Below are 57671 nucleotides of genomic sequence, written 5' to 3' on the forward strand. Positions count from 1 at the left end.
CAAGTGCATATGAAAAATAACGTAAAATTAAAAACATACAAAAAACAAAATCAGAATAGGAAAATTCCTACTCTGATTTAAGTATATTTGAAATATTAAACTAGTCAACCTTTTTCAGGACTAGTCATTGATTAGACTATAATTATATATTTACTTCAAAAGTATACTATAAATATTATATAGATTATAATATATCTGTAGAAATCAATTTTTATTTATTAATATGGATCATATTTGATTGCGACTATCCACAAAAGAAGAGATATAAAAACAAAAACCCATACTACCTTCCGAGAGTTTTTAACAGTTTTTTTCTTCTCATAAAACGCATTAATATTATCTGTTAAGTCATTATTACCAATTATATTAGACAAAAAATAAATTTCAGCATACGTAATAATTACTATAAGAACATAGAAAAATTTAGCAATACCAATTATTTTATGATAAAGCAGTGTTATAGGAAAATAAAACAAAAAGCCTATTAAAAAGCAAAAAGTTGTTATAGCATAAAAATTTTTATCCTTATGTCTTTTATAAAAACTATGTTCCTGTAAATAAATTTCATAATATGCATAAAAGAATGCATTCTTTATACAATTTTTCATTAAAGTATATTAGGGGTGTAAATAATCATACTCATGACTGCCATTTATAGCAGCGTTTAATGTCCAGATATTCCAGTAATCCACATTGCTTAAATCGATAGATAGCGCTATACTTGATCCGAAATAAGGTATTCGGCCTGCATAAAAACTTGCCACTGCCTTTGTGATATATCCTGGATGGTGTGATTCAATAAACTGTGCCCCGTATATTCCCACACCTAATATACCAACACCTTTAACAAGCCTTGAGTCATTTATTCTGTTTATTGTTCTCACATTGTTTAAAAACCTAACCCCCGAAATATATCTATTCCCATTTAAATATCCGTTAGTTCTGTATAAATTATAAGTTGTAAATATATTTGTTGAGCTGATCATTTTACCTCTTGATATTAGACTCTGTGAAACATTCCCTGCAACGCCATAAGTGCTACCAATGGCAAATGACATTTTTGCTTGTATATCTCCCCCACCATCTAAAGCATTAAAATAGGTATTATATCCGCTACTGTTGCCACCTAATCCACCGAATAAACCTATAATATTGTAAAGAGCCATTGTCTGATTGAAATGCTCTTGTAATCGTTCTCCCCAATTTGCTGAATACTTCAGTACGACTTCAGGTATTTTTATTTCGGGTATTGGTGCATAAAGCGGTATTCCACCAATTGTACCAACTACTTGAAAACCTGGTGATCCGCCCATACCACCAGATCCTCCTCCAGAACTTGCAAAACCGTATCCGGAATAATTGGTAGCAGTGCCATTGTAGCTCATTGTTCCCCCCCAATTATTTGTAAATCCAGTACCAGTATTAGTCCAAGTCGTACCATCAGGAGAAGCTAAAATTTCATTCATAAATGCCTGAGAAAGCATGCCGGTTGGATCAATAAACATCATCGGATTATTATTTGCGAAATTGTATGGTGATAAACCGGGTAGTAACTCCGTTAGCGGATCCATTACACCCCATCTTCCAATATCTGCCATATACATTCGGGCTCCGAAATCATTCCAGCCTGTTTCCACTTGTATCTCTTTTCCGCTATATTCATACTTATAAGAACTATCTTGATTGTATTCTGTTTTAAGACCATATGGATAAAAATTGTTTTCATTTAGAATTTCTGCATTGCCAATAGAATTCCTGAAATAACTTAACCGGATATTCCCCAATTGATCTTTGTAATTATAAATGTATATATTTTTTTCATAATCGAAATATCCTTCAGCTGTAGATACAAATTTTAATACAGCATCTGCAAGACCGCCGGTATATAAAGTTTCATACTGAAAGCCATCCAGGTAATCGGTTATCAGAGTACTCTCCATATTTGCTTTACCAGCACCATACGTATACGACTTTCTCAATTTAATTCCACTCGCATTGTATAAATAAGAAGTGTTTACATAGTAATTTCCGCTAAGTACAGGTGGACGTGGAACATATGTAGAATTAAATTTAACAGAATTTGGAAGATTAAGGAAATTATAGCCGATTTCCTTAATACCCTTATCCATATGACTGACAATATTACCATTATCATCATATGAAATAATTTGACCGGCTGGTACAGGATAGCCTGCATAATTGTTAGAGCTGTCTGCTATACTCACAAGCCTGTTTCCTGTATAGTTATAGATGAGATCATCTATTTGTTGAGCAGTGCCTGTAAAGCCCTGCCCGTTTCTCTGTAAAGAGATTATGTTACCACCCAAATCATAGGTTACAGATTCGTCATAAAAATGATCTTTTGGTATCGCCACTCCCAGTTCAGTATAGGTACTGAAATTTAATCTGTTCAGGTCATCATAAGAATAAACATACTTTTTCAGTATATTATCTTTACTACTCTTCCACAAGGTTTCCTCAACATTCCCACTTTTTTTGCCAGAAGCGTTGCTTACAGGTTTATAATAGCTAAGCGCTAAACTGAAGAGCTTACCTGTATTTTGTGATGGGTCATTTATCGCAAGCAGCGAACCCCTTATATCATACTTGTAATCAATGTTTTGTAAATTATTACCAACTTTTTTATTAGAAACCTGTGATAGTTCTGTAAATGTATTTTCTGACAACAGAACCTGTGGTTGGTTATCTACTTGATGATAATGTTTTCTTAATCGGTTCCTACTATCATATTCATAGGTCTGAATAATCCTTTTTTCAGTATCAGACACAAGTCGTTTGTGATAAACAATCGTTTGTAAAGGCAGGCCTGTAAAATCTAAATTCATTTCTGTTTTGGTGTATCCCCCCAGATAATTTTCTGAAAAAACACCTATATTTCGAGACTTCTTATCATACCAGAGATAATTCTTTGTCCAGCGATCATCTTCGATATTTTTTACAAAAGTAGCCGTTGGTAAATTTTTAGTATTCAGGCTTTGGCTCATATCATCGCTTATAGTATCGGCTCCTAATATTTGTATTGGCTTTGCCGGACTGCCCTGAGGATAAATGTTGTAATAATTGACTGATAAAATACTGCTAAATGTTGTAGGATAGGCAGTGTTTGTATAATAAGTCGTTAAACCTGATGCATTGAAACCTGTATTATTGTATGTTTCAGAAAACGAATTTGCATTACTTGCCTGGTTCTGTTCATATTGTCTGCCCACACTTCCATAGTCTTGTGAACTTGTGAACATTCCTGTATATAAAGTTCTCCCGAAGTTATCAAATTTTGTAAAAAGCCATTTTTTGGTTTTGCCCATATTGGCATCCTGAGACATAATAACCCGGTTCAATTTATCATATACTGCATATTCCCAACCTTTTCCGGGCAGTTTCTTCTCAACCTGCCTGTTTCTGGTATCGTATCGGTACTGATAACAAAAACTATCCAAAGTATTTTGATTTAATGGCTTAGACACAGCAATCGGAGGAATGATATAAGCCAACTGCCCGTACTTATTGTAAACATAATAGGTATCTGCATTTTGAACTGCTATTGTTCGAACGAGAAGAGTTTGCCCTTTTCCATTTTTAAACTCAATAGATATTTTTCCATCTTCGTCGGTTACTGAAGTTTTGGTAAGCATCCCGGCGCCGTAATTCCCATTTAATGTCAATTCCTCGCTGGTAGCACCGTTTTCCCAAGATGTCGTTACGGAAAATTTTTTAACATCCGAAGCCGTATTCACATCATAAGTGAAATTTGTACTGTAAGCCGAATAATCCGCTCCTGGTTTCTTTTGAGAAAGGATTCTATTTTTCGGAGAACTTTCAGGCTGGACTGATGAAAAATAATAGACATCTGTACCGTACGTCTGAGAAGCATTACCTTTTGGATCACTGTAAATAGTACCATCGGTAGTACCTACCTGCGGTATAGGCAAATATGATTTTACATTTCTTCCAAACCCATCATATTCTACGGGCACAACAATATCTCTTCCCAAGGGGGAAGCCTTAATATTTATGATCTGCTTTACCCTTCCTAATTGATCTGAATATTCTACAACTTCTGATTTTTTGCTGCAGTCTTCGTTGAGACAGTTCTTTGTATAAAAATAATTTTCTGTGGTGGTAAGCGTTTGTGCATAAGAAAATGTTGCTACAAAAAGGATGATTACTAAATTTATTATTTTTCTCATGATTAATAGTGTTTGTAGTTATACTGATTTTCTTTAACCGTTTTACCATTGCTATCTTTTACAGTGATAAGTCTGCCGGCTGCATCATATACATAACTTATTTTAAGTCCATTAGCAGAGATAGAATTCGTAATTCCTATTAACGGATCGTAAGTGCTTACGGATACATAATATTGCTTTAAAACTGGATCCAATCTTAAATTTTCCAGAGCAGACAAGAGCATTCCTTCCTTTCCTGGCAAATCAGCATCAGCATCAGCATCAGACGCTGTTATGGCAGTTGTAATAACAGGCAGACTTGAAATAGCGCTATATGTGGTACCAACAATCTGGGCAATCGGAAGCGTTTTGTGATATCCCCAGATGGTAACAGTGCTAACACCTGATTTGTCTGTAGACTGAATGACATTTCCTTTCTCATCATAAAGATCAAAGTTTATTTTAGTTTCTGGGATCTGCGCCAGATCAGTAGTAACGATAGAGGTTGGGTAGTAATGATTTGTGTTTCCAAAAATTGTCTTAACGGTCGAAACAATAGTACCATTATCTTTGATTATCGTTTCCAGCGGTACTGAAACCATATTGGCATCAATTAACCTTACATCAGTCACATCCTGCGCGTACCTTATCGTCGTTTCGTTTATATTTCCATCCTGTGTAGTGAGTCGTGAAAGAGTCTTCTGAAAATTAGATGGACTGAAGGTTGATTCATTTTCCGTAATATAATCGGAATTACCAAGCTTTGAAATATTCCTTTCTTTCATGTAGGAAATATAGGCAGGCGTGAATTGATGATAGCCGTTGATCTGAGGTTTTGCATTCGGAACATCCGCAAATGTGTAAATATATTCATTGGTGTCCAGCAACTGATTCTGTGAGTTATAGATTCTTTTTTCAGTTAAAATACCTTGAGATGTCAGATTAAAGTAAGGCATGATATAGTTTCCAACTGCTGGATCAGCATACTCATATGGAATTTTATAATAGTAATCCGTATGTCCATTGGTTTGGTTCCCAGCAGTCTCCGTTTCTCTTACATTCTTATATATTACGTATGGATAAGTGGGATCATCAATTAAATTTCCTGATGATGAATTGGGATTGCTAAATGAATTGTATTCGTATTTTATTTGTTTCACTATATCAACTTCCTCGTAATACGTAATGGATTTGACTCTTGCTCCGTACACTACAGGGTGGAAATTTTTGTAAGGCTTGGGTAGTGATTTCAATTCCACAATTACAAGATTTCCGGTTCCACCCCAAAAATTAATCTTGATTTTATAGGTTCCGGGCTTGAGTTTGTAGTATTTACCTTCAGCGGTGCTGGTACAGGCATTTTGAGAGCTGTCGGTTGCCATAACAGTATTGCTTGCATTAAGAACGGAAAAGTTAAAAGCGACTGGCTGTCCATGCTGTTTAACCCCATAGTCCATCCCCTCATCTAAACCTCGTCCAACATGTACGGTATATGAAACACCAGGCGTTCCATGCACAGTAAATGAGTATTCTCTCGTGTTATTGGTATCGAATGGTATGTTACCAGTAATATCATAATACTGATTAAATGGATCAGTATATTCATTGGCATTTTCAAAATCCATCGCTGAATAATCCATATATTCTTCATTAGCTTCGTAAGCATATTCTACCCTGCCTCTTGTAGGAAAATAAATTTCTTTAAGAACTCTGTATACATATTTTTGCGGATTAATAAAAGGTACAGGACGCGGGCAGAGCTCAATCCCAAACTGAGAATATCCGTTATCATCAATATAGCCGTATTGGGTATCTGAACCGTCTCCATAGCCAAAGGTTGTACTTTCAATCTGGCTGCTATTTGAATCCATTTTTTTTAATACAGTTAATCCATTAAAAACATCAATTGTCAAATCATATTTTGAGATAGGCCTATCGGCTGTGGTTAATAATTCAACCGTTTTAATGGTGTAGTACTCTTTATTTTGATTGCCATTATCGGCATTTTCATTATAATCATATGTAAACTTCAGCTTTCCTTCCGATGTAGAAATTGTATTAAGTTTATTGATTTTATATTTTATTGCTGTTGTGCCGCCTGGATTTAATGTTGTTTTTGTTTTAAGATCATATATGTAAGTAATTAATGTACGTCCGTTAATATCGGTAACGGTGGTAGGCACATATGATGTCCTCTGATTCTTTAAAGGCTGCAAAGGATGATTTTGAAAAGCCGTAATATTATAAGCATTAAAATTATAGATCAACCCTTTGTCATCCGTAATTTTAAAGGAGTTGATGATAAGCTTAGTAGAAGCCTGATCCCGTACGAATTCAATCTTCAATTTACTGGCGTTCAAGTCATAAAGCTTTAACTCACCGGTGGTGGTGTCCCTATAAATCTGAAACATCCCGTTAAAGCCGGGAATGCTATAATAAAAACGATCCGAATTCTGTTGTGTTAGATCGGTAATTTCGGTAAACTCATTATTTTTTGCACCGCTCTCTTTTGAGATAATTGCACCTTTGAACATCGTCCAGCCCATCCCTACTTCTGTTGGAGCCATTACACTTCGCGAATTATAAAGATGGTACGATAAAGAAAGTGCAACTGTTGCCTTTTTATCATCAGATTCTAATGTATATAATGGAATATCCACCGCAGGTACTCCCAAGGCAGGTGAGGCCTTATATTTAATATAGCTTTGAATAGAAGAAGATGTAGGTTCAGGATTAAGGTCCTGACCATTTATTTTAGTAGTAGCAACCAATGTAATGATAGCCACCAAGTGAACGAAAAAATTCTTCATCATTTATTTTTTAATTATTTTAGCATTAGCCGTATTTTGCGTATCTGTCTTAACTACAATAAGATAAACACCTTGAATCAAGTTCTGAGTCGTAATCTTAGTAACCTTATTTTTTGTTTCTAACCTTTGAAGTTGCCTACCTCCCATATCATAAATGATAATTTCTGCATTTTTAAAATCAAAACCGATCTCAACGTAACAATAATCTGATACCGGATTTGGATAAATTTTTATGTTCTGTTTTTCGATCAGCATATCAACTTGCCGGTCTCCAAGTTTTACTATTTTCCAGTTTTCTTCTCCCAGATTGTCTGCACTGGTGCCCGCTAAAACAATTGATCCGTCTCGATTTAACTTCAAATCTGATAAACGTTCCTCCTTCTTTTTCGATTCTCCCGTTACATGTTTTCGCCATTGCTCATTACCGTTTTGGTCAAGATACAGCATCCAGAATGTTTCATCATCATTATCTAATTTAGCTTCTGCTTGAGTATACCCCCCCAATAAAATTCCTTTGGTATTTTTTCCATCCTCCGTGCTGATCACATTCATGCCCATCAGCACATCTCTATTTTTAAAGTTGTACGATTTCTGCCATTGCTCCTCTCCTTTTGCGTTAATAGCAATTAACCAAATGTCTGTTCCTTCCTCAGTTTCTACCGTTTTATTTCCAGATCGTTCTGATCTCGAGCTTCCCCCTATCACATAGCCTGAAGAAGTAATGGCAGCTGTTTTTACATGGTCGTCTCCTTTACCACCATAATTCTTCTCCCACTCTACTTTACCTTCTTTATTCAGCTTTACAATCCAGTAATCGCCTTCTCCGTAGTTTTCCGTAGACTTTGAAGTGTAGGTAACAGTTACCGGATTTTTTTTATCGTCATTATTGATAACGGTCCTGTTTCCAGTGTGGGTCCCACTTTTTGAATAAATAACCAGTAATGCCCCTCCATCTATTGTGGGAATCATTTTTTCCATTTCGTCAAAATCTTTTCCTCCCAATAACAGCTCTGAAATTACTTTCCCACTTTCGTCTAGTTTTGTAACAGTAATATCCTTCGACCCAAATATTTCTGGTCCCCCCTCTATATTTCCAGCAACCATGAATCCTAAATCTGTAGTCTGAATTACAGCTTTAGCCTCTTCATTCTTAGTTGTTCCCAGAGTTTTCTGCCATAATTCATCCCCAAATTCGTTGATTCTGATCAGCCAGATATCTGATCCCCCTTTTGAATCCTCTTTTTTGTCAAGTGCTTTTCCACTGAATGAGGTGCCTGCTAAAAGAAAACCTCCCTCCTGTGTGGTAACTGTAGCAGACAAAAAATCATGGTTTCGTCCTGAAAAATACCTTTCCCAAACCTGATCACCTTGCTGATTGAGTTTTATCAAGTGAAAATCATAACCATTGTTGCTCTTACCTTCAGAAACAATTTTTGCCGATTGAATTGAGCTTCCTGTTATTAAATACTGCTGATCAATTGTTGTAGTGATCTGTGAAAGAAAATCCTGAGTTGAGGATTTAATATCTTTTTGCCAGACCACTTCTTGGTCTTGGGCCTTAATCCCAAGAATAGAGCATACGAGTAATGCTCCTGAGTAGATTTTATTCATGTCAAATGTCTCGATGAGTTTGTTGGTTATTAATTTCTTAAATTGTTACAAAAGTATTCTTTTTGTTTCTCTCAGAAGAAAAATATAATATGAATTTAATAAGATGAAATGATTTTTTTTACAAAAATTATAAGACAGTACAGACAAAACGTGTTGTTTATATATCAAGATTAACTAATATTTAATAAAAGAGCCGATCAATAGTATGTATAAACAACAATTAATAATTTAATGCAACTTAAATAATTATATTAATATAGTTCTTCAAATTCATTTTTACTTATGAATTAAAATTTATTATATCTCGCGGATTTTATTTTCTCCAAAGAATTACCATATTGATGAATAATGTTAATCAATTTTCTTAAGAAGAAACTTATTCAAGCATTATATATAATTTCAAGATCATTAAGAGAGAAAAGCTAATATCGCTGGTTACTTGTAGATTAGAAGTCATAAAATATTTATTCTGTGTATTTAATACATTTTTATACAAATAACTTTTTGTTATATTTTCAAATAGTATTTCTATAAATTATGATTTTTTAATTTTACTGAAGCATTAAAGCCCTCATTTACGACCAAGCTTAACAATTGCATGCTAACCGCCTATTATGAATATTCTATCTTATAGATATTAAATCTACAATCCTTTCATCTTTATGAATATCACTTACAGAAATACAAAATCCAGCATATCCAATTAGAGTGGAAACATCACTTAAATATTTTATCTTACTATTATTTTGCTTTCTACATCATAAACAAAAAGAAATTTTATAAATTTTGAAATCAAGACGGTTTATCTACCATATACTTTCTATTCGCAATAAATCTTCTAAAAAAAAATTCGAGAAATCGTCCGTTGGGGCTCCCAAAAAGGCAATTTGACTTTTTAATAATCCGACTGTGCAGCCTAATCATATATAAGTACTGCATAAAAAGACCTCAAACTTTACTATATTTACGAATCCACATGTTCAAAAAATGTGAAATTGGTTACAAAAAATGACCAGTAGATCATGCAAACTGCAATAAACGATTAAATAAGGTTTTATTGTGAATATTGATCTGATTAATCTGCTTTTTTATAACATCTTACAGAATACCCAAAGGAGCCATTCACACCCTACTACTGCAATTGAAAGACAGGTTGAATACTTATTTTCAACAGTCCCATAGCTTCATAATTAAAAATTGAATTATGGAATTTATACTCATAGAAAAGAATGCCTACGAAGCCTTGAATAATGAAATCCAGGGGCTTAACAAATTGCTTTCAGAAATAGCTGCACCATATCAATCCAACTATAGTAAAAACAGGTGGCTGGATAATCAGGAGGTATGTCAGCTTTTGAACATTAGTAAAAGAAGCCTACAAAGTTATAAGCAAAAAGGTCTATTGCCATGTACTTGCATCAGTAGGAAAAATTATTTCAAATATGATGACGTTATCGCATTAGTTCAATCAAAAAATTAAAGTATGCAATCTATAAAAAACGCTACCGAAGAAATTTTATCATGGCTTAAAGATTTGAACGCTATTAAAAAACATATTGAACAAATCAGCAGATATTTAAGGCCTTCCCATCAGGAAGAAAAATATTTAACCGGTGATGAAGTATGTCGCTTACTTCATATTAGCAGGCGCACACTTCAACAATACCGGGACGATCACATATTTTCTTTTGTACAAATTCAGGGAAAAATATTATATAAGGAATCAGATATTTTGAACCTGTTGGAAAATAATTACAAAAGAAAATGATATATCATAAAAATCTTATGAGTTAAAAGCAGCTTCCAACTCCTTAAATTTATGAGATACTTCTTCCATATCCCGACCCACTTTCTCATTCAGGATTTTTGCATAAATCTGGGTGGTGGTTATATTTTTATGCCCCATCATTTTACTAAGACTTTCCAATGGTACACCTTCGCTTAAAAACAAAGTAGCAAAGGTATGTCGTGCTATATGAAAAGATATTTTTTTCCCTTTAAGGCATTCCACTTCCTCGGCTAGCTTTTTAAGATTAAGATTACATTGATAGTTGCCTACCATACTAAAGAGGAGACTGTTCTTTGCAGTACCTTCATACTTTGCAATAATCTTTTTAGGAATATCGAGCAATAAAACATTGGACGATATTGTTGTTTTTTTACGCCGAAGAATGATCCATAAATTACCATCAAAAAATTCGCGTATATGTTTTTTATCCAATCGTTTAATATCGCTGTAAGATAGCCCGGTAAAGCAACTAAATAAGAACATATCTTTTATGTACTCGATATTTTTTTTCATAGGCTGATATTCTATAAGCTCTTCCAGTTCTTTTTTCATGAGGTAACTTCTATCCTCATCCTTACGAATATTGCTATACTCAACAAAAGGATTATCATACAGCAACTTTCGGCTGATGGCCAGCTTTACAATCGTTCTTAATGATACCATATATGCCCATATTGTATTGTGACAGTTCTTTTTTTCATTACGCATATAATAATCGAAATCCTGCACAAAAGCACAATTGATTTCCTTTAAGAACATATCTTTTTTGGTATAATTGAACATAATAAAACCAGCTAAATTGTTACGAAGTATAGAATACGTAGAACAAGTACCTTTGGATCGTGTACCACTAGCTACTTTCTTTTTAAAGTCTACGATAAAATTATCCAGGAATTGCAACAATGTAAGTTCATTACTATCTAAACCTAGAAAAGTATTTTTCAGTTTTTCAGAAGATACAGCACCATCCTTATCTAAAATCCTCGAATAACACTGCTCTATACGGACTCTTATTTTATCAAGTCTTTGGTTGGTTTCTACTGCCTCCCTACTTTTACCATTTACCCTTCCAAATCTTAAATCCCATTGTAGGGGATTAATTTCTAACTTAGTGCTAAATTGAGAGATATTACCATTAATGGTTAATCTCGCCATAATAGCTACTGTACCATTTTTCTTAGGTGCGTTTTTTTTAAGGTAAAATAATAACTTAAAAGTTGACCTTTTTGAACTTTCCATAACTCACTGTTTCTATAGTTAAAATTAAATTTAATTGAGTTACGAGACAGCATGAAACACAACGCAAAACACTGAATTATAATTACTTAAAAAAAACAAAACCTGAAAAACATGGTAATGATTTGGTAACCTGCTTTTTCATTTAGAACTTCTTTAAGTAGCTTTTTGGTGCACCATTCCAATTTTACTATTCTCTTAAAATCCTTTATTCATGTGAGATTTCACCCGTTTTTACATTTTTCTGAGAGTTCAGGACTTTTAATATACAAATACTATTATTATTTTAGCAGAATAGAAATTTGATTTTTAACAATTAAGGATATGAAAAAATTAATCTTATTGGGCGCTGTATCAGCTTTTTTAATCAATTGTAATAAGAAAACTGAAGTTCCGGCTCCCAAAGTAGAAGCAGATACCATTGCTGTGGAAGAACCTGTAATAGATACTCTTGGACCAAAATCGTTCTGTTATATCGGAACAACAGGGAAAGACAGTGTTTTTGCTTCTATTGATGACAATTTAGGAACAATCACCGGAAAATTATCTTATAAAAACAGTGAAAAAGATAGTTCAAAAGGAGATCTAACGGGTTTCAAATCCGGAGATACCCTGAAACTAACTTATGAATTCAGCTCTGAAGGTAAAAAGAGTAAAAGAGATATCTACTTCCTTCAAAAGGATAATGTTTTGACGGAAGGTATTGGTGATCATAAAGAAGAAGACGGACAATCTAAATATGCTGATGAGAAAAAGATAAGTTATAAAGACGGACAGAAGCTAACACCTGCAGACTGTAAAGTAGTCAACGAAGCTTTGAAAAAATAATCCATTATAAAAACAAAAACAGCCTTTTTTCCAAGGCTGTTTTTTTATGCTAATTCTGTTCAATAATTTCAATAAAACGGTTCACAGCTTCATCTTCTGTGCTCCATGAAGTAATAAGACGAATGGCTGAAAAATTTTCATCTATTTTTTTCCAGACATAGAATTCAAAATTTTCAGACAATACCTCAATAAGATCGTTATTTAAAATAGGAAAAATCTGGTTGGTATAGGTATCGGAAAGAAAAGCCGTTCCTTTTTCCTGCAAAGCTTTTTTAATTTTCATCGCCTGCTGATTGGCATGTTGTGCCAGCTCAAAATACAGATTGTCTTTCATGAGTTCCATAAACTGAATTCCCAACAGTCTTCCTTTTGCCAATAACGCTCCTTTTTGTTTGATATTAAAAGCAAAATCTTCCTGTAGCACAGGATTATTTACCACAATTGCCTCTCCTATCAAAGCTCCGTTTTTAGTTCCTCCAAGATAGAAAATATCGGTAAGAGCAGCTACTTTTTCCAGGGTAAGATCACTGATTTCTGCTGTCAGTCCATGACCAAGCCTTGCCCCATCCATAAACAGGTATAATTTATTTTCCTTACAAAATGCAGAAAGTTCTTCCAGTTCTTTTGCCTGATAGATTGTTCCCAGCTCTGTAGAATTGGAAATATAAACCAGTTTAGGCATCACCTGATGTGGCACATTACTGTGTCCTTCTAAAATTGGAACAATATCTGAAGGTTTTATTTTTCCATCTGCCGTTTCAATGCTAAGTACTTTATGACCTGTAGCTTCAATAGCTCCTGTTTCATTATTCAGAATATGCCCGGGAGCAGCAGATATTACACACTGATAAGGTTTTAGAATTGCAGAAATAACAATTAAGTTAGCCTGCGTTCCTCCAGAAACTAAAAAAACTTCCGAATCCGGATTGCTGATTTTTTTTTTAATTAATGCTTTCGCTTTTAATGAATACTCATCTTCTCCATAGCCAGCCTGCTGTACAAGATTATACTGCGAAAGGGCCTGTAAAATATTAGGATGGCAGCCTTCAGAATAATCGTTTTTGAATGAAAATTTCATAGAGTAAAAGTAAAAAAAGTTAAAATAACAAGAGTCAACTTTTCATTTTATTTTGTTAGATTTGTACTGAAAATCATCTAACATTTTGAAAACAACCCTAACAGAGGAGAATTACCTGAAAGCTTTGTTTCATTTAGTTGACAATGAAGGAAAGGTTACGATTAATGAGCTCAGCAAATTTTTAAATGTAAAAATGCCGAGTGTCAATAATATGATGAAGAAATTTGCGGAAAAAAAGTGGGTCATTTATGAAACCTACAAACCCTTAATCGTTACAGAAAGTGGAAGACGTGAAGCTGCCCTGGTGGTTCGTAAACACCGGCTTACCGAAATGTTCCTGGTTAAGAAAATGAATTTCGGCTGGGAAAACGTTCATGAGATAGCAGAACAGCTTGAGCATGTGCATTCTCAAATCTTCTTTGATAAAATGGACGAAATTCTGGATCATCCTAAATTCGATCCTCATGGAGAACCTATTCCTGATAAAGATGGCAATATTATCGCTCAGGATTTACAAAAATTAAGCAGTTGTGAACCAGGAGAAAATGTAACTTTTGCTTCTGTTACCCTTTCTGATGATGCTTTTCTGACATATCTGAACGACAGAAAATTGCTGCTCGATACAAAAGTGAAAATTGTAAAAATAGAAAGTTTTGATAAATCCATGACGATAGAAATTGAGGGCAAAACAGAAATTCTAAGCAAAAAAGCTACTGAGAAAATACTTGTTAAGAAATAAACCATTACCACTGAAAAAATAAACTGAACAGATCTTCATTAAAAAAATTAGGCTTTTAAAAATTTAAACGATTAAGAAATTTAAGGAGAAAAGTATAGTTAAGACGTATCATTCTGATTTTAAGCTTACAGCGAAACTTTACTTAATGTTATATCCCAAATAAACCTAACAGGTTTTAAAAACCTGTTAGGTTTGATATTCATATAAATCTACTTTTACTCTATTCCTCAAACTGTTAAAAAACGGTTAAACTCTCCTTTCCTAAATACCCGAAAATTTATTTTTACCTAGGTTTGCAAAACTTTCTATAGACTTTGTCTTTCCGACAAATACCCAACCTTTAATTATTACTTAAAAAAATTATGAAAAAAAGCATTCCGTTTTTTATTATTTCGATGTTATTCAGTCCATTGGCAACGGCTCAAACCACTCAGGTAAGAGATTTTGTCATTGAACCACAGATTCAGCCCAATTTTTATATTTATAAAACTTTCGGAGTATTCGGAGGAAAAGAATATTCTACCAATGCTGTTTATCTGGTGACCAAAAAAGGGGTTGTCTTATTCGATGTCCCTTGGCAGAAAACACAGTATCAAAGTCTTTTGGATACTATTCAGAAAAGACATAACCTTCCTGTTATTGCGGTATTTGCTACTCATTCACATGAAGACAGAGCCGGAGATTTAAGCTTTTATAATAAGAAAGGCATCAAAACCTACGCTACAGCTAAAACCAATGAGCTTTTGAAGAAGGATGGAAAAGCAACTTCTACTGAACTTATTAAAACAGGAAAACCTTATCGTATTGGTGGAGAAGAATTTATAGTAGACTTTCTTGGGGAAGGACATACTGCCGATAATGTAGTGGTATGGTTTCCCAAATATAAAATACTGGACGGAGGATGTCTTGTCAAGAGCAAAGCAGCTGTTGATCTTGGGTATACGGGAGAAGCCAATGTTGCCCAATGGCCTCAAACCATGACAAAACTGAAAAACAAATACTCACAGGCAACTTTGATTATCCCCGGACACGATGAATGGAAAGGAGGCGGACACGTAGAACATACACTTGATCTTCTGAATAAAAAATAAATTTGAAGCGCCCTGGCGAATGCCAGGGCGCTTCGATTTTTAAACCATCATATTAATGATTACTATTTTCTAAAAGTTGTGATACTTTTTCAATTTCTTCCATGGTATTGAAGTAATGAGGGGATAATCTGATCGCATGGTCTATATTTTTAAACGTAAAATCAATTAATGCATCCTGTCTGCGGTTTTCCTTAAAAAACACATTATGATCACTCAAAGCTTTATGAATCTTTTCAACCTTTCCATCTGCCTGGCAAAAAGTCACAATACTGCTTAATCTGTTCCCTTTATCCAGAACTCTGAAACCATTATTCTGCAGATTAATTCTTAAAGTATCGGTCAATTTCCGGTTGTAATTTTCAATTTGATCCATTCCTATTGCATTGGCATAACGTAAAGCCTCTGCAAATCCAGCTAAAGCAGCATAAGGTCTTTCAAAAAGTTCAAATCTTTTAGCAGTATCATGGAGCTGAAAATCATCAAATGATGTCCATTGAGCACCAAAACTATCTAAAAACAGAGGATACATTTTCTGGTTTAATACTTTATCTGAAACGTATAAAAATCCAGTTCCCCTGGGCCCTCGCATAAATTTCCTTCCGGTTGCCGTCAGAAAATCACAATGGATTTTTTCTACATCCACCACAATCTGTCCAACTGACTGACAGGCATCCACAAGATACAGAACATCATACTGTTTACATAACTTCCCCACTCCTTCCACATTCTGAATTAAACCGGAATTGGTAGGAATGTGAGTAACAGCAATTAATTTGGGATTATGCTTTTTGATCAGATTTTCAAAATCTTCAAGATCCAATTCATGGTCAGGAAGATTGGCAACCCTTACAATTTCAATATGATACCTTTTCTGTAAAGAAATAAAAGCAATCTGATTGGATATATAATCATCATTAGTAGTAATGATACAATCTCCTTCTTTAAAATCAATACTGGATAAAGCTTTTGCATATCCATCTGTAGAACTGCTTACAAATGCTATATTGGAAGGTTTTGTATTAATCAATTTTGCAGTCTCTTCGTAAAACTGATTGATGATACCCGGGTTTCGTACCGCTGCTGCATACCCTCCCGATTCCTGTTCCTCATATAAAAACTTAATGGTAGTCTCCACAACAGATTTAGGCATTAATGAAGCCCCTGCACTGTTTAAAAATATCTTATCCGAACATCCCGGAGTATCCTGTCTTATAACCTGTAAATTCATTTTTATCAATCCTTACAACAAATTTAATTTTAATTTTTTCTAAATAGGCCTATAAAAAATCCCGAATTTTCATCCGGGACTCTATTTTTACTCAATAATTTTAATCTAAAACACTCCAACCTCTTTTTGGATTCGTGTTTGTGGAAACTTCCTGCTCATTAACAATGATATTTTCTTTTCTCTGACCAATATAATCGAGTTCGCTCAGTTTAGAGAAGATAATTTCAAGACTTCTCAACATCTGTTGAATGTAAAGCAATGGTTCACCACAATTATGGTGATCGTAATTCGTTTCTGCTACAATAGAAAGCTGGTTCAATAAGGTATGAGGGGCAATTTCACTCCACTCTAAGCTGTAGTTCAGCATTTCCTCCAGTTCTGCAGGAACAAGAAGCTGGGTTGAATTGTATAAATGAAGCGCCAGTCTTGCAAAAGACTCAATTAAAAATACAGGCGGCTGCCAAGGGGTAACATTTCTGAACTGGAAATACATATCTCCAAAAGTATTCACCATGGTAGTACACAAGAACTTAACGTTTTGTGCCAATGCTGTATTCTGATTTTTATGGGATGCTTTCTGAATAATTTTAAAAGCATACTGCTGAAGGTTTCCGATAGACTTCGCATAGCTGCTATAATAATCCACCAAAGCCGGATGACTCTGTACAGAAGTACAAGGCGGAATAAAGTTAGAATCCACCTGAGCAATATTTCCTTTTAAATCTACCTTACCGATGATAAGATAATTTCCTCCGGAATAGCTACTGTTCAAAGACGTTACGGGAAGCAGTTCAATATGGTGATTCGGCTGTGCATTCGGGTGGCGTGGCGGAATTTCCTCAGGATCAATATCTCCAAAAGGTACTTTATCAAAAGGATTTACAGAGATCAGAATATAATATTCACCATCAGCCTGTTCTTCATTCATTGATTTCGCCAATGATTTCACGCTGATCCTTCTGTCTGTGAGTTCAATACGATATCCTGCCATTGTCACAGCGCTGCAACGCTTAATTACAAGCTGTACATCATTGGTTGCCGTATTGTGAACGTCAAAAATGGTACGGTCTGTAAATTCGTTCGAAATAGGTAAAAGCCCGTAGTTATATGTAGTAATTCCAAGGGAATTGGAATCTCTGATGGTATCAATTAAGAAATTATCCTGATCATTAAGGTGTCTCTGGGAAACCTTCATCCCGTCCACCCAATTGATTGCAAAATGTTTAATAGGCTGTATCATGTTTAATACTTTTTAATTTTTTGTGTTTATGATTTTCTTTTGACTCCCTCCTCTTCATGCTGAATAACTCGCTTACAAATCACCACTTCATTTTCAGAAATGTTGTTTGTCGTAATGTCGTGGTCGAAATCTATATATTTTCTAAAGCTGAAAAACGATTTTTTGGTGTAGAAGATCCAGTAATAAGGTTCATTTCCTTCGTCTGAAAGATGAATAATGGACCCTGGATTTTTGTGGTTGTAATCATCCACTACCCTGTAGAACCAATCTCCGAAAGTAACTCCGGTTGGAAGTGTTTTCGCTTTAATTCTGAAACGGTTGGTATCTTCCAGTTTTTTGCTCAGTTCAACATTCAGGACCATTAATCTGTCAAAATCTGCCCCTTCAAAATCAGGAAGCTTCTGCTCCGGTGAATATCTCCATGTTTTATAAATATCAAAAGGAATACTGATAAACTGAATATAGCAGTAATAAAACACCATCGGAACCACAAAGATCACCATACTTGTTGCTGCCATCACAGCATATCCTGTACCTTTACTCATCCAGTTGAAGATCAGGGTGAAAAGATATCCGCCCAAAGCGATACACGTTAATGAAAGGATAGACTCAAACAGAATACTCATTGCCAGAGAATCGATGTGCTTTTTGAAATATTTATGCAGTAAGTTTACGTGAATAATCCCAAAAATAAGATAGATCACCTGCGCAATAAGGTACCAGTACGGATTAAAAAGGTTCCCTGCAAATCCAAAAACGCCCGGGATAGCCAGACACAAACTGCAAAGGAGTACATATATAATGATCACCTTAATTTTGATCGCAGGTTTATTTCTCCTGATTACACCGAGTATAACCATCATAATAATTGCGATTAAAGGCATTAAGATATACCTTAAAAAAATACCTTTTACTGAAGAAATTTCCATTTGTTTCTTTTCGAATTTATACTTTGTTGGTAGCTGTAAATATAATAAAATAATTTAGAGGAATGTAGAGTATCCAAGGCGGCTGGCATTTCTTTCATCGTCTTCAAGACTGAATGAATATTCCTCTTTTTCTGTGACAAAATTCTCTTCCACATCCACTGTTACAGGAAGAAAATAGTCATACAATGACTGAAGCACATTTCTGAACGGACTTCCCGGAATATACTTTTTCATATCCCCATAAGGAATTGGTCCAATGTTCACCACCCAGTTTCGCTGCCCGTCCATATGAGGTCCGCTTGGAATATAGGTGACTCCCAATCTTGAATTTCCCAGTAACATGGAATCATCATTTTTCTCGATTCCGTCAATAATATTAGGTGAAAAAGTAACCTGTACCGGTACCTGCAGAAAAGCAGTCAAACATCTTTCAAACCATCTTTTATCTCCTCTGATCTGATGGAAAAAAGGTAAAATGTGCATAAAAATATAGGCACTCTGCTTATCCAGCATTTTGATCATGGGCCAAAGTTCACTTACTGTGTCCAGTAAAGAATCGGTGCTGCTTGTAATATCAAATTCTGATTCTTTAAGCAAAGCACTGATTTCCGTAAAGAATACTTCCAGCTCAAAAGGCCGGAAAAACTTACGGGCATCATCTTCTACCCTTTTCTGCTTCCTGATTTCCCTTACCACTGTATCTACATTCTTTCTGGAAGCTCCCAGAGACGGTGGATGGAATAAGCCTTCCGGAAGATAGTCGTAAATACCTTCTCTGTAGCTCTCTATCGTAAAAACTTCCTCATCAAATCCTAAATAACTGCTTGAAATACTTTTGATGTCTTTTAGGTAAGCACGGTCGTTCACACCGACACGCTCAATGAATATATTACTTACCGCACGGTGGTATTTCAAGAGGTTTACAGCTACAGCTTCAGCCTTAAAGTCTGTCTGCAGCTTATTGTAATGCATATCTACAATATTATTCTCATACATAGTGTTTCCTCTGATTATGACTTGTAAAGATAATATATCTCATAAGTTTGAAAAAATATTTTTACAACAATTTTATTCTAAAAGTAGTAATTTATTGACAGTAATAGGAATAATTTTCTACAAATTCCGTGAAAATACGGTAAATACCCTATTTATTTGTTTTTTATTATTTAAAATTAACTATTCAGAATCAATCGATTAAAGGGTTTTAATTTATAGTTTAAAGTTCAAGGTTTAAAATTTAAAGTGTAAGATTGTGATTCAGATTTTAAACTGTAATCCGTATTGTTCTATCCTGTTACCTTTATTACCGGAAAAATCCAAGCGTCAAACCTACTGTAATTGCTTCTTTTATTTAAATTAAATTTTATTAACATCATCATATGGAATAAATTCAGGATAAAGCATGCTCATTCCGAAAGCAGGCCGTATCTTTGCAGACTGAAAATTGTTATTAAAAAATGAAAAGTATTTATTCTAAAATTCTGATTTTAGCATTCATGGCCTCTTCACTTTATTCTTATGCGTGGGGATTAACGGGACACAGAGTGATTGCAGATATTGCACAAAACCACCTTTCCCGCAAAGCAAGAAGAGAGATTAAAAAGATCATGGGAAAAGAGCGTCTGGCTTACTGGGCAAACTGGCCGGATTTCATCAAATCTGATACTACAGGTGCATGGAAGCAGGCTTCATCATGGCATTATGTAAACATTGATCCGATGACTGATTTTAAAGCTTTTGAACAAAATTTAAAAGCACAGGCAGGACCAAGTCTTTACACTCAGGTAAATACATTGTCAAGCCAGATCAAAGACAAAAACACTTCTGAAAAAGACAGAAAAATTGCTTTAATCTTCCTCATCCACATTATGGGAGATCTTGCACAGCCACTTCACGTAGGGAGAGCGGAAGATTTAGGAGGAAACAAAATCAACGTTACCTATTTCGGGGAAAAAACCAATTTACACTCTGTATGGGATGGGAAATTAGTAGATTCTCAAAAATACAGCTACACTGAATATTCCAAGCTTTTAGATATCAAATCTAAAGAAGAAGTAGCACAGATCCAATCCGGAACACTGGAAGACTGGTTGTATGATTCTCATAAAATCGCCAACAAAATCTATGCACAGACTCCAAACGATTCTAAGCTATCTTACGACTATCAGTACAAGTTCAATGAAACGATGGAAAGACAATTGTTGTACGGAGGATTGAGACTGGCAAAAGTATTGAATGAACTTTTCTAAGTAGAATTTCGGGTTGCAAGCTCGAGTTATTTAACCCAAAACAATTTAAAATATAACTCTTAGAGATAAAAACGGGACTTCGGTTTCGTTTTTTTTGTTTAAGGTTTAGGATTTAGGATTTAGGATTTGGGGAAATTATAAAGTTTGTAAATGAACTTACCTCTTTTAGAATTTATATTTATTTTTTTAAATGATAAACCAAAACACACAACAATTTAGTTATCAGTTATTTAATCTGTTATTAAAAAATCATTAATACATTTTATAGTATACTTTGCACAAAAATATTAAATCCTGTGTAACCTTTTTACCTTTTCATACGTATATATTATAGTAACTCTTTTTTGAGGATAAAATAAATGAGACAATTAAAAATCACTAAGCAGGTTACCAACAGGGAAACTGCTTCATTAGACAAGTATTTGCAGGAAATTGGTAAAGTGGAACTGATCACTGCGGACGAGGAAGTAGAATTGGCACAAAGAATACGTGCAGGCGACAGAGCCGCACTTGAGAAATTAATCAAAGCCAACCTTCGTTTCGTAGTATCTGTATCTAAACAATACCAAAATCAAGGTCTTTCTTTACCCGATTTGATCAATGAAGGTAACTTAGGATTAATGAAAGCGGCAAAAAGGTACGATGAAACTAGAGGTTTCAAATTTATCTCTTATGCAGTATGGTGGATTCGTCAATCAATTTTACAGGCATTGGCTGAACAGTCAAGAATTGTAAGACTACCATTGAACAAGATTGGGTCTATCAACAAAATCAATAAAGCATACGCTCACCTTGAGCAGGAAAATGAAAGACCACCTTCTCCGGAAGAATTGGCTGAAGTTCTTGACATGAGCGAGGAAGATATCAAAGAATCTATGAAAAACTCCGGAAGACACCTGTCTATGGATGCGCCTTTGGTAGAAGGTGAAGATTCTAATCTTTATGATGTATTACGTTCAGGAGAATCTCCAAGTCCTGATAAAGATCTGATGCTTGAATCTCTGCAAATCGAGATTGAAAGAGCATTGAATACTTTGACGCCAAGAGAGGCTGATCTGGTAAGATTGTACTTCGGACTGAACGGAAAACACCCAATGACTTTAGAGGAAATTGGTGAAACTTTCGATCTTACAAGAGAGAGAGTTCGTCAGATCAAAGAAAAAGCAATTAAGAGACTAAAACACAATACCAGAAGCAAGATTCTTAAATCTTATCTGGGTAAATAATTTTAGCGTAAAAAATTTTATAGGCGGAGTCTGTTTTCAGGCTCCGTTTTTTTATTCATGTAACATTTTTCAGGGTTTGTTCAACTAATTAAAATCATATCCTTTAGTCCCTTGTGTTACCATTGAAATGATTAATTTTAATTGCTTTGGATATGATGTTGATTTCAACCAAAACAAAACATACTATGAAAAAAATACTTTTCGCCTCTATTCTGGCTTTATCTCTACTTTCCTGCAGAGAAAACCAATCGAAGCAGGCTCCCGTGGTAGAAAACGCAGTTGACAATGTTGAATCTTCAGTTTCAGGAGCTATTAAAAAAAATACCAGATACTCCTCACGTGAAGGAAACCTTGTTCATGAAATTTATCAGGAGCTAATAAAAAATGATAAAAATTTACAGGATCTTGATACAAGAATAGACAATATTCAAAAGGATGCTGAAACCTCCATTTCGGAATATGATGATATTATCGGTAAATCGGAAACATATTACAATGATGCATCAGCACTATCAAATTCGGTAACCGATTCTGTTACAAAGAAACAAATTGAAAAAGAGATAAAAGCAAGCGCTGAAAAATATGATTTAAAAACACAGACGATCAGAGACCTCATCGCCAAAATAAAAGCAAACAGGACCACACTTCATGATCAATACCTTGTATTCAAAATCAGAAAAACGCTTCTTGAAATTGAAAAATACCAAAGTGCTCATCCTCTGAAAACAGATCATTTGGATCAATTCATCAATAAACAGAATAAACTGTTGGAAGAACTTAAAAATCTAAAATAAAACCATCACCTCATGAAATATACTACCCAATGGCTTACCGATAAAAGCCGCGTGAAAGAGCTCGTAGACTTTTTTATGACTCATAAAACAGATTCTTATATTTCTCATGGTGAAATGATGTCCGGCAGAGCGATAGATTCACACCACTGGAATCCTGATCTTGAACTGATTCTTACCGAACAGCTGATCACCGATTTTAATTCTGACGGGAGTTCCAAACTGAATATCCTGATTGCAGAAAATGAAGGTGGTGAAATTGTAGGCATGATGGTTTTCAATGTCATCAACAGTCCTTTTAAAAAATATGCCATTCTGGAAGATATGCTTCTGGATCAGTCTGTAAGAGGCCAGTCACTGGGAAGTAAACTTTTAGAGAAAGCTATTCACGAATCTAAAAACTGGAATATCAGTTTTATTCTGCTTGAAAGCGGAGTCAACAACCACGGCGCTCACAATTTTTTCAGTAAATATGGTTTTAAAAAAGTATCGGAGAGTTATATTTTAACGCTATAAGTTACCATTTGACAGTCATAAAATGATACCCCCATAAGAATCTTTCGCTTCTTTACGTTTTAAATAAAACTAAACCTTATGAATACCATTTCAATCATCGGAGCAGGAATCGGAGGATTTACCCTCGGAAATGTACTGAAACAGCATCAGTATGATTTTACGATCTATGAATCTGCTCCCGAAATAAAACCTGTAGGAGCCGGAATTATGATGGCCGTCAATGCCATGCAGGTTTTTAACCATTTGGGTTTAAAAGAAAAGATTGAAAATGCAGGTAATAAAATTCATAGGATCGTTATCGCCAATGAATCCTTACAAACCATTTCCAAAACAGAAATTCTGGAACTGGAAAAGCAGTACAATTCCTGTAATGTTGCGATTCACCGGGCTGAGCTTCAGAAAATTCTGGCTGAAAACCTATCGTCTGATTGTATCAAATTAAATCATTCATTACAAAAAATAAGAAAAGAGGAAAACTATATTTTAGATTTTGACAATGGAAGCCAGATTGAAAGTACCATCGTTTTTGGAGCAGACGGCATAAAATCTCCTATCCGTAATCAGATCCTGAAAACGGGTATTATAAGAAACTCAGGGCAGAAATGCTGGCGTGGCCTGGTAGATTATGATCTCCCGGAAAAATACAATCAGGAAGCTTTTGAAATGTGGGGCAAAGGAAAACGTTTTGGTTTTGTGAAAATCTCGGATAGAAAAGTGTACTGGTACGCCTGTATCAATGAAAAAAGCTTTGGAAGATATTGGCAGATTGAAGACATTTTCTATGATTTTGATCCGTTGGTTTTAAAAATCATTGAAGCCACCCGGCACGAGAACATCATCTGTAATCCAATTTCTGACCTCGCTCCTATTCCTCAATGGTATTCGGAAAATCTATGCCTGATAGGAGATGCCGCTCATGCCACAACTCCCAATATGGGGCAAGGTGCCTGCCAGGCTATTGAAGATGCTTATATCATTGGAAAATTGATGGAAGATCATCAGGATTTCAATGTTATTTTCAAAAAGTTTCAGAGTACCAGAAGGAAAAAAGTTGATTATATAGTTAATACAAGCCGTACTATCGGAAAGGTTTCTCAATGGGAAAAAGGAAATTCAATCCGGAATTTTCTGATGGGCTTACTACCGGAAAGTATGAATCAGAAAATGGCCAAAAAAATCTTAAAACTGGAAATGTAGGTCATTATTGTTAGAATCGATAAAAATTTAAAAATCATAAACAATTTATTAATAACAACTAAAACTTAAAAGCATGAAAAAAATCTTTTATGTGTTACTCCTGCTCATAGGAGTACATACAGCACGAGCACAGGAAGTCCCGGTACTGGACCGAGGTTTATTCTTTGGTAACCCGGAAATTGCCGGAGGACAATTGAGTCCGGATGGGAAATGGATTTCCTTTACAAAAGAATATGAAGGGATTATGAATATCTGGGTAAAAAAAATTGATGAGCCTTTTGAGAAAGCACGTCCTTTAACAAACAGCAAACGCCCGTTGAATGGATATTTCTGGACAGAAGACGGAAAATACATTCTGTATGTAAAAGATAATAACGGTGATGAAAACATGAATATTTTTGCAGTAGATCCAATGGCAAAAGTAACAAAAGGAGTTCCTGAATCCAGAAATATTACACCGCTTAAAGACGTGACTGCAAGTATTTATCTGGCAAGCAGAAAAAATCCTGATTTGTTGATGATTGGATTGAATAACCGCGATAAAGCATGGCATGATCTGTATTCGGTGAAAATTTCTACAGGTGAGCTGAAAAAGATTTATGAAAATACAGACCGTATCACAAGCTATGAATTTGACTGGGATGAAAAATTGAGAGTTCTTTCCAAAACGGATGATAAAGGAACTACCCAGTTTTTTTATAAAGAAGGTGATAAACTGACTCCCATTTACGAAACATTGGTAACAGAAAGTGCTTATATCTCCAATTGGAACGAAGACAATTCTAAGTTTTATCTGGTAACTAACAAAGGAGATCTGGATAAATCCGCACTATTCCTGATGGATCCGAAAACAAAACAAATTACAAAAATAGAAAGTGATCCTAAAGATAAAGTGGACTTCGGAGGACTATTTATGGACAGAAATACAAGAAAAATGATTTACACCTCTTACACAGGAGATAAAACAGAATATTACTGGAAAGATAAAGCCTGGGAAGCTAATTACAAATTCCTGCAAAGTAAATTCCCTGGAAGAGAGGTCGGTTTTGCAAGTTCTACCAATGATTATTCTAAGTTTCTGGTTTCTGTGGGTGGTGATAAATATGCTTCAGAAGCGTATTTCTTCGACGCCAAGACAAAACAGCTGATTTTCCAGTATACCCCAAGAACAGAATTGAAAAAGGTTGAAAAGTATCTGGCAGCAATGACTCCTATCAGCTACAAAAGTAGTGACGGACTTGAAATTCCGGCTTACCTGACTTTACCTGTAGGTTCATCTGGTAAGAATGTTCCTGTAGTGGTGTTGGTTCATGGAGGCCCGAAAGGTCCGAGAGATTACTGGGGATATAACTCAACCGTACAGTTTTTAGCCAACAGAGGATATGCCGTGCTTCAGCCTAACTTCAGAGCAAGTGGCGGATATGGTAAAAAGTTCCAGAATGATGGAGATCTTCAATGGGGAAAACTGATGCAGGATGACATTACCTGGGGCGTAAAATATCTGATCGATCAGGGAATTGCAGACAAAAATAAAGTAGTGATTATGGGAGGAAGCTACGGTGGCTATGCAACACTTGCCGGTCTGGCTTTCACTCCGGATGTATATGCTGCGGGAGTTGATATCGTAGGACCAAGTAACTTATTTACGTTACTGGATTCTGTTCCTGCTTACTGGGAAGCTGCACGTGCTTTCCTTTATGGTATGGTAGGTGATCCTAAAACGGAGGAAGGTAAAAAACGTATGCATGATGCAAGCCCATTATTCAGTGTAGATAAAATCAATAAACCATTATTGATTGTTCAGGGAGCTAATGATCCTAGGGTAAAGCAGGCTGAAGCGGATCAGATTGTCATCGCTCTTCGTGATAAAGGTAAAAAGGTAAACTACATTCTTGCTGATGATGAAGGCCACGGATTCCGTAAACCTGTGAACAGTATGGCGATGTATGCTGAAACCGAAAAATTCCTTGCTGAAGTAATCGGAGGAAGATATCAGAAAGAAATGCCTGAAAATGTGGCAAAACGTCTGAAAGAAATGACGGTTGATATTTCAAAAGTTACTTATACACCAGCAAAGACTGAAAAAGCAGTAGGAGCTTCTAAATAAAAGCATCTTATACATTATATAAAGCCATCTCGTGAAAATGAGGTGGCTTTTGTCTTTACATAAACTCATATCATTTGTAGAATCATATATTCTTTACAAAAAAATTCTTTATACAAGCATTTACCTAACCAAAAAAACTGCCTCAATGAGACAGCTTTTTTTAATATAATTTAGTTAAATTTAATAAGTTAAAGTAACACCTGCACCCCAGCCTATTTCTTTATCATAGTTTCCGGAAAGGGATAACCACTTCTGAACAATGTACCGAAGTCCTGTAGAAAATTCTCCATCTGAATTGATGCTAAAATTTCCTCTCAGCCTTCTGGAAAGCGGTATATCTTCACGGCTAAGCTCCAATAACACTTTTCCGTTTTGATCAACACTTGCGTCAGCGGTAATCAGCATTGGCAATACATACTGCATACCAACAATGAATGCAAATCTATTTTTTGAGGCCTTCTGCTGTCCAAACCAGGTCTTTTTCCCATGAAATTCCATTCCGAGCTCTTCTGCCATCTGTCTCTCCATGATCTCATGATTTTTTTGCACTCTAATTCCTGCATAAGGTAATGCCCATTGAAATTTTCCTAAGAAACGTCCTACTTTTGCACTTCCTTCAAAATGATCAAAATTCCAGTTGGTATGAAACTCATTCAGATTAGCCCATCTAGGTCCAAACATCGTCATTGTTTCTGCGTGGATCTTATTGCTTGCTAAATCCAGCATTGCCATAGAACTGGTCATTTTATTATCCTGTATGAAGTTTTTCCAGGCCATTTTTCTGTTCGGAAGCTGTGGATTGGGTTTTGAGTTTTCATAACTGAAAATTCTTCCCATTCCTGCCATCATATGGTATAGAATATGACAGTGGAAGAACCAGTCTCCGTCCTGGTTGGCAGCAAATTCTATTGTTATTGTTTCCATTGGCATGATATCCACTACATTTTTCAATGGAGAATACTCTCCTTTTGAATTAATTAATCTGAAATCATGACCGTGAAGGTGCATCGGGTGACGCATCATGGAATTATTATAAAGTTTAATTCTAAGAACCTCTCCTTTTTTGATCAGAATTTTATCCGTCTCTGTTACCGTTTTATTATCCAGCGTCCACAGATAATGGTTCATATTTCCTTCCAGCGTAAATTTCATTTCCCGAATACTGTCTGTAGGAAGAATTGTTTTTTCAGGAGACTTTAAAATATTATAAGACAACCTCTTGATTGTTTTCTCTTCCTTCGTCTCCATTCCTGAGTGTTGAGAATGATCTTCTTTCTTAACTTCTTTGGTTTTCACTCCCATCATCTCATTGATATGCTTTGCAGTAGTTTTTCTTTGATTTTCAGATAATTCGGGATACATCACTTCGTTCATATCCATCATTTGATTTCCCATCGTCATATTCATCGGTTTCATATTTCCACTCATTTCCATCATACCGTTCATCATTTTCATTCCTTCAAAAAGCATCAACCTTGGAAGATTGGGAGCTTCTATCTTTTCACCCGATCCCAGCCAAAGGGAAGCATGTCCTATTCTGTCTTCAGAAGTCGCTCTGAACTCAAAACTTTTGCTTTCTGGAATCGTAACTTCAATATCATAGGTTTCTGAAACTCCGACAATCAGACGATCAACTTCTATCGGTACTACATCATTTCCGTCATTTCCCACTACTTTTATCTTTCCTCCGCCATAATTCAGCCAGAAATAGGTAGATGAGCCTCCGTTGGCAACTCTTAATCTTACTTTATCGCCAGCTTTTAAATTAGAATAATCAGAGCTTGGAGTTCCGTTAATTAAGAATTTATCGTAATAGACATCACTTACATCCATGGCTTCCATTCTTTTCCATTCATTCAATACCTTTGTTCCCAGGTTTCCTGATTTAATTGCTTCCCAGTAACTCTGTACAGCATTTTTCTTTACAGCATACCAGTCTGTATTCGCCATATGAAGCCTTCTCGCAATCTGCATAGGATCATCATCACTCCAGTCTCCCAGTAATACCGGAATATCAGCATTGTATTCTATTGTTGGTTCTCCTTCTCTTTTTTTGAAGACCAGAATACCGTTCATTCCTATCTGTTCCTGTAGTGCTTCGTGAGAATGGTACCAGTACGTTCCGTTTTGAGAAATTCTGAATTTATATAAATGGGTTTCTCCAGGTTTTACAGGCTTGGTGGTAAGATAAGGAACTCCGTCCTGTTCGTTGGGAAGAATCACACCGTGCCAGTGCAGTCCTGTATTTTCTTTAAGCATATTGTGCAGATAAATCTCTGCAGTATCTCCTTCAGTAAAATATAAAGTCGGAGCCTGAAGTTTACCATTGATTGCAATTGCTCTTCTGTTTTTTCCTGTGAAATTAACAATCGTATCTTTTACATAAAGGTCATAACGAACTGTTTTACCTCCAAAAGTAATTCTCCCGTTTTCAGAGTTTCTTTTCAAAACAGAACCTTCTTCTTTGGGTTTATCTGTAGAAGAATGATTTTCTTTTTCCTCAAGTTCCATCCCGCATTTAGGACATTTTCCTGGTTTGTCTGAAACAACTTCCGGATGCATTGGACATACATAGGTAATTTGAGAATGGGGTTGTATTTTTTTTGTTTCTGAAGATTTTCCTTTTACTTCTGTTATTGATTTCGCTTCCGACTTGGTTACTGTTTTTGACTTTACAGCAACAGTTTTCTTCTCCAGAGTCATTCCGCATTTCGGACAGTCTCCAGGTTGGGAAGACACCACTTCTGGGTGCATCGGACAAGTATAAACGTTTTTTGTAGTTTGAGCGAAAGTCAATACGGAGAATAAAAGTACCAGAAACATTATCAACTTTTTCATAATATTTCGAACTTTTTAGAAGTCGCAAAGCTTAAAGTTAATTATAACTTAAACTCTGCAACTCATTATTTTAAAGAATAGTACGGAAATTATTTAATCTCCGACTTTACACTTCCACATGTAAGCATAGACTTTCCGTAATATGGATTAACGATCTGTTTTTCATCGCTTAGCCAGCTTCCGTCTGCCATTGGGCAATATTGAACGTAGACTGGTTTTTCAGAAAGTTTAAACTCCTTGGTCAGAGCAATCATATTGTCTGAAAGGTTTAAAAAAGTTTCTCTTTGTGTAGCAATAGTTCTTGCATCCGAAATGGCAGAAGCATCTTTTCTGAGAATATTAAGGTTTCCTTCTGAAACTACTTTATAATCAATAACAGAAGCTGTTTTAATAAATTCTGTTGCAGCTTTTGAAGTTTTATCCACATCATCTGAAGCTAACGCTGATTTGATAGCAATATAATTTTGGTAGAGCTTAGAAACCTGAGCATCCTTTTTAGATTGTGCTGATAATGAAATGATTGAAAATAAAGATAAGGCTGCTGTGATGATATATTTTTTCATTGTTTTAAATTTTAGAATTAATTTTTTAATAAAGAATAATGGATTACGCATCAGTAAATGCGTCAGAGCATGTCGCTCATAACAGTATATATTATACCAGAAACGACTGACAAATTCTAAATTCTAAAATTACAATGATTGATGTAAATAGGGACCGGCCGGCTTTCAGGCGGTGCATTGATCTGGATCTGAGTAAATTTGGTGGCAGAAAAAGACTTATCAATAGCGGAAAACTGATGTTTCACCGGTATCTCTGAAACTGCACTTAAGAAATCAACGTTCAGATAATCAGATTTCTGGGAATCGTCTACTTTTACGATTTTGATCTCTGTTTTACAGCATCCTTTTTTTTCCTTAACACCACATTTTGCACAAATATCATCCGCTTTCTGACTTACAGAAACCAATTCTTTCATACAATAATGAATGCTAAAAGCTGCTCCGGAAGAAAACCCGAAGTAGAAAATAGAAAACAATATGGCAAGAATCTTTTTCATTGGTAAGACAAAGATAAAAATATCTCTGAAACCGTTGTTATAGAATTTGGTAATGTTGTTATAAAATTCGGGTAAACAAAAAAGCTTCCGGATTTTCGGAAGCTTTCTGCTATTTTTATTTTTGATAGTAATTCTATAGTTTGAACTCCAGCTTCACATTAAAGAAACGTCCCGTAAGACGTACCGGAACAGGATACATATAATTACTGTTATAGTCTGTGATCCATTGGTTCGCAACAGTATTGTTAATGTTAAATGCATTGAAAACCTGAACACCTAATGTAAGTTCCTCAAAATTACCCCAGAAACCCGATCTCTTATTTTTTTCTTTCGGATCAATAAATACCTTTGTCAATCCTAAGTCTACTCTTTTATAAGAAGGCAGCGTCTGCTGATAATTATAAGCTGAACCAAAATCCGGTTGTCCGTTGCTGTTAAACATTACGGGAGCTCCCGTAGGTAATCCCATAGCATATACTAAAGTAAGGTTCACACGCATAGACGGGAAGCTTGGCATATAATCTTGATAGAACATCGCAAACCTCAGCCTCTGATCTGTAGGTCTTGGAATATCTCCTCTTCCATCAATATTTTCATACACTCTGGCATAACTTGCAGACAACCATGAATCCACACCCGGAACAAATTCTCCGAATAGTCTGGTATCGATACCATAAGCATATCCTTTTGAATTATTTTGCCCGGAATAACGAATCCTTACATTATCCATATAATAAGGAATCAGGTTATCCATCTTTTTATAATAAAGTTCCGTTGTCAGTTTGAATGGTCTGTCGTACATCTCGAACTCGTAATCATTGGCAAGAATGACCTGAATAGAGCGTTGCGATTTTATATTAGAGTTAAAATTACCATCTAAATCCTTGATTTCTTTATAGAAAGGAGCCTGATAGTAGATTCCTCCTGAAATTTTAAACAACATATCACTGTCCCAATCCGGTTTGATCGCAAACTGAGCTCTTGGTGAGAATATGGTTTCTTTATTGAAACTCCAGTTGGCCACACGTACTCCTGCATTCACAAATACTTTACTGGCTCCCCAATAGAATTTCTGAGAATACTGTGCATAGGCAGAAAGTCTTGTCGGTTCGATATTATTTTGTCCGGCAATATAATAAGCAAGCTTGAGATCTCCTGTAGTTCCGGTTCTAGGATCAATGACTTCCGGTCTTGGAATACTGTATCCTGCAGAATCTACCAATTTCCATTCATTGGTAAGATCTTTCAGATTTTCTTTTTCATATTTAAATCCGACCTCAAAGTCTGTATTGACATTGGGAGAGAATTTTGCTCTGAACTGTGTTCCGTATGTTCTTACAAACAAATCATTTCTTGCATGTTCTATCTGCCCTCCAACATCGAAAGATGTGACAGGCTGCTGCGTCACAGGATCAAAGGTCTGAAGCTCGTATGCTGACTGTATTGTGTAATATTCTCTTTCTCTGTTCTGATAAGCAAAGGCATCCAGAGTAAGCTTCCACTTATCTGCCGGCTTATAGTTCATAGAGAATGTTCCCATCATGTTTTTATACTGGTCATTTTCCTGACCTCCATATCCAATATTAACGGTAATAGGCTGCTGAAGACTTCCGAAAGTAACACTTTTTGCCCTTGGGATCATCTCATAATCATTCTTGGAATAATATCCGATGAATGACATCGTAAATTTATCACTGACATGATAATTCAGATAAGACTGGAAATCCCAATATGTTGGATTAAAATCGGTATCTTCTTTTAAGGTATTAAGAACAAGATTAGTATTTCTGTATCTTCCGGAAAATAAGGCGGTAAATTTTTTATTTTTGGAAGCCAAACCAGTTGTCAGCCTTCCTCCAATTAAACTGGCCTCACCTGAAACTTCAAATTTTTCTGGCTCTCGGTAGTAGATATTTAAAGCGGAAGACATTTTATCACCATATTTGGCTTCAAATCCTCCTGCAGAGAAATTCACTGCGGAAACCATATCCGGGTTAATGATACTCATTCCTTCCTGCTGAGAGTTTCTGATCAGGAAAGGTCTGTAGATTTCAATATCATTAATGTAGATAAGGTTTTCATCATAGTTTCCACCACGAACCATATATTGTGAGGACAGCTCTGTGTTGGAGTTTACGGAAGGTAATGTTTTAAGCAATCCTTCAATTCCTCCATTAATCGAAGCTACTGATTTCGCTTCTTTCGCTGAAATTCTTACATTGGTAAGGTCATTGGTTCTTCCTGTTGCTTTTTTCTGGAAGACAACTTCCTCTATATCGGTTACTTTAGTAGTCGCTGTATCTTTTTTCCTTTGTTGGGAGAAAAACAGTACAGGGACCATAAGGCTTAGCGGTAAAACTAGTTTTTTCAAAAGAAATGTTTTAGAATTTCTAAAATTAATGTTTTTTTAACAATTACAAAATCGATTCTCTAATTCTTGACAATTTTTGTAACAAATCTTCTAATAAATCTAATCTTAACATGTTAGCACCATCAGATAATGCGGTTTCCGGTGTAGGATGCGTTTCGATGAAAATTCCGTCTGCTCCTACTGCAATTCCTGCCTTGGCAACGGTTTCAATAAGATCCGGTCTTCCTCCTGTAACGCCTGAGCTTTGATTAGGTTGTTGTAAAGAGTGCGTAACATCCAAAATCACTGGAGCGTATTCTCTCATCGTAGGAATTCCTCTGTAATCTACAATCAGATCTGTATATCCGAAAGAATTTCCTCTTTCAATAATAGCTACTTTCTCGTTATTGGAATCTGTAATTTTCTGAACCGCAAACTTCATCGCTTCCGGAGAAAGGAACTGGCCTTTTTTCAAAGTCACGCATTTTCCTGTTTTGGCTGCCGCTACCAATAGATCGGTCTGACGTACAAGGAACGCAGGAATCTGTAAAACATCTACATACTGTGCGGCTAATGCTGCATGCTCATTTTCATGGATATCTGTTGTGGTAGGAATATTGAAAGTCTCTCCTACTTTTTTAAGGATTTCAAGAGATTTCTCTTCACCAATGGTTGTGAAAGAATCTACACGGCTTCTGTTAGCCTTTTTGAAACTTCCTTTGAAAATATAAGGAATATTGTATTTATCTGTGATGCTGATTACTTTTTCAGCAATTCTTAATGCCATATCTTCCCCTTCAATAATACAAGGTCCGGCAATAAGGAAAAAGTTTTTTGAATCTTTGTGCGAAATATTATCTAAATACTGAATCATTTTGTTGTAATTAAAAAGTTCAGTAAAAATACTGAGAAAGTTTCACAAATGGAAATTATTTGATTGCTTTAACAGGCTATGGTTGCAATAGTTTTTGGCTTTTGGATTTCTTATTATTTATTGATAGATGCTTCGACAGGCTCAGCATGACAGCTCTGATACTAGCTTTTAATCGGCACTGGATAATTGATAAGTGATAGATGCTTCGACAAGCTCAGCATGACAGCTCTAATACTAACTGTTAATCGGCACTGGATAAGTTATAATTGATGGATGCTTCGACAGGCTCAGCATGACAACCCTAATACTAGCTGTTTTATTAATGTGAAAATTATAATACAAAGTATAAACCATCAATGTACAAAAACCTACGTCGAAGCCACATTATATTAACGTTATTTTTTAGCAGTGTCATGCTGAGCTTGTCGAAGCATCTGCAATGATATATTTAGAATTTTTTCAAAATCTTCTCAAACGTATTCACATTTCTGCTGGTAAACTGATCTTTAAGGCTCTTTTTACCTAATACTTTCCCGAAGGTAGAATCTAAGGTATTTCCTTTCGGAACCTGCCAGTAAAATATATCATTAACGATTGCAGCCTTTTCATTTTCTACCTGACCTGCTTTCTGAAACTCTTCCATTAAAACCTTTTCCACTCCGGGAATTCCGACAAACCCATAAATATGAAGCTCGTCTTTTTTTTCAAAAGGAATACTGTTCCAGAAAACCTCAGTTTCTTTCTGAGATTTCACAAACAAAAAAGCTTCATAAGAAAAATGTTGCGACATCGCTTTTTCCAGAATAGTTTTTAATTCTGTCGTATTTTTATCTGACGAAAAAACAATATTTCCGGAAGCCAGTATGGAACTTACCTCCTTCATTCCTGCATCTTTAAAAACCTGGCATACATCCGCCATTTTCATATTGGTTCCTTTTACGTTGACGCCACGAAGAAAAGCACAGTATTTCATTTTTTTCAGGTTTTAGGTTTTAGATATTAGGTTGCAGTGATTGTTGGGTCGGAGGTTTTGAGAGTATTAGTGTGAAAGAGTTATTATAAAACTTTTTTCTGAATTCTTTCAATTTTTAAATATTTCAATCTTTTAATCAACCCTAATGTACAAATTATAGTCTGTTCCGGAAGGTTTCAGATGGTAAATTTTTTCCAGAATTTTATGATCACTTTTCAGATGATCTTTCACACGGAATTCTTTCAGAAGCTTATAATGAGTTTTATAGTACTCTGAATTGGCATTCTTTTCTTCGTATAAATTCTGATAAGAAAGAAGATATTTCGGTTTTCTGTTTTTTACCGTGTTGATCCAGTAATTGACCTTATCTTTTTTAATTTCCTCCTGAATCTGTTTATCAACCAATCCAACCTCATCAATCGTTTTTAATCCTGAGAAATAAGGAACATAACCTGCCGGCTCCAATAAAATCCATTGGTTTTTATCTTTTTCATATTGATTTAAAAAGGTACCAATCGTTCTGCGATAGTTCCACTCTCCGTTTCCTGTTGCAATACAGTGAACCGTCTGGAAGACAAGCATTGGGAAGATATAGAATATAACAAGCAATGACAGCCACAGGTTTCTCCTCTCTTTCTGTTCCAGTACAAAAATAAGAACGGGAACGAAAAGCAAAAGTTGTGGCACCCAATAATACCAGTCAAACAAGCTCTTTTGAGAAATGAAAATGATTTGTTTTGCCCATCCGAAAAGAAAAATCATCCACAAAAAGTAGTTTCTTTTTTCCCTTTGTCTGATCAGATAAATAAAGCAAAGCAATTCAAAAATCAAAACTACGATAGTCAAAGGATTGAAATCTCCCGGAACTTTCAGCATTCCCCAGAAGTTTCCGAAACTTTTAAAGAAATATCCGATATGCTGCTGAATCGTAAAATTTTCACTGTAAAGTAATTTTTTTGCAGTAATGGTATTGTTCACCAGTTCGCCAAAGTAAAACCAGTTGAAAGCAACGGTTGATAAAACTCCAAAAGCTCCTCCAAAAATATAATTCCATCTTATTTTTCTGTTCCAGAATAGATCTACAAGAAATACAATTCCCAGGAAGATTACTGTATCAATCCTTGTAAACATAATTAAAACAGGAAGAAGGGTCACCACCCATTTTTTCCCTTTATGGAAACCATAATACAGCAATGCCATCTCCAGAAAAAACAGGATTCCATACTCCATTCCAAGGATTGAAATTTTAATGGATGGCGGCAAAATCCCGATCAGAAATATAAAGATTGCCTTATGCCATGGATTTTTTAAAACCAAATGAGACAGCCATAACGTTCCTACAGTAAACAGTAGAGAATTAAAAATCAAAAGGGGCTCAATAAAATTTTCTTTTCCAAAAATAAGATTGAAAATATAGGATACAAATACATACAGATGTGTGGTAGAAGCAGAAATCCTGGTATCTCCATTGAAGCCAATGACTCCGTAATCCAACAAATTCTGGGCAACCCTCCAGGTAATAAATGCATCTTCCTGAATGTAGTGCGTTAATAAAAAAAGAAGCTTAAAAAGAACCGTAGCAATGACGGCATAGATTGGGAATTTGCTATTTTGTGTTTCGGACATTATGTATTTTTACTTTCACAAATATAACCTTAATATTCATGATTGCCAATAATAAAAAAACGGAACCGAAGTTCCGTTTTAAAGTATTTTTATTTTGTCGCTTTGATAATCGCGTTGGTAATCTGACTTTCCTTTTCTTTTGAATACGTAGAATCATAAGGTTCCATGACATCAAATAAGTACTGATAGAATGGTGTGATCTGCTGAACATTTTCAGACTCTTTCATCGCCTTATCTCTTCCCATTTCCTGAAGATCTTTGATAAATACATTGAACTTCTTGTCAATCGGCTCTATGGATTTTACCAGATAAGCATATGCTTTTTCCTTCTGTCCGATCTTGGTATAAGCATCTGTTACCGCAGAAACCACAAGAGAATATTCCATAGGTTTTGTTCTCATCTGTCTTCTCAAATAGCTTTGATCTGCTTTGGAAAGACTTAGATAATAATCATACTCTTCAAAGATTCCTTTCTTAAGTACCTCAGCAAGCTGAAGACCTTTCTGCTCCTGACCTGCAATGATGTATCCTGAAACAATTGAACTTAAAGAACGAGGATCATTATATTTCTCTGCTGGAATTTCTTTCGCTGCAAGATCGAGAATTTCTAATGCTTTAGCTTTCTGTCCGCTTAACGCAAGGGCTGCCGCCGCTCTGCTTGCTGACATTCTGTAGCTGATGATATTGGAAGTTGCCGTTTCATCAAAGTGAGCATTTAAGTTTTTGAAGTTCCCCCATCTGAAGCTTTTCACTACATTATAAAGAGAATTGGCATCTACTCGTCCCATATCTCCATCAGCGCTCGGAGGTGTCTGGATAGGAATCAATCTGTAACTGAATCCGTCAAACTGAAGATAATCGTTCAGATAGAAAATATTCTCACTGTCGTAAATACCTCCTGACGAGAAGTTGATCGGACGCTTCCAGTCGAAGTTCGCTAAAAGATCCATCAAAATCAGGTTGTTCTTATAAAGCGTATTTCCTTTGTAAGTAATCATAATCTGATTGGCTACGTTTGGAAGATCTTCTTTGTTGATAATTCCTGCTTTTAAAGCATTTTCTTTATTCACAGGAAGGATGAATTTGTTTACCGGAAGGATATTGTATTTTTCAAATTTCTCTTCCCCGAAATACATTTTCAACAATTCGTCTTTTTCAGGAGATTTGAATTTAATGAATTCAATCGCCTGTTTCAAAGTTAAAGAATCCTGAGTAAGATATTTTCTGAAAGACTGGAATTCTGTTTCCGGAGCTCCCTGTTCTTTCAACATAGAGAAAACACCTTCCCAATCTTCCTTCTTCATCATATAGATCTGGTCGTTTACCCCATCTCTATAGTCGTCGTGTGTCAGCTGGCTAGGGATTCCCATTGCATTGTACGTTCTTCTTTTGATCTGATCCAGATTCCATGGAGTTGAAGCAAGGGTAAAGTTAACTACCTTCACATCATCCCTGAACTGTTCCGTCTCCTGAATAGCCCAAACCGGGTAAGTATCGTTATCTCCGTAAACGAAAAGGATATCGTTTTTCGGTAATGATTTCAACACTGAATACGCATAGTCGTATGCAGTATATCTGTTGCTTCTGTCATGAACATTATAGTTCTGGAAGCCCATCATGAATGGTACTCCTAATAAAACCACTCCCAGAGCAATATTGGCCCCGTTTGATTTTATTTTAGATTGTAAGAACCAAAGAATAGCTCCGGCACCCAAACCGATCCAGATCGCAAATGCATAGAAAGAACCTACCATCGCATAATCTCTTTCTCTCGGTTCAAAAGGTTTTACCCCTGTATAGAAAACAATTCCTACACTTGTTAAAATAAATAAAGATAACAGTGCATAGAATCTTCCAAAGTCTCTGTTCAACTGGAAAAAGAACCCAATCAATCCTAGAATTAATGGAAGGAAGAAGAATTTTACTGTACTTTCATTCTTGAATTTAGCAGGCATTTTATCCTGATTTCCTACAGTAGCATTATCAATGAAAGGAATACCGGAAATCCAGTTTCCTTTTGTGCTTTCCATGTTTCCTTCAAGATCATTTTGTCTTCCTACAAAGTTCCACATTAGGTACCTTACAAAATAATATCCGTTCTGGAACGTAATAAAATAATCCATATTCTGAAGGAATGAAGGCTTCTGAACATTGATCAGGTTATAAGGTTTTACTTTCAGATAATCTGAAGCAGTAATGGATTTGTCTTCATATTTCGCTCTCAGTTCATCAAAAATCTGCTTTGCCTGTGGATTGTCTGCCACATCTTCATTCGCATAGTTGAATGTAAAATCAGGAGCACCATACATAGAAATATAGTTGGCCATTACATCCTTATCCTCATTAAACATTCTTGGCATTAAGCTTACCTGAGACTTGTTGAATACATAATTGAAACGGTCTCCGGTTTTTCTGTAGGTTCCGGTTTTTTCGTCTTTTTCGTAGATTTCCCCGGTTTTTTGTGTCTTAAAGCTTCCGTCTTCGTTTTTCTCAATTCCGTTAGCATCCAGAAATGCTGTATAGTTTTGTCCGTAGATTGTTGGCCAGTCACCATACTGCTCTCTGTTATAATAATCCAACATCCCGATTGCTGTATCCGGATCATTAAGGTTCATTGGCGGATTCGCATTGGCTCTGATAGGAATAACCATCCAGCAGGAGAATCCGATCATCATGAAAACTACAGATAATGCAGCCGTCTGGTAGATATTTCTTTTTGCTTTTTTTGCATATTTGATTAAGAAATAGCAGATCGCTACCATTAAAACAAATGCTGCAATTGTTCCGGAGTGGAAAGGAAGTCCAAGACCATTCACAAAGAAAATCTCAAGTCTTCCGAACATTGTCATAATTAAAGGGAAGATAATTTTGAAAACGATAATCAAAATTCCCAGTGTAATTAGGTTTGCCCAGATAAAGTTTTTCCACGTAAACTTGTAATTTCTTGCATAGTATACCAGACATACGGCAGGAATTGCAAGCATACACATCATGTGCACTCCCACAGAAAGTCCTAGAACGAAGAAAATAAGAATAATCCATCTTTCACTGTCTCCCGCCTGATACTCATTCTCCCATTTGGTGATTAACCAGACCAAAAGCGCAATGAACATAGAAGCCATAGAGTAAACCTCTCCCTCTACTGCCGAAAACCAGAATGTATCTGAGAACGTAAAGCAAAGTGCTCCTACCGCTCCGGCAAATAAAATAGAGATTTCCTGATGTTTTGTAATTTCTTCAAAATCTTTGTTTAAAAGTCTTCTCACAAAATGAGTGATCGTCCAAAACAAAAATAAAATAGTCAGCGCACTGAACAATGCAGACATCGCGTTGATCACGATAGAATAGTTTTCGCCTTTCCCTAATGCAAAAATGGCTGCCACGGCACCCACTATCTGGAATAAAGCAGCTCCGGGAGCGTGCGTTACTTCAAGTTTTACTGCAGAAGAAATGTACTCGCCACAATCCCAAAAACTGAAATTGGGTTCTATGGTGGACAAGTACGTGAAGAAAGCAATAACGAAAATCACCCATCCTGAAACGGTGTTCCATTGCCTAAAAGTCCAATTTTTCATAGTATTAAATCAATTATGCGAAAATAAGGCTTTTATCTTATTTTATGCGGGTTTTAACAAAATTTAAAAATTTTGGCGCAGTATTTGCGATTATACTCGTGTCAAAACTGAAAATACTAAAATATTTTTTTACAAACTATGCCCTAGAAATCAAACAAAAGTTTAGTAATTATTTATTTTTTTGTATTTTTGCAGTCAGATTTTTATTGAAAATAACAAATAATGAGTAATGTTTACGATAATATTCTTGGCCTGATAGGACACACTCCGATGGTGAAGCTAAATACTGTGACAAAAGATATTCCAGCAACCATTTATGCCAAGTTAGAATCATATAATCCTGGACATTCCACCAAAGACCGAATCGCACTTCATATTATAGAAAACGCAGAGAAAAAAGGCCTTTTAAAGGAAGATTCTGTAGTTGTTGAAACTACTTCCGGTAACACCGGGTTTTCTATTGCGATGGTGTGTATCATTAAGGGATATAAATGTATTCTTGCAGTAAGTGATAAAACAAAACCTGAAAAAATTGCTTATCTGAAAGCATTGGGAGCCACGGTATATATATGCCCGGCCAATGTACCGGCAGATGATCCGAGATCATATTATGAAGTAGCTAAAAGAATCGCTCAGGAAACTCCTAATTCTATTTACATCAATCAATATTTTAACGAACTTAATATTGATGCACACTATCAGACAACAGGTCCCGAGATTTGGGAACAGACAGAAGGTAAGATCACTCACCTTTTCGCTTGTACAGGAACTGGTGGTACGCTATCCGGCTCTGCCAAATTCTTGAAGGAAAAAAATCCTGATATCAAAATTATTGGTGTTGATGCTGATGGTTCTATTCTAAAGAGCTATCACGAGACAGGAGAAATCCACAAAGAAGATGTACATCCTTATCAGATTGAAGGAATGGGTAAAAACCTGATCCCTTCTGCCCTGCTTTTTGACAAGGTAGATGAGTTTGTAAGGGTAAATGATGAAATGTCGGCGTACAGAACCCGTGAAATTGCTTTGAAAGAAGCTATTATGGGAGGTTATACTACCGGAGCTGTAACCCAGGGATTGATGCAGTATGCCCAGTCTCATGAACTTACAGAAAATGACGTAGTTGTTTTGATTTATCCTGACCACGGTTCCCGATACATCACTAAAGTATACAGTGACAAATGGATGGCAGAACAAGGATTTGTTAACAACTGTGTTCACAACTATGACGAAGTTTTCAAAACCGAGTTTATCAAATAAGAACGAATAAAATCACGATACAAATAAATAAAGCCTTTTGCGTATTCAGACAAAAAAGGCTTTATTACTTAAAAATTACGATACAATGTTGGATATTTTTGAAAGAATAAAAGAAAATCCAGGACCACTTGGACAATTTGCAGATTATGGTGAAGGGTATTTTATTTTCCCAAGATTAGAGGGACCTATCGGCCCGAGAATGCAATTTCAGGGGAGAGAAGTAATTTTCTGGAGTGCCAATGACTATTTAGGGCTGTGTAATCACCCTGAAGTAATAGAAGCGGATGCGAAAGCGGCTGCAGAATATGGAATGTTCTATCCAATGGGAGCAAGAGCAATGTCCGGAGAAACAGACCAGCACCTTCAGCTGGAAAGAGAATTGGCAGACTTCGTAAAAAAAGAATCAGCATATTTATTGAATTTCGGTTACCAGGGAATGGTTTCTACCATTGATGCTTTGGTAAGCAGAAATGATGTGATTGTTTATGATATGGATTCTCATGCCTGCATCGTGGATGGAGTAAGACTTCATTCCGGTAAAAGATTTACCTACAAGCATAATGATATGGCAAGTCTTGAGAAAAACCTTCAAAGAGCAACCAAGGTAGCTGAAGAAACAGGAGGAGGTATTCTTGTGATTACAGAAGGTGTTTTCGGGATGAGAGGACAACAGGGTAAAATCAAAGAGATCTGCGATCTTAAATCTAAATACCAGTTCAGACTTTTAGTAGATGATGCCCACGGTTTCGGAACTCTTGGTAAAACAGGTGCCGGTGTAGGTGAAGAGCAGGACTGTAACGATCAGATCGATGTCTATTTCTCTACATTTGCAAAATCAATGGCTGGTTTCGGAGCATTCCTTGCGGGTGACAAAGAAATCATCAGATATCTGAAATTCAACTTAAGATCACAAATCTTTGCAAAATCTCTTACGATGCCAATGGTAATCGGAGGATTAAAAAGACTGGAGCTATTGAGATCAAGACCTGAAATCAAAGCTAAACTTTGGGAGAATGTTTACAAACTACAGAACGGACTTACAGAAAGAGGATTCAATATTGGAGACACGAATACTTGTGTAACTCCGGTAATGATGCAGGGAACTCCTGTAGAGGCTACTCTATTGGTAAAAGATTTAAGAGAGAATTACGGTATCTTCACCTCTGTGGTGGTATATCCGGTCATTCCGAAGGGAATGATTCTTTTAAGGCTTATTCCTACCGCTTCTCATACCGATGCAGAGATCAATGAAACTCTGGCAGCGTTTGAAGCAATTCATGATAAGTTAGTAGGTGGCTACTACAAAGAGCAGGAACAAAAATTACTGCAGGAACAAGGATTAAGTTTTAAACCGATTTAATTCATAAAAATAAAAAAAGCCACTGAATCAATCAGTGGCTTTTTTGTTTAATAACTATAAAAGCAAATGAAACTTAGAGGTTACACGCTGGGAATTTTATCAGCCGTTTCATATGGTATGATTCCTATTTTTATCCTGCCTGTTAAGCAGGCACACTTTTCAATGGATATCACGCTGTTTTACAGATTTTTCTTTTCAGCTTTAATGGTGGGAGGATATTTGCTGTATTCCAAAGAAAGTTTTAAAATCAATAAAAAAGAAGCCCTAATTCTGGCCATCCTTGGAATCTGCTATGCCCTTTCTTCGGAATTTCTGTTTTTAGGATATGATTTCCTCACGCCAGGAATTGCCTCTACCGTTTTATTTATTTACCCGATTATTGTAGCACTCATCATGCTTTTCTTTTACAAAGAGAGATTAACCAGGCTATCGGGAGCATCATTACTTCTTGCTTTCGCTGGAGTCATTGTTTTATGTTTAAAAGGAAACGGACTGGAAATTAATTTTGCAGGATTGGGAATTGTAATGCTCAGCTCACTATTCTATGCATTATATATGGTCATTGTCAACAAATCGAATATCAGGGTTTCAGGATTTAAGCTTACTTTTTATTCTATGCTTTTTACCTCAATGTTCTTTATGACCAAAGCTTTGATGGCTAATGAATCTTTTGCTATTTCTTCAACAGAAATTTTTATTAACTTTCTTATTTTTGCATTTTTGACTACAGTTATTTCCAGCTTATGTTTGGTATTTGCTATTAAATATATAGGTTCTACTCCGGTTGCTATTTTAGGAGCTTTGGAACCTGTAGTCGCTGTATTGATCAGTGTCCTGATATTTCATGAAAAATTTACTCCTAATTTACTCATCGGGATTACTCTAATTCTTTTCGGAGTTACCTTGAATGTAATTGGGGATCAAAAGAAAATAGGCCATGTTTAACCCTCATAAATTATTATACAAAAGCCGGACTTCTTTATGAGTTCGGTTTTTGTATGAAATAATCTGATCTATCAGCTCAGAAAATCATCGATAAAAAAATATTTGAAAAAATACATCTCTTTCTGGCGTAACATAATTTATCTGACTATATTGCATCAGTCTATTAACAGGTGTTTCCCCCACTGAATAGATAATGTATATACTTTTAAAAACCGATGAAAGAATTGCAAAAACTTACCAAAGACCAATTATACAAACAACTCAAAGAAAAATCAGAAAACCTATACAGCATTGCTCACGAAGCCCTGGAAAACAATTTCTTCAATGAAAGCGGCATAGATGAAGAAAGCCTTACTGAATTTTTCGAAATGCTGGACGATGAAACAGCAGAAAAGTTAAAGGACGCTTCCCTGTACATCAATAATGAAAATGATGCTCCTGAAATTGTTCTTATACAAAATGAAAGCAACACTTCTCTGGAACTGATTACTTCAGAAGATGAAGGGTATAAAATCATTCTTATCGATAGTGATCTTCACTTATCGGAGAAACTTTTTGTGGAGGATTATATTGTCCTTATTGTTACCGGTAATATACAGGCGGAAAATATTATCATCAACGGTTCATTATATTGCTCCGGAAATGTGACCTCAAAAGTATTGTTTGGTGCTTCGGGGAATGATAATGAAACATACATCGGAGGAAGCATTATGACTTCTCTCATTGCAGAAAACGGACATTACACGGTGGCTGAAGGTAATATTTATTCCAGATACTTAATCAGTTTCCATAATGAAATAACAGGCAAGACCGGAAAGTTTATTGAAAATATAAGCCTTGAAAAACCTGGCGAAATCGGATTGCTGAAAGCTGAAATTCTTGATGTAGACGGATATTTTGACGAAGATGCTTTCTTAACATTTATTGACAGCAATTCTCCGGATGCTTTGTTTAATAAACCTTCTAATTTATTCTAAAATGCTTTGCTGCTTCCATGGATTGGAAATAAGAAGAATCAAGAAAATCGAATAGTAATAAATACAATATCTCTAAAGTCTTTTCTTCACTGTTTATAATCAGGGGAAAAAATTTTTTTCTAAAAAAACTTTGGAATAACTTTGCAAAAAATTTCTGTTGAAAGACCTGCTTCTTATTACTCCGCCGTTTACCCAACTTAATACTCCTTATCCTGCAACAGCTTATATAAAAGGGTTTTTAAATACCAAGAATATTTCAAGCTATCAGGTAGATTTGGGGATTGATGTTATTTTGGAATTATTTTCAAAGGATGGAATTCAGAAGGTTTTCAGTAAAGAAATTGACCTTCATAGCACCTCTGAAAATTCTCAGAGAATCTATGCCTTAAGAGAAGAATATTTAAAAACAATAGATCAGGTCATTACTTTTTTACAGGATAAAACTCCTACATTAGCAAGACAGATCTGTAGCATGAACTTTCTTCCCGAAGCTTCCCGTTTCAACCAGCTGGATGATATGGAATTTGCTTTTGGAAATATGGGACTTCAGGATAAGGCCAAACATCTGGCAACTCTATACCTGGAAGATATTTCCGACTATATTGTGGAAAATATCGATTCCGATTTTGGTTTCAGCAGATATGCAGAACGCCTTGGAAAAAGTGCCAATTCTTTTGATGAATTATATTCGAAATTATCTGGTGAACCTACATTTATCGATGAGTTTACTTTAAAAATTCTTAAGGAAAAAATTGAAACTGTTCAGCCAAAGCTTGTTTGTTTTTCCATTCCGTTTCCTGGTAATTTGTATTCAGCATTCAAATGTGCCCAATGGATCAAAAAGCATTATCCTCACATTAAAATTGCTATGGGAGGAGGATTTCCCAATACGGAATTAAGAGAAGTCAAAGATCAGAGAGTATTCGAATTTTTTGATTTTATTACTTTAGATGATGGTGAACTTCCTCTAGAACTGCTTTACCAGAATTTAGAAGTTGCACCTGAAGAAGGCGAGTTTAAAAGAACTTTTCTTCTCAAAAATAAAGAAGTTGTCTATAAAAACAATTCTAAAAGGCATGACTTCAAACAGTCTGAAATAGGAACTCCTGATTATACAGATTTAAAACTTGATCAGTATATTTCCGTTATCGAAATTGCCAATCCGATGCACAGTTTATGGAGCGACGGAAGGTGGAATAAACTGACCATGGCCCATGGATGCTATTGGGGGAAATGCACGTTTTGTGATATTTCATTAGATTACATCAAGATCTACGAACCTATTTCTGCTAAAATTCTGGTAGACCGGATTGAAGAATTAATCAAAACAACCGGTGAGACAGGATTCCATTTTGTGGATGAAGCCGCACCGCCTGCCTTAATGAGAGAAGTAGCTCTGGAAATTCTCAGAAGAAATCTGGTAGTTACCTGGTGGACGAATATACGTTTTGAAAAAAGCTTTACCCGGGATCTCTGCTATCTTCTGAAACTTTCAGGATGTGTTGCAGTTTCCGGAGGTCTGGAAGTGGCCAGTGACCGATTGCTGAAGTTAATAGATAAAGGAGTTTCTGTAGACCAGGTAGCGAATGTAACAAGAAACTTTACCGAAGCAGGAATTATGGTTCATGCATATCTGATGTATGGCTATCCTACCCAAACAGTTCAGGAAACGGTAGATTCTCTGGAAATGATTCGGCAGATGTTTGAGATGGGAATTCTTCAAAGTGGATTCTGGCATCAGTTTGCAATGACTGCTCACTCACCCGTTGGAATGAGCCCGGAAGATTTTGGAGTAGTTCCGGTAAAACAGGAAATTTTGTTTGCTAATAATGATATTGACTTTAAAGATAAAACCGGAATCGATCACAATAAGTTCAGCTTCGGATTAAAAAAGTCTCTGTTCAATTATATGCATGGAGTCAATTTCGAACTGCCGCTTCAGGATTGGTTTGATTTTAAAATTCCAAGGACTACCATTCACCCGGATTATATTCATGACTGTCTTTTGGAAGATGGGCAGTTCAGTCTGAAAGCAAATTCAAAAGTTGTCTTTTTGACCAAAAATGTAATCGCTGAGAATCGCGTAAAAAATAAAAAGAAATATTCTGGTACGTATACGCTTCTTACATTCCACTTAAAAACCAATATTGTGAAGGTTGAACTGGAACAGGAAAAAGCAAAATGGCTGATGAATGTATTGGAAGAGAATGCTATTGAAAATTCTAAAAAACCTACAATTCAACAACTTAAAAATCAATTTGAAGAAAATTTTGATGATTTTGAGTTATTCTGGTTCTCAAAACCGATACAACAATTGAAGGAAAATGGGGTGATTTTAAGTTTATAAAAATTTCCACTTTTTTGTCAGGGATTTTTTAAAAAGACACAATTTTCTATGAATTGTTAATTTTCTATATGAATAAAACCTTTTTCTATTGAATGATCATCTCTCGCTGATTTGGATTTGAGAGGATAAGACATTCCATTTTCACATTAAGAAGAGATTAATCCAAATTTCTAGCTGCCATAAATAAACCGGCAAAATATTCCCCTCCTCCGGAGGGGTGGCAAAACATTCAAAGAATTTTTGACGGGTGGTTTAGAGTTTTGGCTAAAGCCGCATGAATTTGATCCATAATAAAAAAACGGGCTAAAGTCCGTTCCTATTGATAAAATCTGTATTACATTAATTAGGGGTCTCTTTTGAAACAGTACCTACGTTTACTTTTTCCTGTATTTTGATAAAATTGGGATCCATAATTGCCATGCGCTCAGCCAGTGCTTTATAGGTCGGAAATTTCAGGATCGAAGCCCTTCCGGACATTTCTCTATAGATTGTAAAAGACTTTCCTCCCGCTGTTTTCAGCTGTTTTGTTGTGGTGATATACCTTCCGATAAGTTTACTTTTAGCATCATAAATTTCAATATCAATAGGTGTTTTGTCCATAATGGTATCTTCCGAACCAAAACTTACCGGCAGATTGGTAAAATACCCCACCGGAACGCCATTACTAAGGATCTCTCCCACTTTATTGACCTCAATATTCATCTTGTCTATTTTCTTTCTGATCGTATAAGCATCTTTTGTTTTAGCGTCCAGCTTCCTTTTCGGGACATTTGAAAAAAGCTCATCAAGATTTTTAACATTGATCCCTTTATTATCAATAATTTTAAGATCTTTAACTGAAGTAAAGACTGCAGATTTTTCTTCTCCGGAAAATGCAGAAGGTGACGAGTAATCAATTTCGATGGTTTTGTCCCTGTTATATACTCTGTTGACAATGATATAACTATCGCGAACAGAATCCACGATGCTTTTATCAATGAATTTAATCGTATACATCGGGGTCTCTTTAAGATCCATAAACGTATATTCGCTGGATTTGTTGGAGAGCTTAGCTACCGGAATACCGTCAAGATTAATAATTCCTCTTTTGGTTTTGATATTCTGGGCATGGAGGAAAATACCCAGAACTGTAAATAATATGATTATGCCTCTCTTCATACAATCAGACTTTTACAAATAAAAAAAGTGTAACACAAAGTTACACTTTCTTGAAAATATATTTAGCTTTTCATTTAATTATTCACAAAGGATAATTCCTTTATTATGATTAAATTCTACAACACCGCTTTTGATAGCATAAGCAAAAACAGAGTCTTTTCCGGCTTCTTTAGTGAAATTTTTAGCATAAGCCTCATCAATAGAGTTAGCAAAAAGCTTTACATCACCTCCGATTAAAGAAGAAACAATTCCTGCGTGGTTTTTCATGATGTGAAATTCACCATTTTTTCCAGGCAACAATACTGAGTCTACTTCTCCTTCAAAAACTACGTATTCTGGTGTTAAAATTTTTATATTCATTTTAATTTAGATTTGAAGATTTCAGATTTCAGATTTCAGACAACCTTAAAGTCTCATGTCTGGTATCTGTAATCTTTATGTCTAATTATTAAGCGTTTTCAGCTAACATTTTTTGTCCTGCTTCGATAGCTTCTTCGATAGTTCCTTTCAGGTTGAAAGCTGCTTCTGGTAAGTGATCTAACTCACCATCCATAATCATGTTGAATCCTTTGATCGTATCTTTGATGTCTACCAATGATCCTGGGATACCTGTAAACTGCTCTGCTACGTGGAAAGGTTGAGATAAGAATCTCTGAACTTTTCTTGCACGGTATACAACAGCTTTATCTTCTTCAGAAAGTTCTTCCATACCAAGGATTGCGATGATATCCTGAAGTGCTTTATATCTTTGAAGGATTTCTTTTACTCTTTGAGCACAGTTGTAGTGATCGTGACCGATAACTTCAGGAGCAAGGATTCTTGAAGTAGAAGCAAGTGGATCTACCGCAGGATAGATACCTAATGAAGCAATCTTTCTGTCAAGTACCGTAGTTGCATCCAAGTGAGCAAACGTAGTTGCAGGAGCCGGGTCAGTTAAGTCATCCGCAGGTACGTATACCGCCTGTACTGAAGTAATTGAACCATTTTTAGTTGAAGTAATTCTTTCCTGCATCGCACCCATTTCAGAAGCTAGCGTTGGTTGGTAACCTACCGCTGATGGCATACGACCAAGAAGTGCAGATACCTCAGAACCAGCCTGTGTAAAACGGAAGATGTTGTCTACGAAGAAAAGTACGTCTCTACCTTGTCCGCTTTCTCCACCGTCTCTATAGTACTCAGCCAATGTAAGACCAGAAAGTGCTACTCTCGCTCTTGCACCTGGCGGCTCGTTCATCTGTCCGAAAACGAATGCAGCTTTTGAATCTTTCATAGCTTCCAAGTCTACTTTAGAAAGATCCCAACCTCCGTTTTCCATAGAGTGCATGAAATCATCACCATACTTGATAATACCTGATTCCAACATCTCTCTCAAAAGGTCATTTCCTTCTCTCGTTCTTTCACCTACTCCGGCGAAAACAGAAAGACCTCCGTGTCCTTTTGCAATATTGTTAATCAACTCCTGAATCAATACTGTTTTACCTACACCGGCACCACCGAACAATCCAATTTTACCTCCTTTTGCATAAGGCTCAACTAGGTCGATTACTTTAATACCTGTAAATAAAACTTCTGCTGAAGTTGATAATTGATCAAATTTTGGAGCTGGTCTGTGAATTGGAAGACCACCATCCTTAGAAATATCTTGAAGTCCATCGATAGCATCACCAACAACGTTGAATAGTCTTCCGTTTACTGCCTCTCCGATAGGCATCATAATAGGATTTCCGTATCCAATTACGTCTTGCCCTCTTTTAAGACCGTCAGTAGCGTCCATTGCGATACATCTTACTGTATCTTCGCCAATATGTTGTTCTACCTCTAAAACTACTTTTTCACCGTTTTCTTTTGTAATTTCTAACGCGTCATAGATTGCTGGAACAGCTTCCACATCTGTGAAGACAACGTCGATTACCGGACCAATAATTTGAGAAATTTTACCTTTAATTTGGTTTGCCATTGCTAAATTTTTTCTTGGTGCAAATATAGTGATTCTTCATAAACCCGCAATTGGTAAAAAAAAGATTTTTATCATGCTTTTGAAGAGATGGATGAGTTTGTCATTTACTATGTAAAATTCAATATTTATCATTATATTTAACAGCAAATTGGCAATTCACTAAATTGTTATTATTATAGTATTATATAATGTAGGACTTTTTTCAAAATTTTTCATTTTCAAATTTTCAGATTCCCTCCGTTACATTAAAAATAAAGGTTTTATATTTGCAATCAAAATTTTTCCGTTTTGAAAGTTTTCAAGAATTTTACAGATTACTCCTCACAGAAGCCTTTAGCATTGTCTTTAGGAATGTTTGACGGGGTACATCTAGGGCACAAGAGTATTATCGATGAGCTGACTAAAATAGGTACAGAAAATAATCTGGAAACAGCAATTCTTACGTTCTGGCCTCATCCAAGATTTGTTTTTAATCCTAATGAAGATTTAAAGCTTCTCAATACACTGGAAGAAAAGAAACAGCTGGTTGAAAAATATGGCATTGATAATTTGTTCCTGAAAGAATTTGATGAAGAATTCAGAAATCTGACCGGAGAAGAGTTTGTACGTCAGATTTTAATTGACAAACTTAATGTAAAGTACCTTATTATAGGATACGATCATTCCTTCGGAAAAAATAAAAGCGGAAATTTTGAGCTTCTCCAGAAATTATCAAAAGAACTTGATTTTGAGGTAGAACAAATGGAAGCAATTAATATTCATGAAAATAATATCAGTTCCACTAAAGTACGTAATGCTCTATTAACAGGTAATGTTAAGGAAGCTAACGAAATGCTGGGATACTCCTACTCTGTTTCCGGAACTGTAGTTCATGGGAAAAAGATTGGAAGAACCATCGGATATCCCACAGCAAATATTGATACGGAATCAATCAAGTTGTTACCTAAAAAAGGAGCTTATATTGTGGAAGTATTCGTAAAGGGTAATCAGTACAAAGGAATGCTGAGTATCGGAACCAATCCGACGGTAAATGGAGAAAAACTAACTGTGGAAGTTTATATACTTGATTTTGATGATGACATTTATGATGAAAAGATTACGGTAAGTTTCAGGGATTTTCTTCATGATGAAATCAAATTTGAAGGTCTGGACAAATTGATTGAAAGACTGGATGAGGATAAAAGAATAACAGAAAAATTTGATTTTTAAATATAGAGAAAGGCTATTCGGTGGGAATAGCCTTTTTGTTTATTTTAATACTTTTAAGTAGATTTTCTGGGTTTCATTATTCAGTTTCACATTCGGGAACTGTTTGTCGTAATCAATAAAAATATCTCCTTTTTGATCTGCTTTTCCGTTTCCATCAGAATCCCAGCTTATGGTTACATAATATTTTGCAGGACCGGCAGGTTTTGGATTGATCTTGCTTCCGGCATCTTCAGGTATTGGCAGATTGATGGTGAAGGGTATTGATTTCTGTTCATATTCCTGTTCTGTAATTAAAGTAGCAGGAGCATCAGCCAGTCTTTCGTCCATTCCATATAAACTCACTTTGAGCCGTGCATTTTTAATGGTAAATGCATCTGTTCCTGAAAATTCTAATTTAAGAGTTTCGGGATATTTTTCAGAGGCTGATACAGCAGAAGTGTTTTTTTCTGTAGTGTTCTTATTTACCGGCTTGGTGCAGCCTGACAGTATCAATGTTCCGGCTGCTGCGAATAATAAAAGGTGATTTCTCATTTGTTATTTATTTTATTAATGTCAAATATATTATTTCACCAGTAATAGATAACAAATCCCGTACCTCAATTTATTTGATTTACTATAATGAATTGACTTCATTCTGTGCTTTTTTAGTCAGGGATTTGAAAACCAGCTCGTAGGATTGATCAATGAGTTTAAAGATCAGATCTCTTTTCAATCCATCTACTGCTACGGAATTCCAGTGGGTTTTGTTCATATGATAAGCACCTGTGATCTGCGGATATTGCTCACGAAGCTCTGCGCTCCATTCAGGATCTGTTTTTACATTAATGGCCAACGGCTGTCTCTCAAGCCCCATTAGTAAAAACATTTTGGTGTCTACTTTCATCACGAGAGTTTCGTTATCAAACGGAAAGCTTTCTGTAACTCCTTTTTTGGCCAGGCAGTAATCTAAAATATCGTTGGCATCCATGTTCAATATAAGTAATAAGTGATAAGTAATAGGTAATGATCAAATTAATTCTTTAATCTTTAATTCAAATTTAGTAAATTTAAGAAAGAAATAATCTTACAAAACCGCAATTATTATGAAAGCTCTTGTAATAGGTGCTACAGGTGCCACAGGAAAAGATCTTGTCAATCAGTTATTGAATGACAAAGAGTTTGATGAAGTGGATATTTTCGTTAGAAAACCTGTTGATATTCAGAATAATAAGCTGAAAGTTCATGTGGTGAATTTTGAAAAACCGGAGGAATGGAAAGAGATGGTGAAGGGAGATGTGGCGTTTTCATGTCTGGGAACTACTTTAAAAGATGCCGGAAGTAAAGAAGCCCAGAAGAAAGTAGACTTTGATTATCAGTATGAATTTGCGAAAGCTGCAAAAGAGAATGAAGTGGAAGATTATATTCTGGTATCGGCTTACGGAGCGAACCCACAGTCTAAAATTTTCTATTCTAAAATGAAGGGGGAACTGGAAGAAGCTGTAAAACAACTGCATTTCAATAAGATCACTATTTTTAAACCGGGAATGCTTGAACGCAAAGATTCTGAAAGAACCGGAGAAGTATTGGGAAGCCGCATCATTAAATTTGCGAATAAACTTGGGTTGTTAGAAAGTCAAAAACCTCTGCCAACAGATATTTTAGCAAAGGCAATGATCAATTCTTCAAAAATAAAAAGTAATGGCTACTCCAGTATCAAACTGGGGAATATTTTCTGTTTTGCAGAGAAGACTAATGAATGATTGATTGAAATACGGGGTTCGGGATGCGAAGGTGATTGGGTTCGGGTTAAAGATGAAGTTCTCATTATTAATTCCCTAACCCCTAAATGCTTCTACCTTTTATCTATTCCCTATTTTGTGGTTTTGCTGCCCATTTTCTGTCCTAATTTTTCATATTCAATGTCATTAGGCTCCCAAAGCTCTATTTTATTGCCTTCAATATCCATAATGTGGACAAATTTTCCATATTCATAAGTCTCAATCTTATCTACAACGGTTACATTTTCCTTCTTTAGTTGTTCCACCAGTTTTTCAAGATTATCAACTCTGTAATTGATCATGAAATCTTTCTCGGACGGCAGGAAATACTTCGTTTTTTCACCGAAAGGACTCCACTGGCTGAATCCTTTTTTAGAGTTATCAGCGCCTTGAAACCACTCAAATACAGCTCCATATTCATTGGTACTAAGCCCTAGATGATTTTCATACCATTCTCTCATTTTCTTAGTGTCCTTACATTTAAAAAAGATTCCACCAATACCGGTAACTCTTTTCATCTCATTGGGTTTGTTTTCTGTAACAGCTTTAAAAGCGAAGCCTAACATAAAAGAAGCCAGGATACAAAGGGTAAAAATTACTTTTTTCATAGGAAACGGTTTATTAGTTAAAAATAAAAAAAGCGGATGTAAAACACCCACTTGTAAAAATATAGTTTTTATCTTTATTTCAGATACTTTGTAATAGCCACATCCGTGGGATTTGTAGTGCTTACAAAGGTGTCAATCAATTTTCCGTTTTCATCTACAAGAAATTTCGTGAAATTCCAAAGGATGCTTGTATTCTTTACTCCGTTAAGTTCCTTCTCTGTTAAAAATTTAAAGATAGGTGCTGTATCATCGCCTTTTACAGAAACTTTAGCAGCCATTGGGAATGTTACTCCGTAATTTTTCTGGCAGAAAGCCCCAATCTCAGTATTAGTTCCAGGTTCCTGTCCTCCAAAATTATTAGCAGGAAATCCTATCACTACCAATTTATCTTTATATTGTTCATATACCTTTTCAAGATCTGCGTACTGTGGAGTAAATCCACATTCTGAAGCCGTATTGACAATCAGGATTTTTTTTCCTTTAAAATCTGCAAAATTGATTTCTTTGCCATCAAGACCTTCTACTTTGAAGTCATATATTGTTTTTCCCATAAGTTCTGTGGTTTTAGCTTTAGAAATTTCACTTTTTTGGTTGGTGCAGCTTTGCAGAAATGCCATGAAAGAAAGCAGCAGTAAGAAAATCTTTTTCATGTCTTATAATTTTATGCAGAGAACTGCAATTGAATTAAAATTTAAAAATATTAGCCGGAAAAACTTTATTGATGTCTATTCTGTTTAATAACATCACATAATCTCCGTCTTTTTTAGCACTTGAAGACTCAATTCTGAAAGGCATGATTAGGTTTCCAACTTTTTTAAAATCAGAATAGATCAATGTTTCATCTTTTTTCACTTCTTTGATCAGCATATAAGTTTTTGTATCAAAATAATACATATTCTTATTCACATTCTTGGTAAGTTCTACCTTATGACAATAGATCTCTCCTACTTTTTCTTTTCCAAGGTATTTGGCATCAAATCCTTTATTTTCCCAATCAATGAAATCATTATCGAAACTTTCCGGCACATATTCAGGATATTCCTGAAGTTTATTGGCAGCATAATTCATTGCATACCCTTTGGTACCATCAAAACCTTCAATTGCAGTTTCTTTTCCTCCGGTCGTAATCAATGTTTTAGTAAGATTTGGACGTTGCTGAAAAATTCTTATCGGATATTCATCTTTAATTCCCAGGATTACTTTTCCCTGAAGCAATACCGAGTTTAATAATTTCCAATTGGTTAACCCTCCGGATAATTCAATGTTTTTGTCAATAATTTCCTTTGCGGTCTGTCCGAATATCACATGCGAAAATATCAGTCCAAATACTAATAATAACTTCTTCATTAATTTTATTTATAAATTCAAATATAGGGGGATTTATGTAAAATTGCAAAAACGCAAAACAACTAAAAGGCCGATTTGTTTTGCTGATTCTTCTGATTTTAAATTAATTTTCGGGCTTTTTCCAGATCTTCCGGCGTATCAATGCCTACTCCAACGAAATTGGTTTCTATCATTTTGATTTTCATTCCGTATTCAAGATAACGGATGCATTCAATCTTTTCTGATATTTCCAATGGTTTCATAGCCAGTTTTGAAAACTGCAACAGCGCTTCTTTTCTGAAAGCATATACTCCAATATGTTTAAAATAGCTTACATCAAAGGAAACTTCTCTGTGAAAAGGAATTACAGAACGACTGAAATATAAAGCAAAACCATTGTTATCAGTAATTACTTTTACGTTATTCGGATTTTCAATTTCTTCTTTTTCGCGCAGCTGTATTTTTAAAGAAGCTAAAGATATTTCCTGTTGATTATCATTTCTGAATACTTCAATCAGCTGACGTAAAGGTTCTAACTTAAGGAAAGGCTCATCTCCCTGAACATTGATGACAATATCACACTCTATATTCTGTACTGCTTCAGCAATACGGTCGCTTCCAGTCTCATGCTGTCCCGTCATAACGGCTTTTCCTCCGTTTTTTACTATTTCATCAAGAATAATTTCAGAGTCTGTGGCGACAAATACTTCATCAAACAGTCCGGTTTCCACTACATTCTGATAGGTTGTAGTAATCACGGTTTTTTCTCCTAAAATCTGCATTAATTTCCCTGGAAAACGGCTTGCTTCGTAACGTGCAGGGATAACAGCGATTATTTTCATTCAATACAATATTAAGTAATTCTTTTTAAATCAGGAGGTTTCATCCCAACACTTATAAAAGTCCGGATACACCTTTTATCCTGAGACCAAATGTAGTGAAAAGTATCTTATTTCCTAAACAAAACAAAGATTTCAGAGGTTAAAAAGAGAGTTTTACGCCTACCATATTGTATTCCCATTGGCGGGATGCAGTGAAGTTGAGACTATATTTTGTCTTTCCGATTGTTCCTTCTGAAGAAGTGTATCTGCTTTTTGATATGGTTTTTCCTATAAAATATCCCATTAATAGGGCTAATGGATAGTCTGAGGCCCAGTGAACTTTACTTTGCATCATTTGAAAGCATAATGCTCCTGCCAGTGTATATCCTACAGGCTTGATCCATTTGGCATCCGGATAGTTATCTGCAATCACAGTGATTCCAGCCATGAAGGTGGTTAAATGTCCCGACGGCATGGCATCGTAATTCGAGGTATTTTTACTGAATGCGGAGAAACTGGGAAACGGATTCCATGCGCCTCCTTTGTGTCCGTATTCTTCGGCAATAAACGGGCTTTCTCTTCCTGTAATTCTTTTAAGGGTTTGGGTGAAAACTCCGGAAAGAATTAAACTTTCCATTAAACCACTGGCGGTAGCCTGGGCTCTGTAGTCATTTTTTATCAATCCATAGGTTCCGAAACCAATTCCTAATAATACTAATGTAGAGCCATTTCCTATAAGGTACAGTGCAGATCCGACATCTTTCGGAATTTTAAATACACCTCCCACTTTATGGTAGTTATTATCTTTATCCATTCCCCATTGTTCAGCCAGTTCTCTTGAATTATCAATCAGTTTCTGGTCAAATGGCAGGAGTATTAACGTAGCGGCAACAGCTCCTCCCAGATAATAAGCATGATCTTTGGCTACGAAATCTTTATTGGTATTGATAAAGTTTCTGGGTAATTTGGTTACAAAATCCAATAATTTAGGTTTCGGATAAGTGCGGACAGATCCGTCTTTTAAAGTGTAGGTTTGTACTTTGGGCAATTCGGTTTCCTTGGGAAGCTCTTTTACCTTCAGTGTATCAACCTCTTGTGAGCATACCAATATTGAAACTGGTAAGAGTAGAAATCTCAGTTTTTTCATCGTGTAATTTTCAACTTTTATATTCGGGTGTGTAAAAGTTTCAAAGATAATCCCTTGTTGAGTATCGTGCAAAGTTGTTGTTTAACTTTTAATATTTATTTAATTTTTTGATCAAAAAATACAGATTTCAATTCAAATATTTGATCAAAAAAATAATTCCATACATCCAGGAGATGTAGAGAAAAGAATAGAAAAAGCCGAATCCGAAACTTTTTAACATCATCCGTGTTGAAAAAAACACATATTTTGTTTCAAGAAAGGATTTCTGCGGAAGTTTCATGGTTTTATAGAATGTGTAAAAAACGCTTCGACTCTGCCCGGCATGACATTGCTAATACTAAAAGATATATTTTAACGATGTCATGCCGGGCAGAGTCGAAGCTTATAATTTTATTAGAAAATTACTTTAATTTGTTCAAAGCGTTTTCCAGTTTGGGAAGCATAACTTTGATCTCATCTACAGCTAATCCTCCTACAGAAGCACGGAACCAAGGTTCTGATTTTTCTTCTCCGAAAGCTGAGAATGGTACTAAAGCCACTCCTGCTTCATTAATTAGGTAGAATACCAGGTCTGAAGAATTTTCAAGTACAGTTCCGTCTGGTTTTGTTTTCCCTATATAATCTAATTTAATAGTAAGATAAAGAGCTCCC

47 protein-coding genes (1 of these 47 running past the window's edge) are annotated in these 57671 nt (G+C 35.6%); 18 read left to right on the top strand and 29 right to left on the bottom strand.

Features of this window, described 5'->3' with window-relative positions; translation table 11 throughout:
• Positions 1–218: 218 nt before the first annotated feature.
• From A1704_RS15165 to A1704_RS15180, 4 genes are read right to left on the bottom strand one after another with little or no spacing between them, the layout of a single operon-like run.
• Positions 219–608, bottom strand: a complete 390-nt coding sequence (locus A1704_RS15165) for a hypothetical protein (RefSeq protein WP_062674821.1) — start codon at positions 606–608, stop codon at positions 219–221.
• Between the two features lie 9 nt (positions 609–617).
• Positions 618–4208, bottom strand: coding sequence for a DUF6443 domain-containing protein (locus tag A1704_RS15170; protein WP_062674823.1), 3591 nt, complete (start codon positions 4206–4208; stop codon positions 618–620).
• Between the two features lie 2 nt (positions 4209–4210).
• Positions 4211–7000, bottom strand: coding sequence for an RHS repeat domain-containing protein (locus A1704_RS15175; protein ID WP_062674825.1), 2790 nt, complete (start codon positions 6998–7000; stop codon positions 4211–4213).
• Positions 7001–8608 (bottom strand): T9SS type A sorting domain-containing protein, encoded by a 1608-nt coding sequence (locus A1704_RS15180; RefSeq protein WP_062674828.1) that lies wholly within the window; start codon positions 8606–8608, stop codon positions 7001–7003.
• 1204 nt (positions 8609–9812) lie between these two features.
• Between A1704_RS15180 and A1704_RS15185 the strand changes: the two genes are divergently transcribed.
• Entirely contained in the window at positions 9813–10088 is a 276-nt protein-coding gene (locus A1704_RS15185; protein ID WP_062674830.1) for a helix-turn-helix domain-containing protein, read from the top strand.
• Positions 10089–10091: 3 nt separating this feature from the next.
• Positions 10092–10376: a helix-turn-helix domain-containing protein gene (locus tag A1704_RS15190; protein WP_062674832.1), complete on the top strand. Its 285-nt coding sequence runs from the start codon at positions 10092–10094 to the stop codon at positions 10374–10376.
• Between the two features lie 15 nt (positions 10377–10391).
• Here the strand turns inward: A1704_RS15190 and A1704_RS15195 are convergent, their stop codons facing one another.
• Positions 10392–11636 carry a site-specific integrase gene (locus tag A1704_RS15195; RefSeq protein WP_062674834.1) on the bottom strand — a complete coding sequence of 415 codons (1245 nt, stop codon included), beginning with the start codon at positions 11634–11636 and terminating at the stop codon, positions 10392–10394.
• A 321-nt stretch (positions 11637–11957) separates the two neighbouring features.
• Here A1704_RS15195 and A1704_RS15200 point away from each other — a divergent pair, with 321 nt between their 5' ends.
• The gene (locus tag A1704_RS15200; protein ID WP_062674836.1) at positions 11958–12461 is read left to right on the top strand and encodes a hypothetical protein; all 504 of its coding nucleotides are present in this window, start codon (positions 11958–11960) and stop codon (positions 12459–12461) included.
• A gap of 49 nt (positions 12462–12510) precedes the next feature.
• Here the strand turns inward: A1704_RS15200 and A1704_RS15205 are convergent, their stop codons facing one another.
• On the bottom strand, positions 12511–13539 hold the full coding sequence (locus A1704_RS15205) for a threonine aldolase family protein (RefSeq protein WP_062674839.1): 1029 nt from the start codon (positions 13537–13539) through the stop codon (positions 12511–12513).
• Positions 13540–13624: 85 nt separating this feature from the next.
• Between A1704_RS15205 and A1704_RS15210 the strand changes: the two genes are divergently transcribed.
• Together A1704_RS15210 and blaIND are read left to right on the top strand one after the other, a co-directional pair.
• A complete protein-coding gene (locus A1704_RS15210) occupies positions 13625–14278 on the top strand; it encodes a metal-dependent transcriptional regulator (protein ID WP_062674841.1) in 654 nt (217 codons plus the stop codon).
• A gap of 362 nt (positions 14279–14640) precedes the next feature.
• Entirely contained in the window at positions 14641–15369 is a 729-nt protein-coding gene (gene blaIND / locus A1704_RS15215; RefSeq protein ID WP_062674843.1) for an IND family subclass B1 metallo-beta-lactamase, read from the top strand.
• Positions 15370–15421: 52 nt separating this feature from the next.
• Here the strand turns inward: blaIND and A1704_RS15220 are convergent, their stop codons facing one another.
• From A1704_RS15220 to A1704_RS15235, 4 genes are all read right to left on the bottom strand, one after another.
• On the bottom strand, positions 15422–16597 hold the full coding sequence (locus A1704_RS15220) for an aminotransferase class V-fold PLP-dependent enzyme (protein ID WP_062674845.1): 1176 nt from the start codon (positions 16595–16597) through the stop codon (positions 15422–15424).
• 100 nt (positions 16598–16697) lie between these two features.
• The gene (locus A1704_RS15225) at positions 16698–17837 is read right to left on the bottom strand and encodes a hypothetical protein (protein WP_062674847.1); all 1140 of its coding nucleotides are present in this window, start codon (positions 17835–17837) and stop codon (positions 16698–16700) included.
• A 26-nt stretch (positions 17838–17863) separates the two neighbouring features.
• The gene (locus tag A1704_RS15230; RefSeq protein WP_062674849.1) at positions 17864–18766 is read right to left on the bottom strand and encodes a TssN family type VI secretion system protein; all 903 of its coding nucleotides are present in this window, start codon (positions 18764–18766) and stop codon (positions 17864–17866) included.
• A gap of 54 nt (positions 18767–18820) precedes the next feature.
• On the bottom strand, positions 18821–19738 hold the full coding sequence (locus A1704_RS15235) for a type VI secretion system baseplate subunit TssG (protein ID WP_238590626.1): 918 nt from the start codon (positions 19736–19738) through the stop codon (positions 18821–18823).
• 485 nt (positions 19739–20223) lie between these two features.
• Here A1704_RS15235 and A1704_RS15240 point away from each other — a divergent pair, with 485 nt between their 5' ends.
• From A1704_RS15240 to A1704_RS15265, 6 genes are all read left to right on the top strand, one after another.
• Positions 20224–21015, top strand: a complete 792-nt coding sequence (locus A1704_RS15240) for a S1/P1 nuclease (protein ID WP_047374592.1) — start codon at positions 20224–20226, stop codon at positions 21013–21015.
• A gap of 359 nt (positions 21016–21374) precedes the next feature.
• Positions 21375–22241, top strand: coding sequence for a sigma-70 family RNA polymerase sigma factor (locus A1704_RS15245; RefSeq protein ID WP_002979276.1), 867 nt, complete (start codon positions 21375–21377; stop codon positions 22239–22241).
• 185 nt (positions 22242–22426) lie between these two features.
• Positions 22427–23035 (top strand): hypothetical protein, encoded by a 609-nt coding sequence (locus tag A1704_RS15250; protein ID WP_062675298.1) that lies wholly within the window; start codon positions 22427–22429, stop codon positions 23033–23035.
• Between the two features lie 12 nt (positions 23036–23047).
• Positions 23048–23548, top strand: a complete 501-nt coding sequence (locus tag A1704_RS15255) for a GNAT family N-acetyltransferase (RefSeq protein WP_062674853.1) — start codon at positions 23048–23050, stop codon at positions 23546–23548.
• Positions 23549–23626: 78 nt separating this feature from the next.
• Positions 23627–24745: an FAD-dependent monooxygenase gene (locus tag A1704_RS15260; protein ID WP_062674855.1), complete on the top strand. Its 1119-nt coding sequence runs from the start codon at positions 23627–23629 to the stop codon at positions 24743–24745.
• Between the two features lie 73 nt (positions 24746–24818).
• Positions 24819–26852 carry a S9 family peptidase gene (locus A1704_RS15265; RefSeq protein ID WP_062674857.1) on the top strand — a complete coding sequence of 678 codons (2034 nt, stop codon included), beginning with the start codon at positions 24819–24821 and terminating at the stop codon, positions 26850–26852.
• Positions 26853–27032: 180 nt separating this feature from the next.
• On the opposite strand, the gene A1704_RS15270 is transcribed toward A1704_RS15265, so the two are convergent.
• The 8 genes from A1704_RS15270 to A1704_RS15305 all read right to left on the bottom strand — a co-directional run bounded on the left by A1704_RS15270 (position 27033) and on the right by A1704_RS15305 (position 40148).
• Positions 27033–29690 carry a multicopper oxidase domain-containing protein gene (locus A1704_RS15270; protein ID WP_065119652.1) on the bottom strand — a complete coding sequence of 886 codons (2658 nt, stop codon included), beginning with the start codon at positions 29688–29690 and terminating at the stop codon, positions 27033–27035.
• Between the two features lie 89 nt (positions 29691–29779).
• Positions 29780–30253: a DUF3347 domain-containing protein gene (locus A1704_RS15275; RefSeq protein WP_062674859.1), complete on the bottom strand. Its 474-nt coding sequence runs from the start codon at positions 30251–30253 to the stop codon at positions 29780–29782.
• Positions 30254–30369: 116 nt separating this feature from the next.
• Positions 30370–30750, bottom strand: a complete 381-nt coding sequence (locus A1704_RS15280) for an HYC_CC_PP family protein (protein WP_228436673.1) — start codon at positions 30748–30750, stop codon at positions 30370–30372.
• A gap of 133 nt (positions 30751–30883) precedes the next feature.
• Complete coding sequence (locus tag A1704_RS15285; RefSeq protein ID WP_062674861.1) at positions 30884–33121, bottom strand: TonB-dependent receptor plug domain-containing protein; 2238 nt, start codon at positions 33119–33121, stop codon at positions 30884–30886.
• A 43-nt stretch (positions 33122–33164) separates the two neighbouring features.
• Positions 33165–33974: a 3-deoxy-8-phosphooctulonate synthase gene (gene kdsA / locus A1704_RS15290; RefSeq protein WP_062674863.1), complete on the bottom strand. Its 810-nt coding sequence runs from the start codon at positions 33972–33974 to the stop codon at positions 33165–33167.
• Between the two features lie 448 nt (positions 33975–34422).
• Positions 34423–34947 (bottom strand): DUF1697 domain-containing protein, encoded by a 525-nt coding sequence (locus A1704_RS15295; RefSeq protein ID WP_062674865.1) that lies wholly within the window; start codon positions 34945–34947, stop codon positions 34423–34425.
• Between the two features lie 132 nt (positions 34948–35079).
• The gene (locus tag A1704_RS15300) at positions 35080–36573 is read right to left on the bottom strand and encodes an LTA synthase family protein (RefSeq protein ID WP_062674867.1); all 1494 of its coding nucleotides are present in this window, start codon (positions 36571–36573) and stop codon (positions 35080–35082) included.
• A gap of 89 nt (positions 36574–36662) precedes the next feature.
• Positions 36663–40148: a glycosyltransferase family 117 protein gene (locus tag A1704_RS15305; protein WP_062674869.1), complete on the bottom strand. Its 3486-nt coding sequence runs from the start codon at positions 40146–40148 to the stop codon at positions 36663–36665.
• A gap of 222 nt (positions 40149–40370) precedes the next feature.
• Here A1704_RS15305 and A1704_RS15315 point away from each other — a divergent pair, with 222 nt between their 5' ends.
• From A1704_RS15315 to A1704_RS15335, 5 genes are all read left to right on the top strand, one after another.
• Entirely contained in the window at positions 40371–41408 is a 1038-nt protein-coding gene (locus tag A1704_RS15315; RefSeq protein WP_062674872.1) for a PLP-dependent cysteine synthase family protein, read from the top strand.
• A gap of 88 nt (positions 41409–41496) precedes the next feature.
• Positions 41497–42768, top strand: coding sequence for an aminotransferase class I/II-fold pyridoxal phosphate-dependent enzyme (locus A1704_RS15320; RefSeq protein ID WP_174525202.1), 1272 nt, complete (start codon positions 41497–41499; stop codon positions 42766–42768).
• Between the two features lie 66 nt (positions 42769–42834).
• On the top strand, positions 42835–43713 hold the full coding sequence (locus A1704_RS15325; RefSeq protein WP_062674876.1) for a DMT family transporter: 879 nt from the start codon (positions 42835–42837) through the stop codon (positions 43711–43713).
• Positions 43714–43928: 215 nt separating this feature from the next.
• Positions 43929–44690, top strand: a complete 762-nt coding sequence (locus tag A1704_RS15330; RefSeq protein ID WP_062674878.1) for a hypothetical protein — start codon at positions 43929–43931, stop codon at positions 44688–44690.
• 157 nt (positions 44691–44847) lie between these two features.
• Entirely contained in the window at positions 44848–47037 is a 2190-nt protein-coding gene (locus tag A1704_RS15335; RefSeq protein WP_062674880.1) for a B12-binding domain-containing radical SAM protein, read from the top strand.
• A gap of 339 nt (positions 47038–47376) precedes the next feature.
• Here the strand turns inward: A1704_RS15335 and A1704_RS15340 are convergent, their stop codons facing one another.
• The 3 genes from A1704_RS15340 to atpD all read right to left on the bottom strand — a co-directional run bounded on the left by A1704_RS15340 (position 47377) and on the right by atpD (position 50152).
• Positions 47377–48195, bottom strand: coding sequence for a hypothetical protein (locus tag A1704_RS15340; protein WP_062674882.1), 819 nt, complete (start codon positions 48193–48195; stop codon positions 47377–47379).
• Positions 48196–48273: 78 nt separating this feature from the next.
• Entirely contained in the window at positions 48274–48555 is a 282-nt protein-coding gene (locus tag A1704_RS15345; protein ID WP_062674884.1) for a FoF1 ATP synthase subunit delta/epsilon, read from the bottom strand.
• A gap of 88 nt (positions 48556–48643) precedes the next feature.
• Positions 48644–50152 (bottom strand): F0F1 ATP synthase subunit beta, encoded by a 1509-nt coding sequence (gene atpD, locus A1704_RS15350; RefSeq protein ID WP_062674887.1) that lies wholly within the window; start codon positions 50150–50152, stop codon positions 48644–48646.
• Positions 50153–50440: 288 nt separating this feature from the next.
• Here atpD and A1704_RS15355 point away from each other — a divergent pair, with 288 nt between their 5' ends.
• Entirely contained in the window at positions 50441–51361 is a 921-nt protein-coding gene (locus A1704_RS15355; RefSeq protein WP_062674889.1) for a bifunctional riboflavin kinase/FAD synthetase, read from the top strand.
• Positions 51362–51400: 39 nt separating this feature from the next.
• On the opposite strand, the gene A1704_RS15360 is transcribed toward A1704_RS15355, so the two are convergent.
• Positions 51401–51892 carry a hypothetical protein gene (locus A1704_RS15360; RefSeq protein ID WP_062674891.1) on the bottom strand — a complete coding sequence of 164 codons (492 nt, stop codon included), beginning with the start codon at positions 51890–51892 and terminating at the stop codon, positions 51401–51403.
• 82 nt (positions 51893–51974) lie between these two features.
• Entirely contained in the window at positions 51975–52328 is a 354-nt protein-coding gene (locus tag A1704_RS15365) for an MmcQ/YjbR family DNA-binding protein (protein WP_062674894.1), read from the bottom strand.
• A gap of 115 nt (positions 52329–52443) precedes the next feature.
• On the opposite strand from A1704_RS15365, the gene A1704_RS15370 reads away from it, so the two are divergent.
• On the top strand, positions 52444–53100 hold the full coding sequence (locus A1704_RS15370; protein ID WP_062674896.1) for an NAD(P)H-binding protein: 657 nt from the start codon (positions 52444–52446) through the stop codon (positions 53098–53100).
• A 110-nt stretch (positions 53101–53210) separates the two neighbouring features.
• On the opposite strand, the gene A1704_RS15375 is transcribed toward A1704_RS15370, so the two are convergent.
• From A1704_RS15375 to A1704_RS15400, 6 genes are all read right to left on the bottom strand, one after another.
• Positions 53211–53726, bottom strand: coding sequence for a VOC family protein (locus tag A1704_RS15375; protein ID WP_317041204.1), 516 nt, complete (start codon positions 53724–53726; stop codon positions 53211–53213).
• A 74-nt stretch (positions 53727–53800) separates the two neighbouring features.
• Entirely contained in the window at positions 53801–54376 is a 576-nt protein-coding gene (locus A1704_RS15380; protein WP_062674898.1) for a glutathione peroxidase, read from the bottom strand.
• A 34-nt stretch (positions 54377–54410) separates the two neighbouring features.
• Complete coding sequence (locus tag A1704_RS15385; RefSeq protein WP_062674900.1) at positions 54411–55073, bottom strand: hypothetical protein; 663 nt, start codon at positions 55071–55073, stop codon at positions 54411–54413.
• A gap of 98 nt (positions 55074–55171) precedes the next feature.
• A complete protein-coding gene (gene kdsB, locus A1704_RS15390) occupies positions 55172–55894 on the bottom strand; it encodes a 3-deoxy-manno-octulosonate cytidylyltransferase (protein WP_062674902.1) in 723 nt (240 codons plus the stop codon).
• Positions 55895–56033: 139 nt separating this feature from the next.
• Positions 56034–57020 carry a phosphatase PAP2 family protein gene (locus A1704_RS15395; RefSeq protein WP_062674903.1) on the bottom strand — a complete coding sequence of 329 codons (987 nt, stop codon included), beginning with the start codon at positions 57018–57020 and terminating at the stop codon, positions 56034–56036.
• A 401-nt stretch (positions 57021–57421) separates the two neighbouring features.
• Positions 57422–57671 carry the 3' portion of a pyridoxal phosphate-dependent aminotransferase gene (locus A1704_RS15400; protein WP_062674905.1) on the bottom strand. It continues 1004 nt past the right edge of the window, so only the last 250 of its 1254 coding nucleotides appear in the window; its start codon lies off the right edge, out of view; the stop codon is at positions 57422–57424.

Origin of the sequence: Chryseobacterium cucumeris, assembly GCF_001593385.1 — a bacterium.
Lineage (GTDB): Bacteria > Bacteroidota > Bacteroidia > Flavobacteriales > Weeksellaceae > Chryseobacterium > Chryseobacterium cucumeris.

Excerpts from the sequence above, each read along its gene's own strand:
- A1704_RS15165 (WP_062674821.1), bottom strand. The coding sequence starts at position 608 with ATGAAAAATTGTATAAAGAATGCATTCTTTTATGCATATTATGAAATT.
- A1704_RS15305 (WP_062674869.1), bottom strand. The coding sequence starts at position 40,148 with ATGAAAAATTGGACTTTTAGGCAATGGAACACCGTTTCAGGATGGGTG.
- A1704_RS15330 (WP_062674878.1), top strand. The coding sequence starts at position 43,929 with ATGAAAGAATTGCAAAAACTTACCAAAGACCAATTATACAAACAACTC.
- A1704_RS15255 (WP_062674853.1), top strand. The coding sequence starts at position 23,048 with ATGAAATATACTACCCAATGGCTTACCGATAAAAGCCGCGTGAAAGAG.
- A1704_RS15295 (WP_062674865.1), bottom strand. The coding sequence starts at position 34,947 with ATGAAATACTGTGCTTTTCTTCGTGGCGTCAACGTAAAAGGAACCAAT.
- A1704_RS15180 (WP_062674828.1), bottom strand. The coding sequence starts at position 8,608 with ATGAATAAAATCTACTCAGGAGCATTACTCGTATGCTCTATTCTTGGG.
- A1704_RS15370 (WP_062674896.1), top strand. The coding sequence starts at position 52,444 with ATGAAAGCTCTTGTAATAGGTGCTACAGGTGCCACAGGAAAAGATCTT.
- A1704_RS15240 (WP_047374592.1), top strand. The coding sequence starts at position 20,224 with ATGAAAAGTATTTATTCTAAAATTCTGATTTTAGCATTCATGGCCTCT.
- A1704_RS15245 (WP_002979276.1), top strand. The coding sequence starts at position 21,375 with ATGAGACAATTAAAAATCACTAAGCAGGTTACCAACAGGGAAACTGCT.
- A1704_RS15265 (WP_062674857.1), top strand. The coding sequence starts at position 24,819 with ATGAAAAAAATCTTTTATGTGTTACTCCTGCTCATAGGAGTACATACA.
- kdsA (WP_062674863.1), bottom strand. The coding sequence starts at position 33,974 with ATGATTCAGTATTTAGATAATATTTCGCACAAAGATTCAAAAAACTTT.
- A1704_RS15395 (WP_062674903.1), bottom strand. The coding sequence starts at position 57,020 with ATGAAAAAACTGAGATTTCTACTCTTACCAGTTTCAATATTGGTATGC.
- blaIND (WP_062674843.1), top strand. The coding sequence starts at position 14,641 with ATGAAAAAAAGCATTCCGTTTTTTATTATTTCGATGTTATTCAGTCCA.
- A1704_RS15300 (WP_062674867.1), bottom strand. The coding sequence starts at position 36,573 with ATGTCCGAAACACAAAATAGCAAATTCCCAATCTATGCCGTCATTGCT.
- A1704_RS15365 (WP_062674894.1), bottom strand. The coding sequence starts at position 52,328 with ATGGATGCCAACGATATTTTAGATTACTGCCTGGCCAAAAAAGGAGTT.
- A1704_RS15360 (WP_062674891.1), bottom strand. The coding sequence starts at position 51,892 with ATGAGAAATCACCTTTTATTATTCGCAGCAGCCGGAACATTGATACTG.
- A1704_RS15225 (WP_062674847.1), bottom strand. The coding sequence starts at position 17,837 with ATGATACAGCCTATTAAACATTTTGCAATCAATTGGGTGGACGGGATG.
- A1704_RS15280 (WP_228436673.1), bottom strand. The coding sequence starts at position 30,750 with ATGAAAAAGATTCTTGCCATATTGTTTTCTATTTTCTACTTCGGGTTT.
- A1704_RS15385 (WP_062674900.1), bottom strand. The coding sequence starts at position 55,073 with ATGAAGAAGTTATTATTAGTATTTGGACTGATATTTTCGCATGTGATA.
- A1704_RS15325 (WP_062674876.1), top strand. The coding sequence starts at position 42,835 with ATGAAACTTAGAGGTTACACGCTGGGAATTTTATCAGCCGTTTCATAT.
- A1704_RS15195 (WP_062674834.1), bottom strand. The coding sequence starts at position 11,636 with ATGGAAAGTTCAAAAAGGTCAACTTTTAAGTTATTATTTTACCTTAAA.
- A1704_RS15315 (WP_062674872.1), top strand. The coding sequence starts at position 40,371 with ATGAGTAATGTTTACGATAATATTCTTGGCCTGATAGGACACACTCCG.
- A1704_RS15340 (WP_062674882.1), bottom strand. The coding sequence starts at position 48,195 with ATGAAGAGAGGCATAATCATATTATTTACAGTTCTGGGTATTTTCCTC.
- A1704_RS15275 (WP_062674859.1), bottom strand. The coding sequence starts at position 30,253 with ATGAAAAAATATATCATCACAGCAGCCTTATCTTTATTTTCAATCATT.
- A1704_RS15170 (WP_062674823.1), bottom strand. The coding sequence starts at position 4,208 with ATGAGAAAAATAATAAATTTAGTAATCATCCTTTTTGTAGCAACATTT.
- A1704_RS15380 (WP_062674898.1), bottom strand. The coding sequence starts at position 54,376 with ATGAAAAAGATTTTCTTACTGCTGCTTTCTTTCATGGCATTTCTGCAA.
- A1704_RS15235 (WP_238590626.1), bottom strand. The coding sequence starts at position 19,738 with ATGCATTACAATAAGCTGCAGACAGACTTTAAGGCTGAAGCTGTAGCT.
- A1704_RS15190 (WP_062674832.1), top strand. The coding sequence starts at position 10,092 with ATGCAATCTATAAAAAACGCTACCGAAGAAATTTTATCATGGCTTAAA.
- A1704_RS15270 (WP_065119652.1), bottom strand. The coding sequence starts at position 29,690 with ATGAAAAAGTTGATAATGTTTCTGGTACTTTTATTCTCCGTATTGACT.
- A1704_RS15205 (WP_062674839.1), bottom strand. The coding sequence starts at position 13,539 with ATGAAATTTTCATTCAAAAACGATTATTCTGAAGGCTGCCATCCTAAT.
- A1704_RS15260 (WP_062674855.1), top strand. The coding sequence starts at position 23,627 with ATGAATACCATTTCAATCATCGGAGCAGGAATCGGAGGATTTACCCTC.
- A1704_RS15375 (WP_317041204.1), bottom strand. The coding sequence starts at position 53,726 with ATGAAAAAAGTAATTTTTACCCTTTGTATCCTGGCTTCTTTTATGTTA.
- kdsB (WP_062674902.1), bottom strand. The coding sequence starts at position 55,894 with ATGAAAATAATCGCTGTTATCCCTGCACGTTACGAAGCAAGCCGTTTT.
- A1704_RS15185 (WP_062674830.1), top strand. The coding sequence starts at position 9,813 with ATGGAATTTATACTCATAGAAAAGAATGCCTACGAAGCCTTGAATAAT.
- A1704_RS15230 (WP_062674849.1), bottom strand. The coding sequence starts at position 18,766 with ATGGAAATTTCTTCAGTAAAAGGTATTTTTTTAAGGTATATCTTAATG.
- A1704_RS15345 (WP_062674884.1), bottom strand. The coding sequence starts at position 48,555 with ATGAATATAAAAATTTTAACACCAGAATACGTAGTTTTTGAAGGAGAA.
- atpD (WP_062674887.1), bottom strand. The coding sequence starts at position 50,152 with ATGGCAAACCAAATTAAAGGTAAAATTTCTCAAATTATTGGTCCGGTA.
- A1704_RS15200 (WP_062674836.1), top strand. The coding sequence starts at position 11,958 with ATGAAAAAATTAATCTTATTGGGCGCTGTATCAGCTTTTTTAATCAAT.
- A1704_RS15220 (WP_062674845.1), bottom strand. The coding sequence starts at position 16,597 with ATGAATTTACAGGTTATAAGACAGGATACTCCGGGATGTTCGGATAAG.
- A1704_RS15250 (WP_062675298.1), top strand. The coding sequence starts at position 22,427 with ATGAAAAAAATACTTTTCGCCTCTATTCTGGCTTTATCTCTACTTTCC.
- A1704_RS15175 (WP_062674825.1), bottom strand. The coding sequence starts at position 7,000 with ATGATGAAGAATTTTTTCGTTCACTTGGTGGCTATCATTACATTGGTT.